Consider the following 50455-nt stretch of genomic DNA (forward strand, 5'->3'; position numbering starts at 1 on the left):
CAGAACTCATCGGTCACCACCCACGACTCAACACGTTTCGCCAAGATCTCGATCCATCGCCGCGCCCAATGCGGCTCGGATCGATAGTTTACCTATTTACGGATAAGTTCTAAATGACTTTCGCGAGGGCAGACGCGCCGCCGGGGAACTCGGCCCGACCGCGGGGTGGCCCGACGAAGGATTCTGGGCGCCAATGGCGTTCCAAAAGTCCGAGCCATCGGACGAGAGAACGTAGCGGATTTCGACAACGCAGGTCCCGGTTCCAACCGTCGAGGCTTTCGCCCTCGAACCTGCTGCGCATTCCTGTCACGCCACCATACGCGGCGCTCGGTGCTCGATGTCGACTTCCTGCGGCCCGCGCACGCGAGACTCTCGCATCTTGGCCAGTTCGCCGGTGCGCAGGGCCTCGAACATGGACTCGGTCGTCACGGCCTTCTCGCCCGAGACACGCTCGGCCAGCCAGCGGCCGCAGTCCTTGAGAACGGCCCACACCTCCTGGAACAGGCCCTTCGGCGCCGGCTCGGTGATGTCCATCTCGCCGCTGGTCCACAGGGCGAAGGCATGCGCCGCGCACTCCTCGGGGTGGGAGCACTGACGCGCGGCCTCGAGCTCACCGAGTTCGATCAAGGTCTGCTGGGTGCGGCGCGCGAGCGGCTTGTGGGCCGCGAACTCGCGCTGCATCGTCACCCGCTCCTCGACCGTCAGCATGTTCTCGGCGGCGAAGTGCCAGGCCTCGTGCCGGGCGGCACGGTCCAGGTTCTGGGCGTGCAGATTCAGCAGGATGCCGTTGTTGATGTACTTGCCGGCGACCTGGCGGTGCGTGGCGATGTCGTACAGGGCGTCCAGCAGTTTCACGTGCCGGGCGGTGCCCATCATCAGCTCACACTCGGCGAGGACGCGATTCACTTCGGCCTCGCCATTGCGGGCACCTTTCCAGACGGGCGACATACTGTAGAGCGGCATAGGTCCTCGCAGGGCTTCCTTGATGGCTGGGGTCATTTCGAACTGGGGAACGTCGTGCATGGTGCCGTTCAGGTACACCTGGCCCATGGTGACCTGGGCGCCGAGGGGTTTGAGCAGCTTGTCGGCCAGCTTGGGCAGGATGTTCTTGTAGAAGTCGTCCAGGCTGGCACCGCCGCCGGCGCGGCCGCCGTTTCGCATCGACTGCGTGATCCAGGCGAACTGGTTCACCGTGGGGATCGCGGCAGCTCGTTGCATGAGGCGGCGCAGGATCAGGCCCGACCACTCCTCGGTGTTGGTGACGAACGGGGCTGCGGGCGTTCGCCCGGACCAGCCGGCCTTCCGGCCCTCTTCCGCCGCGGCGATCATCTCCGGATCCTTGGGGTCGTACTTAACCCCGCGCAGCTCGACCGAGGCCTTCGCGCGGATGGCGCTCTCCAGCAGATTTCGGTCTGAGAAGTTGGCGCCCTCGCCCATGCGGCCCATGAGCAGACGGATGACGGCTTCCCGAGCTCCGGCACGGCTGGCCTTCCCGCCGGCCTGCGCCCAGTCGCTCTGGATCTCCTCGACGAAGAAGAGCTCGCCACGCTCGGTGATCCGTGCGTGCGCCATGATGTTCTTGTCGACGCTGCCATCGAGGGCGTCATGGAAGTGCGGGGTCGCATAGTCCCAGGCCTTCGGGAGCAGATCTCGAAGCGCCTTCATTTGGGCTTGCATCTTTCCGGGCAGGTCCGGGTCGTCCATCAGGGTCTCGAGACTGAACGCGAGATCGGCCGCGTCGTACTGCATCGCCTCGATCCGGAACTCAAGCTCGCTCAGCTCGTCCTGGACGTTGTCGCGCTGCGAGTTGAGCACGTACAGCAGTTCCTTGTAGTTGCCGCCCGCATGGCGCCACGAGGCGTACCGCGGCGACGCGAGCTCCAGTTCCTTGACCGTAGGCAGGCCGGACAGCACCAGGCCGGCCACCTGCTCTTTGGTCAGGGACTTGTCGGCCGACGCTTCCAGGCTCTCCAGGATCTTGCTGTCCTCCAACTCGGAGCGCCTCACGCCCTTGGTCTGGAGCGCTCGGATCATGGACGCCCATTGCTTTGGCGGCGCCTTGCCCTGGTTGCCGTTGATCAGCAGGTTGTGCAGCTTCGAGAAGAAGCCCGCATCTCCCGTCGCTCCGACGGTCTCGAGCGTGTGGCGCGCATTCAGGTAGCAGTAGCGGTCGCCTTTGGAATTGATCATCAGTATGCGCGGGAAGCCCGTCCCTCAGGGCGGGCGGTGAGCGACAGATGCGAAGCATCTGCTGCCTTGTGCCTTACCTGCTCACGTCCTCTGTGGTTGGCACGGTTGAGAAAATAGCCATAGCCATCGCTCCTCTGAACGAGGTGGCAGTACTTGTGGCCGATGCCCTGGACAACAGCGGAAACGCCTTCCCGCCTCGTCTGAATATTGAAGCTGCCGCTCGCCCGGATGGCGACGCGACCAACGTGAACGCCAGCTTTGATGCCCTTGGGAACTTCGGCGCGCACCATGTCGCCTGTGCCGAAGCCGTGGACTCGCTTGCTGCGCATCAGGAAACCGCGCGGGAAGCCAAACTTGTCCAGCCGGGTGCGCTGATAGCTCCCGCGGCCCGCGCACTTGACCTCGATGGCTGGCATTGACCAGCTAGCGATGGAGTGGACTTGGCCAACGCAGGCTGCGTCCAGTGCGTGAGTTTTTGGGATACCAAGCGTGGCTCGATTGAACTTGGTGCGACCGCCGGAAGACAGTTCCACGGGCAAGCCTCTCGCCTTCAGTGCTTCTGCTAGCGCCCAGCGTGTCGCATTGACGGCCGCCGCATCCTTGAGCGGACGTTTGGCCTGGGCCAGGATACGCGCCAGGCGTCCGGGGTCTTTTGCGAGGAATTCGTCGACGCACTGTGCGCCCTTCTTCTGGTTGCAGCACTCGCACGCCAGGGTCAGGTTCGAGGCCCGGTCGGTGCCGCCGCGCGCTTTGGCAACGATGTGTTCGATCTGCAGCGGCACATCTTTTTTGCCGCAGTAGGCACACGCGCGATCCCATTTCTCCAATAGGTACTCACGCAGCTCGTAGCCGAACAGCGTGCCTTGCTGATACTGGATGCCATTGATCTCGGGATTCTGCAGGGCCTGCATGTCAAAGCGCACAAGTTCCGAGCTGATGGAGGCGATCGGCGCCCAGCGCTGCAAGCGCTTGACCCAAGCCATGGTCGTGTCCACACGATGCTGGAGCGAGGGTGCCAACCACCTCTTCTTCTTGTTCCCGCGGTTGAGGAACCGTCGTGCACGGTACCTGAGATTTCCGCGCCGGCGACGGCGCATCTGACGGCGGGCCGAGAGCGCCTCGGAGATCTGCCGGCCGCGATGGATGATCTCCATCAGGTTCACCACGGCTGTGCCACGACGAACCTCGCCAGTGGATGGGTCGATCGCCTCGATGTCTCGTGCCACTGCTACACCCGTCGTCTTGCTGCCCGGATCGAGCTTCAGGCGTAGGGGCTGTAGGGTGCAATCCTCTTGCGCGCGATCCACAAGCCGGATGACGAACGGCTGCACCCGGTGCACACGCGCGCGACCAGCTTCCAGCAACTTGCGGGCGCGCTTCTCGCTGCACGGCATTAACGGTTTGCCTATGCGATCCAGAACGTAGACGGACACAAGAACTCCAGAATCACTGCGAACTGCGCAGGCAGGCTGTCTTTCCAGCAGTCGGCCCTTACGGGCCTGGTGACGGGCGCCAGCAGGTCTCACGACCTTCTGGCACCGCTCCCCTCGACCATGTTGAGCAGCAGCATGGAAGCTTTTTTAGGCTTCCCGTCGCAGACCGTTTCGTGCTCACCCGAAGCTTGTCTGCATCTGCAACTTCCAGAGCCTGGAACTGAGGAAGCATTCCAGGGTGGGTCTCTTAACTTCTGCTCAACGTAGCGGGCTGGTTACCGCTTGGTCTGGTCAACACCGGGCTTGCTCGGACTTCTCCTCACCAGCCCCGTCCTTCAGGGCGGGATTGTTGACTCGTGAGTGCCTATTGCTGCGGACAATTATTTCGACCGAGTATAGGTTGCAGCTTTTGCAACGTCGACGGAAGTTTTTTTGCGGCGCCGGGACTCAGGGTTCGGCGTCCCCCTCGGAGTTGATCGAGCGCGTTCGCTGGTCGAAGTCTGGCGCAGCGCTCAACCAGCCGCTCCCTGCGCCGCCCGGTCGGGTGCTAGACCAGTTCTGGTTGAAGTCTGTCCGGCCACCATGGGACTCGCCTCATCCGGCAAACGGCGGCCCGGCGCCCTGGTCGGTCGCTCGACCAGTCCTGGTTGAAGTCTGTCCCGTCACCGCGGGCTCGCCTCGTCCGAATCACGGCGGCCCGGCGCTCTGGTCGATAGTTCGACCAGTTCTGGTTGAAGTCTGTCCGGTCCCCCTCGGACTCGCTTCATCCGGCCCACGGCCGCCTGGTGCGCTGGTCGAGCGCTAGACCAGTTCTGAGCCGGTGCTAGACCAGCCTTGTGCTGGCCTAACTCTGAGACAACGTTCGCTCAGGCCTGCTGCAACGATCTACCTGACCGGTCACGCTGCCTTGACGGAACGATGATTCATGTGCGATTCTTATCTGTGACGGAGTATTTCCGCGAACAATCAGGATTCTTCATGAGCATTGCATCCGGCGCGCCCATCGTGGCTGCCATCGACCTCGGCTACGGCCTGACCAAGTTCACACGGCGCAACGCCGGCACTGGGGCCGTCGAGTACGACCTGTTCCCCTCGGTCGCCTTCGGCGTCGATCGCCGCCGCTACGAGCTCGAGGAGCGCCGCAGCGAGAACGTCAAGGTCGTGTCTTACAACGGCGAATCGTTCGTCGTCGGCCCTGACGTCATGAGCCGGGCAGCCTCCAGCTCCGACTTTGGCCGCCACCTGGACGACAAGTACTACGAAAGCGCGCCGTACCACGCTCTGATGCGCGGCGCCCTCGCCTATATGGAAGAGGACCACATCGACGTGCTCGTCCTGGGGCTCCCCGTCAGCCACTTCCGCGATCCGGGCAAGCCGGCCGCCCTGAAGAAGGCCTACATCGGCAAGGTCAGCCTGGACGGTGAGCGCAGCGTGGTGATCGACAAGGTCGTCGTTCGCCCGCAGCCGATGGGCGGCTTCTACAGCCTGGATCGCCAGATCGACGGCATCAATGCGACGATCGCGCGCTGCCCGCAGTCGGGCCTGAAGCCGCTGGCCGACTGGAACCAGCTGGTCGACACCATGACGGTCGTCACGGTCGATCCGGGCGAATACACCCTGGACTGGCTGCTCGTGAACCGTGGCAAGCCGAACACGGACGTCTCGGGCGCCGCCGGCGACGCTGGACGCCATCGCGTCATGACCTCGGTGAAGGAACACCTGGAGGCGAAACTCGGCCGGGCGATCGCGCCGACGAACCTGAATCGCCTCAACAACTCGCTGCGCACTGGTGCCGTTTTCAAGCTCGACGGCCGCGCCATCGACATGAGGGATCCGGAGATCCTGGCCGCCGCGCGCCGCGCCGTGCGAGATCCGGTGAGCATCATGATGAACGGGATCAAGGGCGCGTGGGACATCATCGACATGGTCGTGATGGTCGGCGGCCACCCCTCGCACTACGCCGAAGAGATCGCCGAGCGCATGCCCGACATGCCGATCTACGTGCCCAAGCACTCGGTTTTCAGCAACGTCGAGGGCCTGCAGCTGATCGGCGAAGGGATTGCCCAGGCCGAGGCTCGCGCTGACGCCGACGCGGTCTGAGGAGGGTGGTTATGACTCGCCGCATCGATCTGCGCGTGGGGCTCTCCAATGCCGAGGGCTCGGCCAAGGCCAGGCTGGAAGGCGCCCGCAAATGAGCCAGAACGACGATACCCTGGACTTCCGCATCCGGTTCCACCGGGACGAAAGTCCCATGCTTTTTCGTGCCTTCGCGGGCCTGGAAGCGGCGCCTGGCATGCGCAAGCGAAACATGTTCGCACGCCAACTCATGGAGATGGGGTTGATCGTCATGGAGGAGCGGATGCGCCGCCAGGACGGCCTCTCGACCCGGGTTTCCAGCGGACTCGCAGACGAGTTGAGCGCATCCGCCGTGACGATGGCGCGCCCGACCGGGCTGCCCGCTGCCGCGCCCCCAGCGCTCCCCGAATCGCCACCCGAGTCAGGAACCGATCGCGCCGTTTCGGCCGCTCCAGCTTCTGCTCCCGCCGAGGCCGCGCCGCCGGCGCCTGCTCCCGCCCCAGTCCCAGCTCCTCAGATCGCTGCAGTCACCGCTCCAGTGGCCGCGAACATTGCGCCTGCCGACGACGACCGCCCTCCTCCGCGGCTTGGCGGCGCCAGAGCCGTTCGGATGCTGGACGGCGAGTCGCTCGACTGACGCAGGCTCGCATACAACCGTGAGGAAACGACTTTTCACGCAGTTCGGTGTCAGCTGCCGGCGCAAATGTTTGCCTTTCAGGCAACCCAACTGTGAGGAAAGCGCTTTTCTCACAGTCGTGCGGCACTTTGGGATGGAAATGCGCGCGCCCCTAACTGTGAGGAAGCCGCTTTCCTCACAGTTAGGCCTTACCTGCCGGCTTCGAAGCCCATGCGGGCAACTGCGTGAAAAGCCCCTTTCTCACAGTTGCCTGGAAGGGTCTGGCGCCCTCGCGGTTTTCCTTGTTCTGCACGGCGCTCGCCCATTAACTGTGAGGAAGACGCTTTTCACGCAGTTGGGCGCGGACCTGATTCCGAGCGGTTCTCACCGCCATTCGCCAGTTAACTGCGTGAAAAGTACTTTCCTCGCAGTTGGGCGCCGCCCCAATTTCGAGCCGCTTTCGGTCGGTTTCCCGAACTTGTTAACAGAACTTCTCACACTTATCAGCCATTTGGGGGAAACCGGGTGAAAACGCCCTTGTTGGAACCTTGAATCCACGCGAGCAGGGCAGCTCAGGAACCGACCCCGATGAGAGCCCCGAGCCAAACGGTCCAGATCCCCCCAGCTCCGCAGACCCCTCCAGAAACCCAGACCCACCAAGCCCAGTTCCTCCCACCTGGCGCCGGGACCGAGACCCCCACATGAGCAGCAATCCAGACCTGAACCCTGACTTCGAGCCGAACAGTGATCTCCGTGAAACCGATCTTTCCGGCGCACTCGACGCTTCCGCGAACACAGATGCGACCGCGAACGGCGACCTTGCGAATGAGGATTCCCGGCCCGTCGAAAGCCTGAGCAACTGGTTCGAGCAGGCCGTCCAGCCCGTCGCGCCCGAGACCGCCAGGGCGTACATGCGCAACTACTACATGATGGTCGAGCGAGCCGCCGCGACACTCAATCTGGATCCGCACTTCGTGACGATCGACGACCTCCTCGCGCAGCTGCATGACGACACGACGATCACAGTGGGGACCAAGAACACCTACGCGTCCGCGATAGCATGGGCCTTGAAGCAACCCGACTTCGACTTCCCGCCGGCAGTCCGCGAGCACGGGTTGGCGCTGGTTCGGAATTTCAACCCCCACGGCGGTCCGGCCCAGGAAGTCACGCGCAACAGCCGCGTATCGGCCCGCACGATTCCCCAAGAGGATCTCGGTCCGGTCTTGAACGCGCTCCTTGGCGCTCGCATAACCAAGCAGGCATGGGCCACGAAGACCACGTCTTGGCTGAATGCGGGCATCGCGACAGGCGCTCGCCCCGGTGAGTGGGAGTCCGCGTACTGGTTCGACCGCGATCGCCGGATCCTGCGGCTACCCAACGCGAAGCTCAGGAAGCGGGCCCCCTTCCGGTGGCAGCACATTCCCGAGCGGCTCCTCAACCGCGCGGACGCCGACCTGGCGTCCATGGCCGAGGCCGACCTCGAGAACATCTCGATCGTGGTCGCGGCCGCCAAACGCCACTCCGAATTGCTGGCCCGGAATCTGGCCTTTTTCGATGAGGCCGAGGCCGGGACCGATTCGAGCAATGCCGAGGCCATCGACACGCTCCGTCGGCTGCGCGCCTGGGAGCTGCACAACGCCGGGCTCGCTTGGCGCGACATCGAGGTGCCCGTGCGCTGGATCGGGGCCGTTGACGCCCATCTCACGAACCTGCAACAGTACCTGACCAGCGAGCCTGGCAGGTATGGCCCCCCAACGTTCAAGCGCTACTACGACGGGTGCAGGACCGCCCTACGCACCGCCTGTCTGGAGGCCTTCCCCGACAAGAGGCTGTACTCGCTCTACGACACCAGGTCGACTGCCGCGGCCAACATGCAGGCAACCCTCGGCGCCGAAGCGGCAGCCGCGGTCATGGGTCACTACATGAAGCGCAAGCGCACGATCAAGGCGAACTACGCGGGTCCCGACCGGGCGTACCGAGGCGCTGGTCGTTTCGCGCCTGGCCTGGCCGATACGCAGAACCAACGCGACCAGGCAGCCGACCGTTCAGCAGATCACGTGGGTCAGGCGGATGCCGGCGGGTTGGGCGGAGCCCCCGCAGCGCCCACTGGCGACTCGCCGGCAGCCGGATGATCCTCGCGGGGCTCGAGGCGCCCTGGTCCGGGGCCTGCACCGGCATGGGCGCCCCCAGGGAACCCGGTCGCCTCGAGGCGACCCTAAGCAAGATTGCTTCTCCAAGGTCGACCACCGACCTTCTTTCGCCCTTGCCAGCTCGGCAGGGGCGTTTTTTCTTCGGTCACGCACCCACCATCGACTACCGACCACCGCTGGTCACCGTACCGTGGACGAACGGTCGGCGCACCCGATCTATTCCTGTGTAGGGATGTATGGAATGAACTAGGAAGTTATGAAACGGGAGCCGAGGGGCGCGCGCCGGATGACGGTTTCACGGAAATCTCTAGACACAGTTTTTCTTGTTCCCCGACAACAAGTTACCTCGTTTTCTCTTCCGCCGAGAGCGGAATGTTTCACGAAAAAGACAGCCGAACTTGCCGTGACGACACGAACAGTTCATAATTCAGTTACTAATAACCAATCTAGGCCTGGCACGTCGTGAGCGCTCCAACCCACCCGCAAACGCCCCTCTGGACCACGTCGCCGGGGCAAACTCCTCTCGCGTTGCTCGCCTTGGAGTCGGGCGAGGGATGGCCGCCTTTTTGTTCGCTGGCCGAGCTTGCCCGACTCCTGACGATGGTGCATGGGCATCAGGCCCCGACTGAGTCGTCCCTCAAGAAATGGAGTGCGGCGGGAGAGTTCGACGCGTGCGTCGCTGCCGACCAAGCCCCCGCCGGGGACCTTCCACCAGAACCGCGGGCGTTTACGCGTGAAGCCCTGCTCCAGCGAGGAAAGCGCGCCGGTCGACCCGGCCTGCGGCTGAACACCCGCGCAGCTATCACGCGGGTCTATGAGCTCTGGCCACACTTGGCGGACACCGGGTCCCACGCGCTACTGGACTTGGCGGTCGCCAGGTTGGCGGAAGGCCTCCAGTCGCGCCTCACCCCGATCGCCCCGGCTGGGCAATCGCCCTCCCCTCCGCCTCCGTCCCCTGTCGAGCAAGCTGCCCCCGCTACCAGGTCCGCCGAGCCGGCCGAGGCCGCCCCGACCCTCCAGGATCTGGAACGGAAGATGACCGCGATGCACAGGGAGCTGGTCGAAGTGAAGCGCGAGCTCGTGCAGTTCACGGCCCTGAGGAACAACCTCATCACGAGGCTCGACGACGCGGTGGCCAGAACCCAAGAGGCAATGAGCGCAACGGGCGCGCGGGCCGGCAGCGGACCGGATCCGCTCGTCGAGGCCAGGCGCGATCGGGACATGGGCGTCGTCAAGTCGATGCTCGCGGAGATCCTCGAGTCTCTGGGCAAGAGGTAACGCAACTGGGCCGGGCGCGCGGCGCGCCGTCGGACCCGGATCGATCCACGGGGGTGGTCGCCTCGTCGGAAGCGACCGGCGACCTGCCCCTGCTCGGAAAAAAATTGGTGCGGAACCGTTCCTCACCCGTCCGGATCCGGCAGCCGCGCCGGCAGCGCGCGGGATCCGCTCGTAGAGGCCCAGGCGCGATCATTCGTGTCGTCAAGTCGATGGTCGCGGAGCGAGTCACTCGGCAGGAAGTGGCAGGTGGGGCCATCCCAGACAGCATCGGCCCTTCTGTCACGGCGTGGCGCCAACTATCGAGACGGCTGCTGTTTTTTTGGGTGTTGCGCCGCGCAACAGCGCGATGCGTGGGTCCGGCTGTGGTCAACGGCCGTCGCGCCTGAGCGATGTTTTTTGGGGTGTTGCGCTGCGCAACAGTCCGATGCGCAGGTCCAAGTCAACAGGACGGTGCACCTGGGCAATGTTTTTGGGGGTGTTGCGCTGCGCCACACTTCCCCAAGCTCGCGAGGGTCTTTCGACCGACCCTCTAGATCACTCAGCCAAGGATCCCGTCGATGGCTTCGTTCAACTTCTGAAGCGCCGCATCATCCAGTTGTGTGTAGATGGCCAGTCGGACTTCGCCCTTCGCATTGATCTCGAGCTTCGCGGCGCTCTTTCCCTCTCCGTCGGTCCACTCCCGTCCGCGCTTGCCGGGCCGCCGTGCAACCTCTGTCAACCGCCGGAAGACCTCCGCCGACGCGGGACGCTTTGCAAGTCCCGCTATCTCCCTCGCGCGGGTGAGCACCCCTTCGGGATCACGCTGAAGAGCATCGCGCAGCGGATTCGCCCACCGGTACTGAAGATCCAGTGGCGACTTGAACGCGGCAACGACCTCCTTGGGCAGCTTCGCGACCGAGATCGCACGCGAGACCGTGGCGACGTTCAATCCGAGGTCTAGCGCGAGTTGGCGAAGGCTCGGGAACAGGGCTGCATCGAGAGCTCGGGTGTAGTGCAACCCTTGTTCCCACATTGATAGATCAGCCCTCCCCCGGTTTTCCCGTTCCATCTGAACAAAGAGTTCCTGATCGCTCATGCTGTCAGTAATGACGGCCAGGACGGGAAGTCCCAACTCCAGGCATGCGCGGTGCCGGCGATGCCCGTACACGATCTCGAGTCGCTCCCCTGAGCGACGAAGCAGGATGGGTTGAACGTTCCCGCCGGCCGACGCGATCTCACCCTTGAGGGCATGGAAGTCGGACGACAGGTAGGACTGCTCGACGCGGTTCGCATACGAGCTGGCCGAGATCAACTTCGGGTCAACCGGCTTGGCCACCATTGCGCCATCGAACTCGGCCAAGCGCGTTTTGGCGTCCTCTAGATCCTTGTGGACATCGGATTGCTCACGCATGAAGTTGAGCATGCTGCTAGGCGCAGGCTGGGAAACCTTCGCCGCTGGTGGCGCCGGCACATGGTCGTCCGGGGCCGGGCCTGGCGTGACGCCGACCGGGGAGACTTGGAGAGCGCGCTTGAGAAAGTCTTTTCTGGACATGCCTTTTCTCCTGTCAAACGCTCGCGAGTTGGGCCGCGGGCGCCGCCGCCAGCTGACGCACCCAGGCGTGCATGACTTGTCGCTCGATGTGCTCGACGAACTGGTCATAGGCCTCGCGCGCCCGCTTGTATGTGCGGTCCTTGCTGTCCTCTGGGTCCGCGTCATAGACCGTGCCGAACTCGGCCGACTTGAGAGAAGTGGTCGCCGTCCGAGGAATCTCCAGCGGCAGCACCTTCTCCTTATAGGTCGCACTGATCCATTGCCGGACCACGTCAGTCGTCATCGACTTGGAGACCCGCGACAGGAGGACGTCAATGAAGTCGAATGTTTTGGTCGAGCCACGCTCTTTCAACAAGTCGGTCGTCAGACTGCTGAACAGGTCCCAGAACTGAGCCGACGATGCAAAGTCAAGCGTGTCCGGCGGCAGCGGGATGATGATGCCGTTCGCAGCGAACAACGAATTGATCGTGACGTAGGAGAGGGCAGGGGGGCTATCGATAACGATGACGTCGTAGTCGGCCCGGACGTCATCAATCCCAAGATCCAGCACCGACCAGAACTCAAACTTTGGGTTCTTGCTCTGCATGGAGGGCAGCATGAATTCCGCGGCGAAAAGCGAAGTGGAGGCGGGCACCAGGTCCAAGCCGTCCCAATAGGTCTTTCTGATCAACGGCCGAACGCTTTTCTGCGAGCCATCTACCAGCGCCATCATCGTCTCTGAGTCTTGCACCTCAACATCGGGCAGGATGCCAAATAGGGTGGTGAGCGATGCCTGCGGGTCAGTGTCTATGACCAGCACCTTATGCCCGAGAACCGAGAGTCCTTGAGCCAGGGTCATGGCAGTTGTGGTCTTGGTCGTCCCGCCCTTGAAGTTAGCGATGGTGATCGTGACCGCCTCGGCCCCGGCAGGTCGCAGCAAACCCTTACGGAACTCGCGAACCCAGACGCGCGCATCGGTCAGGCCGAAATGACGCTTTCGACCTGACTCACTGAGCTGCCCGGTGGGCAAGTCGGACCGAATGGTCATCTGATGGTTGACCCAACCCCGGCCACCGGTTTGCCCGCACATCACGGCGAGGTCCTCGGCACTGAAGGTGGGCTCTTGCTTGGCTGTTCGCGGAGCAAGCATGCTCGAGCGGATGCTGGACATCATGCCTGTCGCCACCTCCGCCTGAGTTGCTATATCGTCCAACGTGACGACGGGGGGAACGGCAAACTGCGCGGCTAGTTCCATTTGGTCTCTTCTCCAGGTAACGCGCTCGTCGCGCAAGGGTGCGCCATCGTACAACACACGTCGAACTAAACGAAACTCGTCCGATGTCTTTGGTCTTCTGACCAAATCTCCTCCACAAGCCCCTGGTATTTCTTTAACCCTTCGTATTCCTTTATACCTTTGGGTCGAAAAACTCTAGGCGCGACAAAGACTTAGAGCCGATCTCGGAGCCGCGTTGGTCGCTCATGTGAGATCCGTTGGGCCCAAGTGGCGTGGATATGTGCGAGAAGCGGAGCCCCGTTGGGCTGACCATATCCACTCCGGGACATAGCTGGAGGGCCAAACGTCGCACTTTGCCGGCCTACGGCCCGTTTTGCCCGACACGAAGGGTATAAATGAGTCGCCGGGGGGATCCAGGGCCGATTTCCCCAGTGATGTGAGCTTCTTTGGTCACCCGGCTCGCCAGTCACGTGAGCGTTTTTGGTCATGACGGCTCAGCGTCGTGTGAGCTTTTTTGGTCAGGAGCGTCCCACTTCACGTGAGAAGATTTGGTCAGACGAGCGAAGAACAGAGGCTGAAGCACCACTGTGATCATGAGTTCACATGACGGCTTCATGCTGTAAAGTCTCTTTCATGTCCGTCGAGCCGCGCTCTCAGCTGCCTTCAATCGTCCGAAAACCGGTCGAAACGCTTTCGCTCGTGCCGACCTCGGGCAAGGTCACTGTGTTGGGGCGCAAAACCTGGAACGTCTTGCTACAACTGGCGCAGGATCAGGCTGTTGACGGCCAGGAGGTGTATCGGGCAACGCTCTCCGACGTCGTGGCGGGCATCGATTTCAATTCTCGGAACCTGGCCGTCATCAAAGGGCATTTGCGTTCGTTGATGGCGACGACCGTTGAGTGGCAGTCACCAACGGCGGGGGAGGGCGAACGCTGGGACGGTTGCAGCATGTTGGCGCATGCCGCCTTGGAGAACGTTCGCGGCCAGACGTGGGTGGAATGGAGCTACGCTCCGAACGTCCGCTCCGAGTTGCTGAATCCGAACATCTTCGCCAGGCTAAATTTGAAGATGCTCTCTGAGCTCCGCACGATCGGGGGATTGGCGCTCTACGAAGCCTGCTACCGTTACAAGGCGGTGGGCCAAACGGCGCGCAGGCCCTGGAGGTGGTGGGCGCCCGTGCTATTGGGCCGACCAGACGCGGACCTTCAACAAATGGATTTCCGCTTCTTCAAGCGCGACACACTCCGACCGGCGATCGCCGAGATCAACGCTGTCACGGACATTGAAGTCGACCTTCTGGAGTTCAAGCAGGGGCGCTATGTGAGCGACCTACAGTTCACCGTCAAGGAGAAGCGCCGGCATACGGTGCGCGAGCTCACACAGCCCGTCAACCTCGCGCTTGTTGCGCGCGCCACCGCACTTGGCATCGATCAGCGCAAATTCGAGCGCCTGCTGGACACCTACGGCGATGAACTGGTTGACCAGGCACTCGCGCATGTGGAGCGCCGCAAAGAGGTGGCGTTTCCCGACGTCTTGCGAGACCCATACCGGTTCCTCAAGACGATCCTGGGCAATGCAGGCCAACCGACGGTCGAGGCTCCACTGTCGGCGCCAGTACCTGAGCAAATTGCTTCCGAGGGCTTGGCATCGTCTGGGCCTCCGCTCGGGCCGCAGGACAGCAAAGAGGACAAGCAGCGCCGCGCCTGGGTGGAGGCGCGCCGGCGCACCGTCGCCGAGCAACTTGAAAAACTCAGTGCCCAGGCAGAGGCCGAGTTGGTCGGGGCCCTGGAACAAGAACTCATCCGTTCCGACACGCACCCGAGTATCGTCAAGCGGCTCAAACAAAGCGGCTGGCGTCATCAGATCGTGCGGCATCTGATGATCGATTTTTACGCATCCCAGTTGCTCGGTCCGAGCTGGGATCAGCCGACGACCGTCGCAATCGATCAGCACTGAGCTTCCACTCGCGCCACGACGGTCGCTGCCCGGGTGCTCGTGTTTGTTGCGGCGATTATTCCCCGTCGAAATAATCCGAGCAACAATGGTCGGGCCCCGTCCGACGCACGCTCAGCCCGATGACCACGCGAGACGGGTGCGAGGCAAGCGCCGCGTGTCCTGTCGACTACTTCAGCACGTAGCTGGCCAGCACGCTTTGCACCTCGTAGATGCTGAGCTTCTTGTTGAACTGCTTCTGGAACGGGGTAGCCATTCCCGAGATCCAGATCTTGAGCTCGGCGTCGAGATCGAAGGTGCCCGCCGTTTCGATGCTGAAGTGCGTGATGCTCTTGTAGGGGATGGAGTGGTACTCGGTCTTCTTGCCCGTGAGACCTTGCTTGTCGACGAGGACGAAGCGCTTGTCAGTGAACACGAAGTAGTCTCGGATCAGCTGATAGGCATGCTCGACAACCTCCCCGCTGGCCAGGATCTGGCTGAACTCGCGCTGAATCTTCGCAGGGTCCATCTTGGCCGCGTTGCCAAGCCCTCCGTCTAACAGTCCCAAAGGTAGCTCCATCTCATGAATATGCGAGACCGGTTCCCGATCGTCGCGAAGGCCGCCGAGGCGGTGGGCGGCAAGTGTAGTGGAGCACTCACGCCTTCTATCCGCATTTTTGCATTCGATTTAATATTTCGCCGCGAACCAATGTACGAAGCGTGACGAGGCAACAGAGGAACCCATGACCGCCACCAACACACCTTCTCCAGGACCACCCTTCCAGCTACGGCCGGGCCCGTGCATCATCAAGCACACCTTCTCCTCGCTTCTGGACATGGAGCTCGAGGCGGTCGAGTACGACGACGCCGCGCGGGTCGTCACGCTCAGGGGCAACGCCTTCGACAGCAGTCTGATCGCCTCATTCGTCCTCCGGGATCTGCGCGACGCGGGGATCATCGTCTACTACGACGAGACCGGCGGGCCGCGCGCGCCTGGCGCTCGATGGCAGCTGATGTTCTGCCTGGCCGGCGTTCTATATGAGTGCGAGGTCGCCCTGCAATCCGACTTCTCTGGCGTGCACCGGCCCGCGGCAAGGCTGACTCCTCGAGGATGACATTCGAGTGGGTCGAAGAGGCACGGAATTTCTTTGTCTTAGGAGTGGGACCCCAAGGATCCTGTGCGTAGGGAATCTCATGTTCGGTGAGAAGTTCGTTCAAAGTTAGGCCGGAATTCCATCAAATTTACGACGTAATTTTGACGGCGGCGCTCGTAAGTGATTGATTGATAAGAAGAATTCTCGGGGTGGGCGTTCGAGCTCCGATTCGGGAGTTCGTCCCGGTTGTAGTCTTCAGGTAGTCGGCACTTCCAGGAGCCCCATGGCTGCCAAAGATCGCTACGCGAGCACCAAGGCGACCGCTGCATTGCTTCGAGCAGGACGCCGGTACCAACGCGATCGGCTGCGCGCCGCAGACATGATCAGCCTTGGTGAGGCAGCGTCGTTGATGGAAGTGGAAGAGGCGACGGTCGTCGCCTGGGTTCGCACCGGGAAGTGCATCGGAATTTTGGGACGAACGATGGCGCTCCCGCGCTGGCAGTTCGACCCCTTGGTTTGGCCCGCGACCCAAGTTGTCGGGAATGGGCTGGGAACGACGGATGGATGGCAGGTGCTCAGTTTCATGGAAACTCCGGCGCCGGCCTTGAACGGCCTGACGCAGCGGGTGGCTCTGGAGCAAGGCGTCCCGATCAGTCGCACTGCTGGCGTGGCCATGGCAGAGGCGCATTGAAAACGTTGCCGAGCTCGCGACGCTGCGACGGTAGCCGTGGCCGACCAGCGCTCTACCGCGCGGACCGCTCGCTCCTCCTGCGGATCCGGGATCCCTCGCTTCTCTCGGTAAGCGGACTGAGTTTCCGGTCAACCCATTTGCGGCCGGCAGCCAATGCTGCCGCGCTGGTGGCCTGACGGCCCAAGCTGACAGCTGTCCTGGCGGCCTCTTGCGGGGCAATCGGCTTGCAGATCCAGCCCTCGGCTGCGCCCCAGAAGGAATGGTGCCACCGAATATAGAGAGTCCAGCCTTTGTACTCCTCCCGGAGAACAGACGTGGAATTCAACGATCGGACAGCCATCGCGCCAGCATAGCCTGAAGCCGCAGCGAGGACGCGAGGGTGCAGCCAAGTTTTCTTCTTCTAAGACTGCGCCGGGCCGCCGGGCGCAATCGGCATTGCGAAGTCCGTGCTATCGCGAAGTACTTCACTGACTACCGCAGTCGCCTCGCATAGATTTGAGGCTGAAGAAGAACAAGGAAGTCTGCGATGAAAAAATGGATCGGCATGGCGATCGCCATTTCTGCGTTGGCGTATCTGCCTGGCGCCTATGCAAAAGGCGGCGGTCGCGTCGCCTATGGTGGCGGCAAGCACACCACAAGCCACGGAGGGCAGTACGCAGGCGGGCAGGGCAGTTCCCATCGTGGCGGCTCGTACAAGAACGGCCAGACAAGCGATCGATACGGGACGCACCAGCAGGCCGTTGATTTGCGGTTCCTTCGCCGCGGTTCCGATGCTGACGTCGCAGGAGCGGATCGTCCCGGCCGCCCTACGCCGCACCCACCGAAGCGGGGGTATCCACGGATATCCGCTACTCGGCGATGACGGGCCAGAGCCTGTACTACCTGGGAGAAACCAGCCTGTCGCACAAGATCCTCGCGATCTCGGAGGAGGAGGGCGTGCGGCAGGCCGCGTATGCGTTGAAGCTCTTGCAGTCCGAGGGCGAACTCACCATGGCGTCGACCGCCAAGGATGAAGCCAGCGGCACGCTGATGACGCGGCAGTACACGGTCAAGGGCCCGGTGATGCTGATGCTCACGACCACCGCGATCGACGTCGACGAGGAATTGCTGAACCGGTGCCTGGTGCTCGCCGTGAACGAGAGCCGCGAGCAGACCGCGGCCATCCATGCGCGACAGCGGCAACGCCAGACCCTCGCAGGCCTGCTTGAGGGCGCCAACCGGGAGGTGGTAGAGAGGGTGCACCACAACGCGCAGCGCCTCCTGGCGTCGGTGGCGGTGGTGAACCCGTGGGCGGACCAGTTGACCTTCCTCTCGGACAAGACGCGCACGCGGCGCGACCACATGAAGTACCTGACCTTGATCCGTGCCATCGCGCTGCTGCATCAGCATCAGCGGGAGGTCAAGACGGTCGAGCACCAGGGCCGGACCCTCTCGTACATCGAGGTCACGAAAGCCGACATCGCCCTGGCCAACCGTCTCGCGCACGAGGTGCTCGGGCGCACCTTGGACGAGCTGCCGCCGCAGACGCGGCGCCTGCTCGGCCTGGTGCAGGTCATGGTCAAGGAGCGCGCCCGGGCCGAGCGCATCCAGCTCGCGGACGTGCGCTTCACGCGGCGCGACATCCGCGCGGCCACCGCCTGGAGCGACAACCAGCTCAAAGTGCACTGCCAGCGCCTGGCCGACATGGAATACCTCCTGATCCATGGCGGCAGCCGAGGCCACAGCCTGCGCTATGAGCTGCTGTGGGATGGCAGCGCCGGCGAAGATGAAAGCGACCGCCACCTGTGCGGCCTCATCGATCACGCCGATCTCGACGACCCTGATCAAAACCACCCGCACCCATCCCTACGACCGGCGCAAGTTGGGGTTCAGCCTGCGCAAGATGCGGTCAAGTTGGCCCCGGGTTGGCCCCAAGTTGGCCCCGAGTTGGAGGTGGCCGATGGGACTCGAACCCATCAGCCACGCGGGCTGCAGGCCGATGCACCGGTCCTGGCGGCCAGAACGCATAGAGAGGGCCGGTCTGCTTCTTCCTTAGCCGCTGTCGTAGCGGCAGCCTGAGGCGGGAAACCATGCGCACTGGCGCCCGCCCCTACACGGCCACGCCCAGCCCGAGACAGCGCTTCGCGAGCCTCTCCTCCTCGGCCGGTGCCCCGAGCGACCTGCGCGGCCTGACCGCCGCGATGCACCGCTACCTCGAGCACCTGGGGATGGAGGGCTACACCCCGATCGGCCGGTACAACGTCGAGCGCTACATCCGGGAGTTCATCGCCTGGGCCGACGAGCGCGGCGTGACGCATCCGCAGCAGGTGACGCGTGCCGTGCTCGAGCGCTACCAGCGCTGGCTGTACCACTACCGCAAGAAGGACGGCGCCCCCTTGGCCGCGACCAGCCAGCGCGGCAAGATCATCCCGCTGCGAGGCTTCTTCAAGTGGCTCACGCGCTCGGGCGAGATCCCGGCCAACCCCGCGGCCGACCTGGACCTGCCGCGCCAGATCAAGCGCCTGCCGCATGCCGTGCTCACGGCCGGCGAGGCCGAGCGGGTGCTGGCCAGCGTGGACATTGGAACGCCCATCGGCCTGCGCGACCGCGCCATGATGGAGGTGCTCTACGCCACGGGCATGCGCAGGATGGAGCTCTCGGGCCTGGCCATCGACGACCTCGACGTGGAGCGGGTGGTGGTGTTGATCCGGCTCGGCAAGGGCCAGAAGGACCGTCTGATCCCGCTGGGCGAGCGGGCGCTGCACTGGGTTCAGCTGTACCTGGACGAGGCGCGCGAGCAGTTCGCCTGGAACCAGAATGACAGGACGCTGTTCCTGGGCAACGAGGGGCATCCGCTTCATCCGATGTGGCTGTCCACCCTGATCGCCAACCGGGTGGCTGCTGCCGGCGTGGACAAGCGCGGCGGCTGCCATCTGTGGCGCCACACCATGGCCACGCTGATGCTGGAGGGCGGTGCCGACATCCGCCACATCCAGGCGATGCTCGGGCACGCGGACATCAGCTCCACGCAGATCTACACCCAGGTGGCGATCCGGCAGTTGCAGCGGGTGCATGCGCAGACGCATCCTGCGGTCAGGCTGCGCGCCAGGCAGGCGCACAGCGATCCGGACGGGGGCGAGCCTCGGCCGGAGGCGAACGACGCCGCCAGCGCGCTTCTGGAGGCCCTGGCGGGCGAGGCCGAGGACGACGACGCCTGAAGGGCTTCACACGTCCATCTTGCGGTCACGCGTTCACGAGTCCATCTTGCGGCGCGCAGCGCGCTGATCGAGGAAACCCGGCCGCGAGGTCCGCCTCGTGGCGCACCAAAGGCCTTGACCCCGCAGAGCCTGCCAAGCCCGTGGTCGGCTCGATGCCGGCCGGGGGCCTGCACTCTCCCCGCGTCGGTCCTGTAGCGACAAACGCGACAAACACCGGCGCAAGCCTATCCTGCGTGCCAGAAATTTAGCGGCTAGAACTGGCTGCTACGGGTGCGGTGCGAGGCGCTCCCAGGCCTCGCGTGCGGTGATGATGGGAATGCCCGCGTAGCTGCCCAGCGGCAGCAGGTCGCGCAGGTCTCCCGAGGCGATGAGATCGACGGCGCCGGCTAGGGCAGCGGCCAGCACATGGTCGTCGTCGGCGTCGGTGGGCACGACGCGCGGCACGCTGGCGGGGGTGACCACGGTGGCCAGCTTGCGCAAGTCGGCGACGATGCTCGTCTGGCCGGCCAGGCGGTTGGCGAACTTGGTGCGGCCGATCACGCGCTGGAGTTCGGCCAGCAGGTGCTCGCTGGTACACAACTCGAAATCGCCGGCGCGTGCGGCGTCCAACAGTTGGCGCGGCAGGCCGGCGGAGATGGTGCCCGAGATGAGCAGGTTGGTGTCGAGGAGGAGGCGCACCTGCCGAGTATCACGTAGCCTTGATCACGCGCCTTGGCGGCGCTCCTGGCGATCGGCCTGCACTTCGGCTTCGATCTCTGCCTCGCTCAGTGGAGGCAGGCCCAGCGCATCGATCTTGGCAAAGGCCTCACCCAGGCGTGCGGCGGCGGCGGCGCGTTCCTCGCGGGCAGCCAGGAACTCCACGAAGTCGACGACCTCGGCCACGCGGCCGGGCGGCAGTTGCTTCAGGCGTTCGATCAGACGGGTCTCGATGGCGGTCATGGCCGGCTCTCTGGAAGGCGGTGGTTCGATTGCAGGTGGCTTTGCGCAGTTGCGCAATAGGTTGTAGTTTAGGTTTTAGCGCAGATTGCGCACGGTTTAGCTAAACATGTGCGAAAACCTTGGCCGCGCAAGGACCTTCCTCCACGGAAAATGCTTCCGATGCGCGTGATCCGCAGGGAGCCCGCTCAGCTTCCTTCCTTAGCCGCCGCGCCTTCAGGCGCTGACTTCCTCAGCCCGCGATCGCGTGCGCGCGCCGGGCACAATGCGCCCCCATGCACGCATCCCTCACGCCTGGCCAACCCGCGCCCGTACTGGCGCGCGGGGCGCTGTGGCTAGGACCGGACGACTGGCCCGATGCCTTTGGCAATGTGATGGGGGACTACCTGGCACGCAGCAGCGTCTCCGGTGGCGCGGCGCAGAGGCGGGGCATCGACCCGGCTAATCCATACGGGTTCCAGGGCTCCAGTGCAGGCATCACCAACTGGCAGGCCAACGTGGAAGCGCAGGCGGCCATGAGTCCAGCGCAGTTGCCGACCTACGGTAGCGATGGCGGCCTGGGTAACAGTGAACTGCGCTTCGGCCCGGCCTACACGCCGGACTTCTCGGGCGTTGATGCGCGCCGAGGGACAGCGCCGGAACTCACGCCCGACATGTCTGCCGGTGCTTCGCAATCGCTTGCTTCTAGCCTAGGCCTGGCTGGTTCCGACCAGCGGGCGCCGGGAGTTCAGTTGGCTATGGGACCTGCGGCTGCCGCCTTTGTGGGCGTCGGGCCGGGGAGCGCTGGTGCCTTGGGAGGAGCGGCTGAAGGATTTCGAGCGTCCGGTCCCATGGGTGGCTCGCCGGGTTATGACCCTGTGAGGGAAGTGCCAGGCGGTGTCCAAGGGACTTCGGGTCTCAGCCTCCCCAGCTTTGGAACTCCCCCATCGTGGAGCGATGTGGGTAATGGCCTATTGAACGGGCTTATGACTGTCTCGCCGCTCATCGGGATGGGGGTGATAGGGGCCAACCTTATGTACAACTCGGGCGTCGGCTCGGGCGGCGTAAACAATCCACAATCTGCGGCAGATGTGCTTACGCCCGGTGGGCAGCCCATTGGTCAAGTCCAAGGAAGTGCCACGCCGGACATTCGAACTGTGACCCCCGGTCAGTTGGACAGCATCATTGATGGCCTCAAAGGGCTAGGAGCAACACAAGTTGATAGGCCAAGATATCGGGGCGATTGGTACGAACTACCAAGCAATCAAGGCGGGTTCGGTGTTCGAACTAGCAACAACAATGGTCGAACGCTCGACGTTAATATTCCATCTGTGCCCGACGTGACCAAGGTCCATCAAAAATGAAGATTATTCAATCATGACAAGCCATATCAAGTTCGGAATTCCGAAAGCTGAGTGGATTGAAAAGTCTATTGACGAAGCGCGGACCGACCCTGTCGGACTGTGGCAGATAGTGAAAAATGGTCGGCACGGGTTCGGATTGGCGGGCAGCGAACTCGAAAGCTTCGTGACTGACCATATAGTCGGTCTGATGCGAAGCGGAGCACAGCCGATAAGTGGAGATAAGGACTCCGCTTCCGGTTGGCGGTTGGCTATAAACGCTGGCGATGACCCCCAAAAGTTCGCAGAATCCGTGGTGGAAGAATGGAAGCACGCTCAAGTTGATCCGGATGTGGATAGCGTCTGGTTCGCCTTCCCCACCGCCTGGATGAGTTGAAATAGCCGCCGCGGAATGACGGTCGGTCAGTGCCGGCGGGCGCCGGTACTGACGCGAAGGCGCACCCACCCCAGTGGGTTGCCGTAGCGCTGCGGGAGCCGACCCCGTGCAGGCGCGGTCCAAGCGCCGGGTCCGCGCCCACGCGGACGCATGGGGTTGGGGTGCAGGGAGTGACCAGCGACCGAAGCCCGCCGCTGACGCAGCGCAGGAAGCCACCCGGGAGGTGACGAGGCGTCCAGCCTCGAAGCGGAACCGGCCACGGGGAACGCTGCTCGCCTGAGCGGACGGCCTTGGACGGGGAGCGACCCTCAACGGGCGGGCGCGGACGATGCCAGCGTGCTTCTGGACGTCCTGGCGGCGGAGGCCGAGGACGACGACGCCTGAACATCCATCTTGCGGCCACGAGTCCATCTTGCGGCGCGCAGCGGCTGTCGGTCCTCCGTGCGGGCTTCGGCGACCATTGTTGGCCGACCAACGCCTTGTTGGTAAAGTACTACCCATGAATACTCCCATCAGCCCGACGCCCGTCAAGCTCGATCCCGAGCTCAAGGTGCGCCTGACGCGCCTGGCCACGGCGCGCCACCGGGCGCCGCACTGGCTGATGCGCGAGGCGATTGCCCAGTACGTCGATCGCGAAGAAAAGCGCCAGGCCCTGCACCAGGACGCCGTGGCCGCGTGGGGCGAGTTCGAGGAAACCGGCTTGCACGTCACGGGCAACGAGGTGATGGCCTGGCTGGAGACCTGGGGCACTGACGACGAGTTGCCAGCGCCTGCATGCCACAAGTGAGGTTCGCGCCGGCGGCGCTGCGCGATCTGGAGCGCCTGCGGGAGTTCCTGCGCCCGAAGAACCCGGCGGCCGCCAGGCGCGCCGGCGAGACCATCATCAAGGCCGTGCAGGTGCTGCGTCAGCAGCCGATGGTGGGTCGGCCGGTGGAGGATCTGCCGCCTGAATACCGCGAGTGGGTGATCGACTTCGGCGCGAGCGGCTACGTGGCGCTGTACCGCTACGCCGGCGAGGGCGACGTCGTCACCGTGCTGGCCTTGCGCCACCAGCGCGAGGCCGGCTACGAGCCGGGTTCGAGCGCCTCAGGCAACTGATCAAAAGCGAGGCTCAGACCTCCTCGAGCCCTTGCCAGGTTCGCCCGGCCGACTCCGTCACCAGAACCGCGAACCTGCTCCCTACGACCCGCGTTGCCGCCGCGGCGGCCTTGTTCAAGGCGGTGGCACGATCCACCGCGGTGCCGGTGTACTCGGCATCAGGCATCCTGTAGCGCTTTCCATCGTCTGCGGTGATGATGTCCCCGAAGCCCTCCCGTGCCATCTCGGTGGCCAATTGGGTGTAGTCGTCCCAGGTCGCCTTGTGCAGAACCATGCGGATCGTGAAGCTGGCCATCGTCTCTCCTCAAAGCGGCGTAGATCGGGCTGGTCGGCGCGACTTCACTCGGTGCAAACCCTGAACACGCAGCCATCCCTTCCTAGCTGCTGCAGCCACCTTCAAACCCGCTACCGCGTGCGCGCGGGGCATGGCACGCGCCAAATGCGATCGATGTGACGCCCGCCAACCCGCGCCCGTACCGGCAGGAGTAACCCGCATGGGCATTGCGGATCAGCACCTTCCAATCCTGCTGCCCCACGTCTCGCTGCACCGGCCGCAATTGCGCGTTGCACAAGATGCGCGAACGGCCGTAGACGAATGGCCGCCGGGACATACTGTGTCGAACACGATCAGTCCAAGAACCTGCTCACCTACCACGACCTGCTGCAGCGTTACATCAACCACGACCAGGCCATCGAGTTCCGCCAATCCGAGATCGCGCGCATCAAATTTCCGCTCAAGCTTGCGTCGGTGACGCAGGTCGACTCGAAGACCAACCCGGCGGTGCAGTTGGCCGACGTGTTGATCGGCGCCGCTATCGAAGCGGTGAATACGCTGACTGGGCAGCGTCCTGCAGAGTTGGACGCCGAAGCAGTGATGTGGCTCTATGCCGACCACCGGTTCATCGGTTCATCCATATGGTGCCGTCGATCAATTTCGAGGAACAGCGTCGATTCCGCCAAGGCACGCAGGCTGCGGAGGTGATCGACTATTTCGCTCACTTTCACGGCCAGTCCGGAAGCTAGGGAAACGCTGAACAACAACCCACTGAATTCAGTCAAGCATGCCTGGCTATTTTCGCATGGTGGAATTGGTGCCTGCATGCGGCCGTGTTCAGGCCCATTCGCATTGATCGCTGGCGCTGCTGCCATCACTGCCACGCGCCGTGCGGAGGCACTCATCCATGGAGGAAGCCCCGCGCAAGGACGATGCGGGCTAACACGAGGCGCAACGAACGCTCGCGTGGCGTTCTTGACCAACCCGCGGGAGCCCGCCTTGCTGAATCCCTGCAGCCGCTTGCCCACGGCGAAGACGTGCTCCACGTGCGAGCGCACACTCGACTTGCTGCGATTGACCAGCCGTGCGATGTATCGCCAGCAGCATGCTTGCGCATGCGCTGATTGGCATGTGCGTTGTCGACCTCTTGCTCCCATCCGTGCGGCAGCTCGGTCAGCGGGGCTTGTCGTGCATGTTGGCAGCCGTCACGACCTCGCTGTGCGCCAGCCGCATTGTGACGGTCGACTTTCATAGAAGGAAGGGCGCGACGCGCTTGCCTAACGATAAATCCTTCGAATATCTCCACCAAATCCAAGAAAAAATACATTTCATGAGAAATATCATTCCATAGCCAGCCCATTCCGGCACAGGAAACACCAATGCCCACCACCACACCTTCCCTCGATGCCAAACTTTTTCTCGACCAGATCAGGACGCTTGGCGACATCGGCACCGACGCCACAGTGGGTGGGCGAACGCGCATCGCGCTCACCGACGACGAGAAGGCCGGGCGCGACCAAGTCGTCCGGTGGATGCGCGAATTGCAGTTGGACGTGCGCGTGGACCGCATAGGTAACATCTTCGGCATCCTGCCGGCCGCCACGGAGGCGGGCAACCAGCAGCCCTTGATGATGGGCTCGCACATCGACACGGTGCGCAACGCCGGGGCCCTGGACGGTTGCTATGGCGTGCTGGCGGGCTTGGCCGTGGCCCGTGCGTACCTCGTGGCCGGCGTGCAGCCTGCCCGCGCGATCATCGTCGGCGCGTTCACCAATGAGGAAGGCGTGCGCTACCAGCCGGACATGATGGGCTCGCTGGTCTACGCGGGCGGCCTTGCGGTGGACGAGGCTCTCGACACCATCGGCACAGATGGCACCCGCCTGGGCGATGAACTGGCGCGCATCGGCTATGCAGGCGACTTGGAGCCAGGCGCCATCGTGCCGCACGAATATCTGGAACTGCACATCGAGCAAGGCCCTATCCTGGAGGCCGAAGGCCAGCGTATCGGAGTGGTCGAGAACCTGCAAGGCATCTCCTGGCAGAAGATCACCGTGCAGGGCACTGCCAACCACGCGGGCACTACACCGACCCGGCTGCGCCACGACGCGGGCTACGTCGCCGCGGCCATCGTGGCCTTCCTGCGCGAGAAGGTGGCCGCCGCCGCCCCCGAGACGACGCTGGCGACCACGGGCTCATTGCGCTTCGAACCCGATGTCATCAACGTCATCCCGCGCAAGGCGACCTTCACGGTAGACCTGCGTGATCCGGACGAGAGCCGCCTGCAGGCTGCGGAGAAGCGTCTGGCCGATTTCCTCGTGGAGGTCGCCGAGCGCGAGGGTGTGAAAATCGAGACCGAGCGCCTGGTGCGCTTCGAGCCGGTGGTTTTCGATGCCGGTTTGACCAATGAGATCGAAGCGTCGGCCCAACATTTCGGGTTGTCGCACCGACGCATGACCTCGGGCGCAGGCCACGACGCGCAGATGATCGCGCGCATCGCCCCAGCGGCCATGATCTTCGTGCCCAGCCGCGGCGGTATCAGCCACAACCCACGCGAGCACACCGACGACGACCAACTCGTCCAGGGCGCGCAGGTGTTGTTGGATGTGGTGCAGCGGCGCTTGGCCGCCGCCTAGGCCAGGTTTCATTTCTTCGTGGAGGCAGGGCCGTGATGGCCTTAGCCAGTTCCCGTCACTGATCCATTCTTCAGGAAGCATGCCCATGTTGATCGCCAACGCGCGGGCCACGCGCACGCCCTATCCCGCCGCACTCCAATCGATCATGAGCGTGGCGTGGGCCCAGGAGAGCCGCCGCTGGCTTGCGCCCTGGCCCGAGATCGCGCGCAGCGCCACGCCTTTGTACGACCTGCCCGATCTGGCCAGCAAGCTGCACGTCGCGCGCTTCAGCGTCAAGGACGAATCGGTGCGCTCGCCGCTCGCCAGCTTCAAGGCCTTGGGGGCCCCGATTGCTCTGGTGCGTCAGATCCTGCGTTTTCATCCCGGTCTGGAGCCCGCGGCCATTTTGACTGGCCGCTACGCGGACCAGCTCAAGGGCTACACCGTCATCAGCGTCACGGACGGCAACCATGGCCGCGGTCTGGCGGCTGCCGCCCGGGACGCAGGCGTGCGCTGCGTGATAGTGTTACACGCCAACGTGAGCGTTGAGCGCGAGGAGGCGATTGCGGTGTTCGGCGCCGAAATCGTTCGCATCAAGGGCAACTACGACGAGTCGGTCGAGGAATTGGCCCGCCTGGCCGCGGAGAACGGCTGGCAGGTCGTCTCCGACACCTCCTACGACGATTTCCGCGGCGATGGTGCCGTAGCCCTGCATCACGTCACGCGGAATGTCCTCGTAGCCCTCGGACCGGCGCGCGTTCCGGCGAGGATGGTGCCTACCCGCACGTATTCGTGCAAGGCGGCGTCGGCGGCCTGGCGGCAGGCCTGATCAGCTACCTGTGGGAATACCAGGGAGTGCACCGGCCTCACTTCATCGTGGTCGAGCCCGAGCAGGCAGACTGCCTGCTGCAAAGCGGGATCCATGGCCGCGCCTCTAGGGCGATCGGCTCGGTCGACTCAGTGATGGCCGGACTGGCCTGCGGCGAAACCTCACCGCTGGCCTGGAAGTTCCTGACAGCCAGCGTCGACCACTTCATGACCATCGAAGACGGGCAGGCCATCGAAGCAATGCGTACGCTGGCGACCGGCGGCGAGCGAGACATCCCAATCGTGGCGGGTGAGTCGGGCGCGCCGGTCTGGCAGCCCTGCAACTCCTGCGCACCGATTCCAACCTGTCGGCGCAGGTCGGCCTCGATGCGCAATCCCGTGTACTGATCATCAGTACCGAAGGGGCCACTGCACCGAAGGTGTACCAGGAACTGGTCGGCGAATCGGCCGACGCGGTGCTGAAGCGGCAAGCAGCTTGGTCGGCCCGATAACGAGACCTGCATCCTGAGGCGTCCACGTGCGACTTCATGGAAGATGGGGACGCTGAAAGCCGCGAAGCTCTGATTCACCAAAAGGAACCCGCTATGTACATCGAGGACGAAGAACTGGGCACGCAGTTGGTCCGCTGGCGCCACCACCTCCACCAGATTCCCGAAACGGGCTTCAACGAGCACAAGACCTCGGACTACGTGGCCAAGGCGTTGGAACTTCTTGGTCTGGAGGTTCACCGAGGTATCGGAGCAACGGGTCTCGTGGCAAGTCTGACGGTCGGCGATGGCGCAGAAGTGATCGGCCTTCGCGCCGACATGGATGCGCTGGCCATGACTGAAACAGCCGACGGGCGCGTGTACATCTCGAGAAACGCCGGATGCATGCACGGCTGCGGACATGACGGTCACATGGCCATGGTGCTAGGCGCTGCGCAGCTTCTGACACAAAGCCGGGATTTCAACGGCACGGTGCGCTTTATCTTCCAGCCAGCAGAAGAGCACGGCCGGGGCGCGGCCGCGATGATCCAGGATGGACTCTTTGAGCGCTTCCCTGTGGACGAGATCTACGGCGCACACAACATTCCGGGCATGCCGGTCGGACACATCGCCACGCGAGTGGGCGGCATCATGGCCAGCGAGGACAACTTCGTCATCCGCATCAGGGGCCGCGGCGGCCATGCGGCTCGCCCACACATGGCAGCCGATCCGCTGGTGGTAGCCGCCGAGATCATTCTGGCGCTGCAGACCATTGTCGCGCGCTCGGTCGACCCCGCCGAATCGGCCGTTGTCTCGTGTACCGAGATCCACACCGATGGCATCCGCAACGCCATTCCCACCAATGTGGAGATCAAGGGTGACACGCGCAGCTATTCGCTCGAGGTGCAGGCACTGCTGGAGCGCCGCATGCGCGAAATCTGCAATGGCATCGCGTCAGCGCACGGGTCATCGTGTGAGGTGGAGTACACCCACGAGTTCGTGCCAACAGTCAACTGGCCGCAAGCGGTGCCTGTCACGGTCCGGGCGGCTGAGGCCGTGGTCGGCAAAGATAACGTTGATGGCAACGTGCCGCCGATGATGATTTCCGAAGACTTCGGCGCATTCCTAAAGGTCGTGCCAGGTGCTTTCGTATTTATTGGCAACGGTGCAGCCGGTACACCAGGAGGAGTGCCTTTGCACAATGGCCAGTACGACTTCAACGATGCTGTGTTGCCCATCGGGGCGCGCTACTTCGCTGAAGTTGCACGCCAACGACTGCCACAAGAGGATTGAGGTCAGAGCCCAACTCTACCGCTACCGGCGTCGCGTCTTCTTCGTCGGTCTCGGCGGGCAGCGATTGCGTAGCGGCTGCGAGCGCCTGGGCCTCGTTGAGGAACATGTCCTTCTGATCGGTCCCGCGGGCTTCGCTCTTGGCGGCGAACAGGTTGCGCTGCAACGCGCGCAGCCGCTCCAACGCGAGGTCACGCTCGGTGCGCGTCACGCGCAGTTCACCCACCAGAGACTCGCCCTGGCGCTTGGCATCGGCCAGCGCCTGCTTCAAGGCCGCGAACTCTTCAAGGGTGGGCATCTGGACCATTGATGCTTCGATCCGTGGTCTACCCCCGGAGTTCGTCGAAGCGGCCCGACCTATGCCATCGCATAGGTCGGCCAGGAGTTCAGGTGTACATGGTCAAGCGACGCGGGCGTAGAAGCGCTCGGGGTGCTTGTGCACCACCGTGAGGTCCACGCCGTCGAGCAGCCAATGCAGCTGCTCGACTGTCAGCGTAGGCACGGCGGCGGCATCCGGCCAGATGAAGAGGTCTTCCTCGAGGCGCTTCATCAGCAACCAGAAGCCGTTGCGCTACGCGCAGGGCGACGCGGCGCAGGTCGACGCCGCGGTCGCGGCCGCCACCGCCGCCTTCCCGGCCTGGTCGACGGGCGGCATCCAGGCGCGCTCCGAGGCGCTGGACAAGATCGGCAACGAGATCCTGGCGCGCAAGGAAGAGCTGGGCACGCTGCTGGCGCGCGAAGAGGGCAAGACCAAGGCCGAAGGCATCGGCGAAGCGACACGCGCCGCGCAGATCTTCAAGTTCTTCGCCGGCGAATGCCTGCGCCTGTCGGGCGAGGTGCTGCCCTCGGTGCGCCCGGGCATCGGCATCGAGATCACGCGTGAGCCGGTGGGCGTGGTCGGCCTGATCACGCCATGGAATTTCCCGATCGCCATCCCGGCCTGGAAGATCGCCCCGGCGCTGGCCTTCGGCAACTGCGTGGTGATGAAGCCGGCCGACCTGGTGCCGGGCTGCGCCTGGGCGCTGGCCGAGATCATCAGCCGCTCGGGCATTGCGCCGGGCGTGTTCAACCTGGTGATGGGCCGCGGCAGCGTGATCGGCGATGCGCTGGTCAACCACCCGGGCATCCACGCGATCAGCTTCACCGGCTCGGTCGGCGTGGGCCGCAACATCGCGGTGCAGTGCGCGACCAACCACAAGAAGGTGCAGCTCGAGATGGGCGGCAAGAACCCGCAGGTGGTGCTGGACGACGCCGACCTGAACCAGGCGGTGGAGCTCAGCGTGCAGAGCGCCTTCTATTCCACCGGCCAGCGCTGCACGGCGTCGAGCCGGCTGATCGTGACCGAAGGCATCTATCCGAAGTTCATCGAGGCGATGAAGGCCCGGATGGCCAAGATCAAGGTCGGCGATGCGTTGGCGCAGGGCACCGACATCGGTCCGGGGGCGAGCGTGGTCCGCGTGAAGAACTACGAGGAGGCGCTGGCCACGGCCAACGACACCGAGTTCGGCCTGTCGGCGCGCATCGCGACCACCTCGCTGAAGTACGCGACGCACTTCAAGCGTCACAGCCAGGCCGGGATGGTGATGGTCAACTTGCCGACGGCGGGAGTGGACTACCACGTACCCTTCGGCGGGCGCAAGGGCTCAAGCTACAGGCCGCGCGAGCAGGGCAGGTACGCGCAGGAGTTCTTCACGGCGGTGAAGACCGCCTACACGCTGACATGAGCATCACCGGTAGCCGAGTTGACGACAACGGACATCCTCGAATCGAGGTGCATCATCTTGCGTCTATCTAGTCTTGTTGCGGGTCGATCATGAAGAATATCTCACTCATCAGCCGCTCTATCGACATGGGCTTCCTTGAGCCACTGCTGCGTGCCGCAGATCCATCTGTCAACGTTGTGACGTGGCCAGACCCCCGTAGCCTACAGGCCGAAGTGGCTGTGTGCTGGGACCCACCGCGGGGCATTTTTGGCGAGATGCCAAATCTCCAAATGGTGCACAGCATCGCAGCCGGCGTGGACAATGTGGTGTCCGAGCAGGACCTGCGCGGCCTGCCGGTTTGCCCTTGCCCGGATATCGAATTGCCACGCCCGCGATTCAGGCATTCCCGGATCTTGTTAACCGCTGCCTGCGCTATCACATCACCGGCGCGCTCACGTACGGCCCCTCGCGCATCGGCAAGACTCGTGCAATCGAATACCTGCGCTTGCTGCTGGCGCAGACGCAGCCCAAGATCACAACCTACCATGCTCAAGCGGAACGCAAGCCCCGCCACGCCGAGGGACCGTTCCTGTCGAATTTGCTAGAGGCGGTGGGCTTTCCGGATCCAGCGACCGGCACCAATTCGGCCAAGCGCATGCGGCTGATCAACAAGATCAAGGAGGCCTGTGCGCGCAACGGCAGCGGCACCGCCGTGCTGTTCTGCGACGAGGTCCAGCGTTACGATGAAAATGCGTATGAATGGCTGCGCGACGTGCACGACCACCTCGATCGGCTACAGATCCGGTTGTTCACTTTCCTGGTCGGCCAGCAGGAACTTCTGGCGGTCAAGACGGCCATGCAGCACGCCGGGAAGACCCAAATCATGTCGCGCTTGATGGTCGAGGAACTAGCCTTCTTTGGGATCCGCAACGTGCGCGACGTGGCGACCTGTTTGAACGGTTATGACCAGACTTGCTTTCCCCGCGCAAGCGAATGGAGTTTTACGCGCTTCTATTTGCCGCAGGCTACCGAAGGCGGCTATCGGCTGGTCAACGATGCTGGTTTGCTGTGGTCGGCATTCGAGCAACTGCACAACAGGCACGGCTTGCCGGGGCCCCTTGAGATCCCAATGGAGTCGTTCACGCGTGCAGTGGAGATCTTGCTGAAGGACAGCGAGCGGCGCGACGGTGCAGGCTATCGACCTGATCCCGCGTCGTGGTCTGTGGCAGTACGCAACTGCGGCTACATTCAAAGTCGTCAGGCCATCAGCGCGGAGTTGATGACACGCGCGGCATGACGTGCGGATGACTAATGCAAACCAAGCCATGTTGCTGCCTATCCTCATGCTCGATCAGAATGCGCTGAGCCCGCGCTTCGGCTATGTGTTCCATCGTCGCTGGTTGCAGCCCTACGAATCCGTGGTCAGCATACTTTGGAAGTTCGTACGGATGAATCGCCTGCCCGGCGCGACTCTCGTCAGGCAGCTGTGTCGCGACCCCGTAGACCCTTACGAGAGAACAAGCATGAGGAGCCTTGCTGCGGCTGGACACGCTGGCAGCCAAGGTGCAGACCGCTCTCATCGGGGACCCGTACTGTGGTCACGTCTTCGTCTTCCGTGGGCGCCGAGGCGACTTGGTCAAGCTCCTGTTGCTGTGTTCGCGCGGGTAGTAGAGATGGCGGCCGTCGACGGCGCCGCGCTGGATCAGGAAGCGGCCCTGGTCCAGCGCGGACTGGTGCCAGGCCTGGATGCCGCTGACGGGCGCAAGGTCGGCGGTGCCCATGGTGTCCGATTTCCGTTTCAAGAATGCGCCGGAGTCGGCATCGCGGCCTTCGTGCCGAGCCCGCCGCGGCGGCGCAGTTCGCGTTTGCGGAAGGGTGTCTTCGGCCGGCCCCGCCGCGGCCTCAGGGTTAGCACCGAGCACTGGCGCTTTGTCACTTTCTGCCAATCGCATGAAGCAATGCGGCCATTGGAGGCGCCGGGCCTCGGCCACACACTGCCGACTTCACGCATCGCTCAGTTCACAACACGCAGGAGACAGAAAACCATGGATCGACCGGTCATCGCACGACGCAGCTTCATGGCAGCCGCAGCGGTCGCCGCGCTGGGCCTCGGCGCCAGCGGCGCCTGGGCACAGGGCAGCAGCGGCGCCAGCAACAGCTACCCCAACCAGATCATCCGCCTCGTCGTGCCGTACCCGGCCGGCGGCGCCACCGACATCCTGGCCCGCATGATGGCCCAAAAACTGCAGGAGGCATGGGGCCAGACGGTGATCGTCGACAACCGCCCCGGTGCCTCCGGCACGATCGGCAACGACGCCGTGGCCAAGGCCGCGCCCGACGGCTATACCGTGCTGTTGGGGATCACCGCGATCGTCCAAGTGCCCGCGCTGATGCCCAAGCTGTCCTACGATGTGCTCAAAGACCTGCAGCCGCTTGCGCTGGTGGCGAGCACAAACTCGGTACTGGTGGTGCCGAAGTCGACGCCGGTGAAGAACCTGCAGGAATTCATCGCGATGGTGAAGGCCAGCCCCGGCCAGTACAACTACGGCTCCTATGGCGTGGGAACGTCCTCGCACATACAGGGCTCGCTGCTGAACCTGCAGGCCGGGCTGGACCTGGTGCATGTCCCGTACAAGGGCGCGGCGCCGCTGCTGCAGGACATGCGCGGCTCACAACTGACGGCGGCGCTGATCGACATGGCGACCGTGCGGCCGCAGCTCGACACCCTCAAGCCGCTGGCTGTGACCGGCACCCAGCGCAACAAGCTGTTGCCCGACGTGCCCACCTTCGCGGAACTCAAGTTCCACTCCTTCGAGCCGGTGGGCTGGTTCGGCCTCTTCATGCCGGCCGGCGTTCCGGTGCCGATCGCGAAGAAATTCGCCGACGAGAGCAACCGCATCCTGCACCTGCCCGATGTGGTCGAGAAGATCGAAGGCCTGGGCATGGCACCGGGTGGCATCCCGACCGACAAGTTCGCGCGCATGGTGCGCGACGATGCGGCCGTCTACGCCAAGATCATCAAGGACACCAAAATCCGGCTCGACTGACCGGTGCGCATCGAACCCCATGCCGCAGCCAGACGGCAAACAGGAGGCAGACATGAGCCATTTCACTCGCTTTCCTCTACGCCTGCCACACCGCTGTTGCGCCGCCAGGTGCTGCGCAACGCCCGCCTGCTCGGCGTCGATCTTGCCGCCGGCTCCTTCGCAGGCGCGGCGGCGCCGGCCTCCGCCTTCCCGATCAAGCCCATCACGCCGATCGTTCCGTCCACCCGGCGGTATGGTGGACACGGTGCTGCGCGCCCTGGCCGAAGCGGCGTACAGGGACCTCGGCCAGCCGATCGTGCTCAAGGCGCCGCGCCGGGGCCGGCGGGGTGAGAGGTCACCTGGGGCAAAGTGGGCGCCATCAGCGCCAACCGCATCTATGCCGAACGGCTGGCACCGCGCCGCCGGTGTCCAGTTCAACTTCGTCCCCTTCAATGGCGGCAGCGAACAGCTGAACGCGGTCGTGGGCCGCCATCTCGACGTCTACGGCGACCCTGGCTGCGGCGCCATGACGTCGGCAGCAAGCTGCGGCTGCTGGTGGTCAGCTTCACCGACCAGCGGCTGCCGCGCCGACCGCAGGTGCCGACGGTGCGCGAGCTATGGCTTCAAGGCAGAATGAGCGCCCCATGACGAAACTCGCGGCTCGCGCATGGCGCCACGCCGGCCTGGGCCCCTAGCGCTACGACCTCCTGGTGCAGTCGCCGATGGGCCTGGTCGCGCCGCGCAAGATGCCCCCGGCGGTGCTGGCGCGGCTGCAGTCGGCCTTCGTGAAGGCGTCGACCGACGCCAATTTCATCCGCATCCGCACCGACTTCGACCGTGCACCCTGGGTGGTCGATGCCGACACCTGCCGCCAGTACGCGCTGGAAAAGCAGACGCTCGACGAAATCATGCTGGTCGCGTCCTGTTGCCGACGGCGGGCGTTGCGCAGACGGCCCGGAACTCCCCGAACAAGCCGATCCAGGTCATCGTTCCGTTCAACGCAGGCAGGCACCATCGAGCGGGACTTCGCGCCGGTCTCTATGATCCCGCGCTCCCTGGTGGCGCAGCTGGCGCCCGCCGGCACGCCGCCCGACGTGGTCGACCAGTTGTCCGGCGCCGTTGCCAGGACGGTGAACTCGCCGGACCTGAAGGCGCACCCTCGAGATGGGACAGGACGTCGCGGGCAGCACGGCGCAGGAGCTGGCTTCGGCCATCCGCAACAACGCGGCGCTGATCGACCGGACCATCAAAGCTTTCCAACATCAAGATCGATCAGAACTGATCGCATCGTCCAGACGGAGCGCGCCGTCGCGCGCGCAACTTAACATGCATGCACCCTATGCCGGACTCAAGATCGTCGACTTGTTCGCCGTCGTCTCGGGGCCGATGGCCGCGGGGATGCTCGCGGACCAGGGCGCCGAGCTCATCAAGGTGGAACGCCCAAGGGCGACCTCACGCGGGTGATCGGCCCCGCCAACGGGGGCGTCTCGACCGTGTTCGCCGTCATCGACCGGGGCAAGCGCTCGATCGTGCTGGACCTGAAGCGGCCCGAGGGGGCGCAGGTGCTGCGCGACTTGGTCGCGGGCGCCGACGCGACGAGTAGGTTTGAAATGGAATTCAGGCCGGCCACTGGAAGCGCGCCGGCCGCTTGGCCAGGAAGTCCTGGACCGCGTCGCGGTGGCCGGTCGAGCCCATGGCCAGCGATTGCGCATTGGCCTCGAGCTCCAGTTGGGTCGTGAGGTCGCCGCCGCAGGCCACGGCCCGCTTGACCAGGCTCACAGCCATCGGCGAGGCGTTCACGAAGCTCGCCGCGACGGCCCGGGCCCTGGCCTGCAACTGGTCCGGCGGCTGCAGCTCGGCCAGCAGGCCCAGGCGCAGCGCCTCGTCGGCGCCGACCTCGCGCGCCGACAGCATCAGCTCCTTGGCGCGCTGCGGGCCGACGATGCGCGGCAGCGTGTAGAACAGGCCGAAATCGGGCACCAGCCCGACGCGCAGGAAGGACACGCACATGCGCGTGCGCGGCGTGCCGATGACATAGTCCGCGGCCAGCGCCAGCCCGAATCCGGCACCGAAGGCGGCGCCGTCGACCGCCGAGATCACCGGCCGGTCGAGCATGATCAGCGCCCGCAGCCATTCGTGCACCCCGTGCATCCGGCCGTGCCAGCCCTGGTTGTCGAGCCCGGCGCCCGCGATGTTGCGCAGGTCGCCGCCCGAGCAGAAGTGGCCGCTGGCGCCGGTCAGCACGACCGCGCGCACCTCGCTGCGGCGCTGGATGTCGCGGATGGCGTCGGCCAAGGCGTCGCGCACCTCGGGGCCGAGCGCGTTGCGCGTGGCGGGATGGTCCAGGGTCAGCGTCGCCACCTGGTCGGTGATTTCGTAGCGAAACGGTGCGTTCATGGTGTTGCTCTTCCTCATGCCCGGGCCACGGCGGCGCCGAGGTCGCGGCCGCCCGGCAGCGAGCTGCCGCCGTCGACTGGAATCACCGCGCCGGTGACGAAGGAGGCCAGCGGCGAGCTGAGCACCATCGCCATGTCGGCGACCTCGGCGGTCTTGCCGAAACGCCGCATCGGGATCGACGCGGCCATCGCCGCCAGTGCCGCGTCGCCGGGCGCCAGCCGGCGCACGCCCTCGGTCTCGCCGATCGGGCCCGGCACGATCGAGTTCACGCGGATGCCGTCCGGCCCCCATTCCATGGCCAGCACCCGCGTCAGCATGTCGAGGCCGGCCTTGGCGGCGCAGACATGGACCTGGTAGGGCGTCGGATTGAAGGCCTGTGGCGCCGAGATGTTGATCACCGAGGCGCCCGGCTGCCGCAGGTGGGCATGGGCGGCGCGCAGCACGTTGAAGCCGCCGACCAGGTCGATGTCGACCACGGTGCGGAAGCCCTTGCTCGACATGCCCAGCGCGGGCGCGACGAAGTTGCCGGCCGCGCCCGACACCAGGACGTCGATCGGCCCGAAGCGCTCGCGCGCCGCGCCCAGGGCGGCGTCGATGGCGTCGTACTCGCGCACGTCGGCGCTGTGGCCCTCGGCTTCGCCGCCATGGGCCCGCAGCTGCGCCACCGCGCCGGCCACGCGCTCGGCCGAGCGGCTGGCGATCGACAGCCGCGCGCCGCGCCGCGCGAAGGCGTCGGCGATCGCCAGGTTGATGCCGCTGCTGCCGCCGGCCACGAACACGTGGCGGCCGCTGAAGTCGAGGGGGTCAGGGTGGGAGTGGCTCATGTCGGTATCCGGAAAGGCTCGGGGAGTGGAGGAGGGGAGAGGAGGAGGGGAGTGGAAGAGGGGCGTGGGAGAGGCGCTGCCGCGCGCGCTCCGGCGGCTCAGCGGTTGTCAAGGTAGCGGAACGAGCCGAGGCTGCGCGCCACCACCCGGCCTTCGCTGTCGGTCACCCAGGCGGCGCATTGCACGACCTCGCCGTCGGCATCGACGCCGAGCACCTCGCCATCGGCCGTGAGCCGGCCGCGGCCGGGCTGCAGGTAGCTGGTGTTCATGGTCAGCGTGACCGCGGTCTTGGCGAAATCGATGCGCGAGACGGCCGCACTGGCCATGACCACGTCGACCAGCGTGGCGACGACGCCGCCGTGCATCGCCCGGATCGGGTTCTCGAGCTCGGGCCGCGTCTCGACCACCAGCCGCGCGCGGCCGCCGGCGGAGAACTCGCGCTGCACGCCCAGCAGCGCCATGAACGGCACGGCCGCGAAGGCCTGTGCATTGCGCGAAGGCGCGTCCATCAGGCGCCGGCCCCCACGGCCCCCGCCGCCCGGGCGGCGCGGCTCGCATGGCCCGCCCGCAGCGCGGTCTTCAGCACCTTGCCGGCGGCCGACAGCGGCAGCGCCTCGGCCACGTGCAGGCTGCGCGGGCATTTGTAGCCGGCCAGCCGAGTGCGGCACCAGGCGCCGAGTTCGTCGAACAGCGCAGCCTGGTCGGCGCCGGCGCCGGCGTGCAGCACCACCACGGCATGCACCGACTCGCCCCAGCGCGCATCGGGCACACCGATCACGGCCGCCTCGGCCACCGAGGGATGGCTGCGCAGCGCGGCCTCGACTTCGGCGGAATAGACGTTCTCGCCGCCGCTGATGATCATGTCCTTGAGCCGGTCGACGATGAAGATGTAGCCGTCGGCGTCCATGCGCGCGCCATCGCCGGTATGCAGCCAGCCATCGCGGATGGCCTCGGCGCTGGTGTCGGGCAGGTTCCAGTAGCCGCGCGTCACCATCGGGCCGGCCACGATGAGCTCGCCGACCGCGCCGCGCGGGCACTCATCGCCGCGCTCGTCGACGATGCGGATCTCGGCCCCCAGCCCGGCGCGGCCGACCGAGCGCAGCCGCTCGGGGGCACCCGCGCCCGGCCGGTGGTTGGCCGGCAGGTTGATGCAGACCGCCCCGGCGGTCTCGGTCAGGCCGTAGGCCTGGAAGAACTCGGCCTGCGGCCAGGCCGCCAGTGCACGGTCCAGCAGGTCGGGCGGCATCGGAGCCGCGCCGAATGCGATGCGGGTCAGGCTGCGCACCCGCTCGGGCGTGAAACCGGGCGCGTCGAGCAGCGCCTGCAGCATCGTCGGCACCACCATGATGTCCGAGATCCGGTGCCGCTCGATCGCCGCCAGCACCGCGTCGCCGCGGAACTGCGGCAGCGTGATGCAGCTGCCGCCGACGATGCTCTGCCCGATCAGCCGGCCGAGCCCCGCCACGTGGAACAGCGGCGCCACCAGCAGCGAGACGCTGTCGGGCGCGTTGTTCAGCTCGGCGCCGCGTGTCATGGAGGCGCTCCAGAGATTGACGTGCGACAGCATCACGCCCTTCGAGCGCCCGGTGGTGCCGCCGGTGTAGAGGATCACAGCCAGCGTGTCGCCGCCGCAGCGCAGGTCCTCCAGCGGCGCCAATGCGCGCGCCTCGGCGGCCAGCGCGCCGGTCTCGGCGGTGGCGACGATGTCGGCCAGCGCGGCGGCCACGCCTGCGCAGCCCGGGTCGACCAGCAGCAGCGGCGCGCCGCAGTCGGCGATCGCGTGGCGCAACTCGTGCACGCTCCAGCGGATGTTCATCGGGCAGGCGACGGCGCCAATCCACCAGCAGGCCATCATCGTGATGACGATGGCATCGTCGTTGGGCGCGAGGATCGCCACCCGGTCGCCCCGCGCGATGCCGCGACCGCGCAGCGCTGCAGCACGCCGGGCCACCGCGTCGGCGAACTCGGCGAAGGTCCAGGTCCGCTCGCCGGCCGGCGCCAGGTGGCACAGCGCGGTCTTCTCGGGATGGCGCTGCAGCGATCGGTGCAGGCCCTGCGTGAGGTACATCGAATGTCTCCTTTTTCTCTTTGACTGCCGGGCCCTAGCGCACCGTGGCGGCATCCACCCGCCCATCGACCGGCGCGCGGTAGCGGAAGGTGCCCATCGCCTTGGCCACCACTTCGCCGCTGTCGTCGACCAGCTCGGCCTCGCAGAAGCAGACCGAGCGGCCGCCGCCGGTGGCACGGCCGGTGGCGCGCAGCCGGCCCGCCGCGGGGCGCATGAAGCCGATGTGCATGTCGATCGTCACGACCTCGCGCGCGAAGTCGATGCGGCTCAGCGCCGCGTTGGCCATCGCGCTGTCGAGCAGCGTCATCACCACGCCGCCGTGGCCGGCGCCATGGTTGTTCAGCAGTTCGGGATGCAGGTCGATGGCCACCACCGCCTCGCCGCCGCCGACACGCTCGCGCCGCATGCCGAGCAGGCCGAGGAAGGGCACGTGCCGCTCGGGACCGGAGGCTGGCGCGACGCCGCTCTCGTCCTGGATCGTGCGCCACAGCACCTTGCCGGTGCTCGACTTGGGCAGCGCGCTGCGGAACTCGATGCGCCGCGGCACCTTGTAGGCGGCCATGCGTTCGCGGCACCAGGCCTCCAGCTCGGCCGCATCGAGCGCGGCGCCGGGCCGGCGCACGGCCACCACGCGGACCGATTCGCCCTGCCGGGCATCGGGCATCGCGACCGCGCAGGCTTCGTGCAGCGCGGGGTGTTCGTGCAGCAGGCTCTCCACCTCGGCCGGCCAGACCTTGAAGCCGCTCACGTTGATCATCCGCTTGAGCCGGTCGCGCATGAAGAAGTAGCCCTCGTCGTCGCGCATGGCGAGGTCGCCGGTGCGAAAGAAGCGCCGTCCGTCGCGCTCGAAGAAGGCGGCCGCGTCCGCTGCGGCGTCGCCCCAGTAGCCGCGCATGACCTGCGGCGCGCTGGTCACCAGTTCGCCGGTTTCGCCGGCCGGCAGCTCGACCAGCGTCTCGGGGTCGACGATGCGCGAATCGACGCCGAAGCTCGGGATGCCCAGGCATTGGCGCTTGCCGCGGCCCAGCGGGTTGCAGTGCAGGAACGACGCGGTCTCGGTCAGGCCGTAGCCTTCGATGTAGCTCAGGCCGAAACGGGTCTTCAGCATCGCGGCCACCGCCTCGGGCATCGCCGCGCCGCCGCCGTTCAGGATCGCCAGGCTCGAAAGGTCGCGCTGCCGGGCCTCCGGGTGGGCGAAGAAGTCGTTCAGCATGGCCGGTGGCGCAGCCCAGGCGCTCACGCGGTAGCGCTCGATCAGGCGGGCCGCCGCGGCCGCGTCCCAGCGCGGCAGCAGCACCACGGTGGCGCCGACGGCCATCGGCATGAGCATCGCGTTCTGCATGCCCAGCAGGTGGAACAGCGGCGCCACGCCGAGCACCACCGAGTCCGCGTGCAGACCGCGCCAGCGCGCCGCCGACAGGGTCGAGGCCAGCAGCGTCGCGTGGGTGTGCATGCAGCCCTTCGGCCGGCCGGTGGTGCCGGAGGTGTAGGGCAGCGCGCAGAGATCGTCCACGCTCAGGGCCGGCAGTTGCGGCACCCGTCGCGCCGCCAGCACCTCGGCCCAGGCTGCCAGGCGCGGATGGTCGAGCGGCTGGCACGGCGCCGCCACGGCCTCGGGCAGCGCCAGCTGCGAACGGGCGCCGGCATCGGCGCCGAGCGCGTCGGCGTAGCAGTGGACCACCGCATGCTGCAGCCGCCCGTCGTCGAGCGCGGACCGCACGGCCGGCAGCAGCTCCTGCGCGACCACGGCCACGCACGCACCGCTGTCGCCGATGTAGTGGTCGAGTTCGGTCGCGGTGGACATCGCGTTCACCGGCACCACGACCCCGCCGCAGCGCACGATGGCGAAGAACGCGATGGTGAACTGGGGGCAGTTCTGGCTCAGCAGCAGCACGCGGTCGCCGGGCCGCACCCCGCCGTGCTGCTGCAGGTGCGCCGCCAGCGCGTCGGCGTCGGCGCGCAGCCCGGCGAAGGTAGTGACCTGGTCGAAGAAGACCAGCGCCGGCTTGTCGGGGTGGCGCGCGACCGCGGCGTCGAGCGCATCGCCGAGCGTGCTGCGCGGCGGCTCGAGCTGCCGCGGCAGGTGCTCGGGCCAGGCATCGAACCAGGGTGCGGAAAGGCAAGTCGTCATGGGTGGCCTGGTTCAGCGTGCCATCGCGCGGGCGATGATTTCTTTCATCACCTCGTTGGCGCCGCCGTAGATGCGGCCCACGCGGGCGTCGGTGTACATGCGCGAGATCGGATACTCGACCATGTAGCCGTAGCCCCCGTGCAGCTGCAGGCACTCGTCGATCACCTGGCAGGTGGCGTCGGTGACCCACCACTTGGCCATCGCCGCGGTGGGCACGTCGAGCGTGCCGGCCGCGAGGCGGGCCACGCAATCGTCGACGAAGGTGCGGGCCACGGTGGCGCGGGTCTGGCATTCGGCCAGCTTGAAGCGGGTGTTCTGAAGCGCCATCAGCGGAGCGCCGAAGACTTGCCGCTCGCACACGTAGGCCAGCGTTTCGTCCACCGCGCGCTGCATGGTCGTGGCCGAGCCGATGGCCAGCAGCAGCCGTTCGCGCGGCAGCTGCTGCATCAGCTGCGCGAAGCCGCGGCCCTCCTCGCCGCCCAGCAGGTTCGCCGCCGGGACCCGCATGTCGCTGAAGAACAGCTCCACCGTGTCCTGTCCCTGCTGGCCGATCTTGTCCAGCAGCTTGCCGCGGCGGAAGCCCGGCAGGCCGTCGACTTCGACCATCACCAGCGACACGCCCTTGGCCCCGGCCTGCGAGTCGGTCTTCACGGCGATGCAGACCAGGCCCGCATGCAGGCCGTTGGTGATGAAGGTCTTGGCGCCGTTGATCACGTAGTGGTCGCCGTCGCGCACCGCGCTGGTCTTGATGCGCTGCAGGTCGGTGCCGGCGCCGGGCTCGGTCATGGCGATGGCCGCCACCAGATCGCCGGCCGCCATGCGCGGCAGCCAGCGCTGCTTCTGGGCTTCGCTGCCGTAGACCAGCAGGTAGTGCGCGACGATGCCGCTGTGGACGTTGAGGCTGAAGCTGTTGACCTGGGCGCGCATCTGCTCCTCGCAGATCACGGCCTCGTGCTGAAAGCCGCCGCCGCCGCCGCCGTAGGCCTCGGGGATTCCGGCGCACAGCAGGCCGAGTTCGCCGGCGCGGCGCCAGATGCCGCGGTCGGCGTGCTTCTGCCGCGCCCAGTCGTCCTGGTGCGGCACGCATTCGGTCTCGAAGAAGCGGCGCGCGGTGTCGCGCAGCATCTCGAGTTCAGGGTTCATCCACGCGCGTGGGGCCGGTGCGAGACTCATCGCGGCCTCAGGGACGACCGCCGCCGCAGATCAGCACCTGGCCGCTGACGTAGTTCGACTCGGGGATGCAGAACATGTAGACCGCTCCCGCCGCTTCTTCCGACGTGCCGCCGCGGCCCAGCGGGATCAGCGACTCGGCGTTCTTGAGAATCTGCGGGTTGACGCCGACCTTGATGCGGCGGCCCTCGATGTCGATGCTGGCATCGGCCTGCGCGTCGGCCTCGGTCAGTCGGGTCTTGATGAGTCCGAAGGCGACGCTGTTGACGTTGACCTTGTAACGGCCCCATTCCTTGGCCAGCGCCCGCGTGAGGCCGTTGATGCCGGCCTTGGCGGCGGCATAGTTGGCCTGGCCCGCGTTGCCGTAGACGCCCGAGGTCGACGAGATGTTGACCACCTTGCGGAACACCGGCGTGCCGGCCTCGGCTTCCTTCTTGGCCGATTCGCGGATGAAGCCGGCCGCCGCACGCAGGATGCGGAAGGGCGCGGTCAGGTGCACCGCGAGGATGTCCTCCCACTGCTCGTCGCTCATCTTCTGGATCACGTTGTCCCAGGTGAAGCCGGCGTTGTTGACGATGATGTCGACGCCACCGAAGCTCTCCAGCGCGGTGGCGACGAAGCGCGGCCCGAAATCCGCCTGCGTAACGCTGCCGATGCAGGCTACCGCCTCGCCGCCGGCGGCGCGCACCGCCGCCACCACCTCGTTGGCCGGCGCGGGGTCGAGGTCGTTCACCACGATGCGGGCGCCATCGCTGGCCAGCTTGAGCGCGATCTCGCGGCCGATGCCGCGGCCCGAGCCCGACACCAGTGCCACCTTGTTCTGCAATTTCTTCATTTCAGGGTCTCCGATCTTCTGTGCCGTTTTCTGGAAAAAGGGGGTGGACGGGGGCCTCAGCGCAGCGCGACGACCGCGTCGCCGGCCAGCTTGGCCTGCCCGTTCTGGTCGACGGTCTCGAGCGCGAGCCGCACGCGGCGCTCGCCGTCGACCGTCAGCTTCTCGACCACCGTGCCGCGGCAGCGCACCCGGTCGCCGACCTGCGTGATGGCGACGAAGCGCACGCCGAATTCACGCAGGGCCTGCTGCGGCACCCAGTGGGTCAGCAGCCGGCCGACGTAGGCCATCGACAGCATGCCGTGCGCGAACACGTCCTTCTGGCCGGCGGCATGGGCGAAGTCGGTGTCGACGTGGATCGGGTTGTGGTCGCCCGAGGCGCCGCAGTACAGCGCCAGCGCGAGGCGCGAGATCGGCCCGGTCTCGAAGGCGGGCAGCGCGTCACCGACCTGCAGCGCGTCGTAGTCCAGTTCGTTCATTCGGTGTCTCCTCGGGCATTGCGCACCACGGTGACCGACCGCAGCTCGGCCACCAGCGCGCCGTGCTGGTTGCTCACACGGGTGCGGCGCACCACGAATTCCAGGGCGCCGCCCTTCTTGTCGTAGATGTCCTCGATGCGCTGCTCGAAGCGCAGCAGGTCGCCGGCATGCGCGGGCGCGTGGTAGGTGAACTGCTGCTCGCCGTGCAGCAGCCGGCGGTAGTCCAGGCCCAGCAGTTCGCGCACGGCGGCCGGGTTCGGGCCGTCCATCTCGAGGCAGAACAGGAATGTCGGCGGCACCGGCAGGCCGGCATGACCGGCCTCGCGCGCAGCCGCTTCGTCGGTGTAGACGGGGTCGGTCTGTCCGATGGCCTTGGCGAAGAAGCGCAGGCGGCCGGCCTCCACGGGCACGCCGAAGGGCGGCAGCACGTGGCCGATGTGACGGCGGTCGATCATTGCGCTTGATACAGCGTGACCACGCAGGCGCCGCCCAGTCCGAGGTTGTGCTGCAGCGCCAGGCGCGCGCCCTCGACCTGGCGCTGGTCGGCCTGGCCGCGCAGCTGCCAGGTCAGTTCGGCGCATTGGGCCAGCCCTGTCGCGCCCAGCGGATGGCCCTTGGAGAGCAGCCCGCCCGAGGGATTGGTCACGACCCGGCCGCCATAGGTGTTGTCGCCTTCGAGGATGAACTTCTCGGCCGTGCCCTCGGGCGTCAGGCCCAGGCCTTCGTAGGTGATGAGTTCGTTGGCGGTGAAGCAGTCGTGCAGCTCGACCACGTCGATGTCCTCCGGGCCGATGCCGGCCGCTTCGTAGACCTGCCGCGCCGCGGCCCGCGTCATGTCGTAGCCGACGACCCGGCGCATGTCGCCGCTGTCGAAGGTGCTGGGCGTGTCGGTGGTCATGGCCTGGGCCGCGATCCAGACCCGCGTGTCCAGCCCGTGGCGGCGCGCGAAGTCCTCCGAGCACAGGATCGCCGCGGCCGCGCCGCAGGTCGGCGGGCAGCACTGCAGCCGGGTCAGCGGATCGAACACCTTCGGCGAAGCCATGACCTCGTCGAGCGTCACGGTGTCGCGGAACACCGCCATCGGATTGCGCGCCGCATGCTGGCGCGCCTTCACCGAGATGCGGGCGAAGGTGTCGGGCCGGATGCCGTGCTGCTTCATGTAGTCGCGGCCGGCGCCGCCGAAGAACTGCGCCGCGCGCGGCGAGCTCGGCTCGTAGCCCTGCAGCGTGGTCATCGTGTCGGCGAAGCGCGCCATCGGCGAGGGACGGTCTTCGTAGGCGCCCTTGAGCGCGCCCGGCACCATCTGCTCGAAGCCGAGCGCGATCGCGCATTCGACCATCCCGCTTTCGACCGCCTGGCGCGCCAGGAACAGCGCGCTCGAGCCGCTGGAGCAGTTGTTGTTGAGGTTGAACACCGGCACGCCGCTGAGCCCGACCCGGTAGATCGCGGCCTGGCCCGCGGTGGAGTCGCCGTAGACGTAGCTCACGTAGGCCTGCTCGACGTCGCCGTAGGGCACGCGCGCGTCCTCGAGCGCCAGCCGCGCGGCGCGTTCGCCCATCACGGTGTAGGACTCGCTCTTGCCGGGCTTGCTGAAGGGAATCATGCCGACGCCGGCCACCAGAACTTTGCGTTTCATCTCGAGCTTTCCTTGTAAATGCAGGACCCAAGGATCGATCAAGGCGTGGACGCTTCCAATGGCGCGCCCGACCAAGTTGATTGGCTGAAACGGTCAGCGTTCGCGCAGCCGCGTCTGCCGGTACTCGCCCGGCGCGACGCCGGTCCAGTGCTTGAAGGCGCGATGGAAAGTGCTGGCCTCCGAGAAGCCGAGCTGGCTCGCGATCTCGGGCAGCGTGAGTTCGGGCCGCGCCAGGTATTCGATCGCGGCATCGCGCCGCAGGTCGTCCTTGATGCCGCGGAAGCCCTGGCCCTCGTCGCGCAGCCGGCGCCGCAGGGTCTGCGACGTCATCGCCAGCTGGTGGCCGATGTCCTCGAGCGAGGGCAACTCGCCGGCCAGGCGGCGGCGCAGGATGCGCCGGATGCGTTCGGTCACGCTGGTGTTGTCGCGGTATTTCACCAGCAGGCTGACCGGTGCCTGGCGCAGGAACTCGCGCAGGCTCTGTTCGTTCTGCACCACCGGCAAGTCGAGCCAGCGGGCGTCGAAGCGCCAGCCGGTGCAGATCGCGCCCTCGTGCACCGGCGCCCTGAACAGCGTGACGGCGTCGGAGTGCAGGCCATGGCGCGGGGTGGGATAGTCCACCCCCAGCAGCGGCACGCTGCGCGCCACCAGCCACGAGACCAGGCCATAGGCCATGAAGCAGAAGACGCGCTCGGCATAGCCCAGCAGCGGGTCGGGCGCCGCGCGCGGCACCAGCCGCAGGCAGGCGATGCCCTGGTCCACGTGCAGGCGCGGCACGAAGTCGGCGAGCAGCAGGCGGTAGTAGCGCAGGCCGACCTGCATCGCCTCGCCGAGCGTGCGCGCTGCCAGCAACAGCTGGCAGCATTGCGCAAAGCTGCCCAGCGGCAACGGACGGCTGCACAGGCCCCAAAGCTCGTCGCGCAGCGCCCGCCGCAGCACCAGGATCAGCGCCGCGTACTGTCCCTGCGTCACCCGCGAGAGCGGCGAGCCGAACAGCGCCGGCGAGATGTCGGCGCGCCGCAGCAGCGACGGCACATCCGCTCCGCGCTCGCGGGCGCCGAACAGGATCTGCTCGACCTGCTGGATCGGGATGGTGTGGTGGGTGAAACTGGTGGCGGTCACGCCCGCTTTTTACCCTACCACCCCTTGCCGCTCGAGCGCCGCGATGGCGTCGGCGCCGTAGCCCGCCTCGGCCAGGATCTCGGCGTTGTGCTGGCCGGCCTGCGGCGCCGGACGCCGCACCGAAAAGCTGTAGCCGCTCATCTTCACGGGACAGGCCACCGTGGCGGGGCCACCGCCGGCCGGCGCGTCCGCGACCAGGCCTCGGGCCCTGAAGTGCGGGTCCTGCAGGGCCTCCTCCAGCCGCAGCACGGGCGTGACGCAGGCGCCCGTCCCGTCGAAGGTCTGCTGCCAGTGGGCCAGCGTCTGCGAGCCGATGATCTCGGTCAGTTCGGCGCGCAGCGCGTCGGAGGCGGCGGCGTCGGCCGGCTGGTGCCGTGCCTGCAGGTCGAGGCGGCCGATGACCTCGCAGAAGCGGTCCCAGAACTTGCGCTCCAGCGCGCCGACCGCCAGGTGGCGGTCATCGCGCGTGGCATAGACGGAATAGCAGGGCTGGCCGCCCGAGAGGCGGTCGGTGCCGGCGGGCCGGGTCTGGCCGCGCGCCGCCAGGGTCACCATCGGCACCACGGCATGGGCGAGCATGCCGTCGGCCATCGCGATGTCGACATGGCGGCCCCGTCCGGTGCGCCCGGCGTCGAACAGCGCCGCGAGCAGCCCCATGGCCGAGGTCAGCGAGCCACCGATCAGGTCGGCCATCGGAATGTTCGACAGCGCCGGCGCGTCGCCCTCGCGGCCGACCTGGTCGCTGACGCCGGCCATCGCGCAGTAGTTAAGGTCGTGGCCCGGTTCATCGCGGTAGGGCCCGGTCTGGCCATAGCCCGTGATGCTGCAATACACCAGCTTCGGGTTGAGGCTCGACAGCGCTTCGTAGCCGACGCCGAGCCGGTCCATGACGCCGGGCCGGAAGCTCTCGATCAGCACGTCGGCGCTGCGCGCCAGGGCATGCAGCACGGCCACGCCCTCGGGCTGCTTCAGGTCGAGGCTCAGCGCGCGCTTATTCCGATGCAGCAGGGCGCGCAGGGCCGGGGCGGCATAGTCGCCGGCGTCGGTGTCCTCGATCTTGATCACGTCCGCGCCCAAGTCGGCCAGGTGCATCGTGCACACCGGGCCCGGCAGCAGGCGGGTGAGGTCGAGCACCCGAACGCCGGCAAGCGGTGGGAAATCGGTCGCGCGCGGAGGCTTCGGATCGGGCGTCATCGTCATGGGTGCGCTGTGGCTGCAGTGGGAGGGAGCCGAGTCTAGGCAGACCGGTGCCGCCCAGGCCATGGCCGATTGCATGATTCGGATTGGCGCCAACGATTAGCGCACCCGCGCTATAGCCCATCAAGAGGAAATGTCGCAATCGCTGGATGCCCTTGCCGGCCTTGAGCTACAGATCGTCTGCATGATTCCGGAGAAACGTCTAGGGATGGTCTGCAAAACAGGCCCAGGCCTTGCATGATCTGAGCCCATGATTTCCAAACGCGTGACGCCGCCAAATCAACTCGGCTTGGGGCTGAACCTGTCCACCAAGAAGACGCGCAAGCGCGAGTTTCTCGACGAGATGGATCGGGTGGTGCCTTGGGGCGCACTGGTGCAGATCGTCGAGCCGCATGCGCCGCGGGCAAAGACCGGGCGACCACCGTTTGCGATCGAGACGATGCTGCGCATTCACTACCTTCAACAATGGTTCGGTCTGAGCGATCCGGCGATGGAAGAAGCGCTGCACGACGTGCCGCTGTACCGGGAGTTTGCTGGCCTCGGTGATGGCGTGAGCCGCCTGCCCGACGAGACCACCATTCTGCGGTTTCGCCATCTGCTGGAGGCCCACGACCTGGCCGCTGACATGCTTCGCGTGGTCAACGACATCCTGCAAGCCAAGGGTCTGATGCTGCGCACGGGCACCGTGGTGGACGCCACGCTCATCTCGGCGCCGAGTTCGACCAAGAACGCCGGAGGCGATCGCGACCCGGAGATGCATCAAGCGAAGAAAGGCAACCAGTGGTATTTAGGCATGAGATGTGGTCGACCACATCTTATGCCTAATGTGGTGTCGATTCATATGTGGCGCCCGGCGGCGCTGCCCCCGGGACATCGGTCGCTGAGCGTCACATAAATTCCGGTCACAACGATCGTAGGAACTCCATGATGTGCGGCTGGGAATGCCACGGCTGCTGCTCGGCTTCTGCGCCGCGGAGATCTCGCACTTTGCAAGCGCTCGCGCCTTGCCCTCGAGGTCGATTTCGGCGTAGACATTCGTCGTGTCGAGCGAAGCATGTCCGAGCCAGGCTCGCACGGTGTTGATGTCGACGCCCGCATTGAGCAGATGCGAGGCCGTGGAGTGGCGAATGGAATGCGGGCTGACTCTTTTCGTCGCGAGGGATGGCATGATGTCCTTGGCTCTTGCGGCGGTGCGCTCGACCAATGCGTGAACGCCGAACCGCGTCGTCGGCTGGCCACACCGGTTGAGGAAGACGTGCTCCTGCCGGGAGCGTTCACCCACAAGCGCGCGCAACTCGCGCACTGTCGCTGGCCACAACGGGCATTGGCGACGTTTACGCCCCTTGCCGAGAATGTCGACGCTCGCCTGATCAAGGTGCAGGTCCCCGACGATCAGCTCCGATGCCTCACTGGCGCGCGCGCCCGTGTTGTAGAGGAATAGGAGCAGCGCGTAGTCTCGACGGCCTTGTTCCGTGCGCCGGTTCGGACAGGCCAGCAGCGCGTCGATCTCCGCCTTGCCAAGGTATGGCACTGCGGCATGGGTTCCCTTCTTATAGGGCACGCAGCGAACCTGTGCACACCAGGCGATGTGTTCGGGACTGTGTTCACCGACGAATCGGGCCAAGGCGTGAATGGCCGACAGGCGCTGATTGCGCGTGGCGATGCCACAGCCTCGGCGAGTCTCGACATCGCTGAGGAACTCCCGCACCAACTGCGGCGACACATCAACCACCGCCAGTCGGTCCACGGCCTTGTGCAGGCGCCCCGACGCGAAGGGCAGCAGTTGGCACAGCGTGTCTCGGTAGCTGCGCCGCGTATTCGCAGCCAGATTCCGCTCGCTGACCAGGTGCTCCAGCAGGAATCGGCGAATCCACGGTCCGAGCGTGCTGATCTCACGCATGGCTGGTCTCCCGGAGGAAGAACTGCTCGAAGCGCGCGCTGGCCTGCTGCAGCAACTCGGGGGTCATGCTCAGGTAGCACTGCGTGCCGCTGATGTGCACGTGGCCCAGGTACGTCGCCAGCTGCGGCAGCATGCGCTGCACGTCGACGCCTTCGCGATACCACCGCACAAGACGCGTCATGGCCGCGGTATGGCGTAGGTCATGCAAGCGGGGTTGGTATCGCGCGCCATCATGTCGACACACCTTGGCCTGCGATCGCATCTGACTGAAGGCCTGCTCGGCGCCCGCACGCGAGACTCGCTCACCCCGAGATGTCAGCAAGAACGGCGCGTCAGAATCCAGCGGCGAACGCTTGTAACGCCGCTGCGCGTACTCGCGCAAGACTTGCGTCAGGTCGGTGCCTATGGGCACGAGTCGTGTCTTGTAGAACTTGGACCTGCGCACGTGAAGCACACGGTCGCCCAAGTCGACGTCGGCCAGGTCCAGGTTCAGCGCTTCGCTGATGCGCAGTCCGGTTGCGTACAGCAACAAGAGAAGAGTTCGACTGGTGGGCGCATCGATTCTGCGGCAAACACGGCCAGTGGCTGCCTGCAGGAGCCGCCTGATCTCATCCTCCGAATAGATGTAGGGGATAAACGTCTGGGGACACCTTGGCTCCGTGGTGGGCAGGGGCACGCTGTGGACGTACCCGCGGGCGAGGCAGAAGCGGTAAAAGCCGGTGAGGGTGCCAAACTTGCAATGCCAGGACCGCGTCATCGGCCCGTTGCCATCAAGGAAGACACGGACCGCCCTCGGCCGGATCCGATCGACTTCGAGGCTGCCCATACTCTTGCTGAATGACCTCAGCATGCGCGCCTGGGTCACGAAGCGCATTCCCAGAGATTGCTTGTAGCCCACGTAGGTCGCGACGGCTTGTTCGATCGTCATAGCAGTCCCTCCAGACTGAACTCGGCAACCTGACGCAGGCCAACAAGATCCACCTTGGCGTAGATGCGCGTGGCAGAGGAACTGCGGTGGCCGAGATGATCGCCAATCTGCTTGAGGGACAGGCCCTCGGCCACAAGATGAGCTGCACAGGCATGGCGCAAAGCATGAGGTCCCTGTCGAGGACAGCGGATCTCCAGCGCCTGAATGCGTGGTGCCACCGCGTAGCGCAGGCTATATGGCGCCAACGGCCCCACCGGTGCCCTGAGCGTCAAGAACAGCTTGCGCGATGCGCAACGCGGTCGCACCTCGCGCACGTAGCGAAGAATCGCATTGCCGACCTCGGTGGCCAGCGGGTAGTCGTGCTTGCAGCGCTGCTTGGGACGTGCGACATGAAGGATGTCGCGCTCCCAGTCGATGTCA

At 65.8% G+C, this 50455-nt stretch carries 46 protein-coding genes and 3 pseudogenes; 24 read left to right on the top strand and 25 right to left on the bottom strand.

Features of this window, described 5'->3' with window-relative positions; translation table 11 throughout:
• Positions 1-306: 306 nt before the first annotated feature.
• Both QZH52_RS35095 and iscB read right to left on the bottom strand, forming a co-directional pair.
• On the bottom strand, positions 307-2190 hold the full coding sequence (locus QZH52_RS35095) for a hypothetical protein (RefSeq protein ID WP_301815915.1): 1884 nt from the start codon (positions 2188-2190) through the stop codon (positions 307-309).
• A complete protein-coding gene (gene iscB, locus QZH52_RS35100; RefSeq protein ID WP_301815916.1) occupies positions 2190-3623 on the bottom strand; it encodes an RNA-guided endonuclease IscB in 1434 nt (477 codons plus the stop codon). The genes QZH52_RS35095 and iscB overlap by 1 nt, the downstream gene beginning before the upstream one ends.
• A gap of 978 nt (positions 3624-4601) precedes the next feature.
• Here iscB and QZH52_RS35105 point away from each other — a divergent pair.
• From QZH52_RS35105 to QZH52_RS35120, 4 genes are all read left to right on the top strand, one after another.
• Positions 4602-5723 carry a ParM/StbA family protein gene (locus tag QZH52_RS35105; protein WP_301815917.1) on the top strand — a complete coding sequence of 374 codons (1122 nt, stop codon included), beginning with the start codon at positions 4602-4604 and terminating at the stop codon, positions 5721-5723.
• A gap of 91 nt (positions 5724-5814) precedes the next feature.
• A complete protein-coding gene (locus QZH52_RS35110; RefSeq protein ID WP_301815918.1) occupies positions 5815-6336 on the top strand; it encodes a hypothetical protein in 522 nt (173 codons plus the stop codon).
• 680 nt (positions 6337-7016) lie between these two features.
• A complete protein-coding gene (locus QZH52_RS35115; RefSeq protein WP_301815921.1) occupies positions 7017-8447 on the top strand; it encodes a hypothetical protein in 1431 nt (476 codons plus the stop codon).
• Positions 8448-9500: 1053 nt separating this feature from the next.
• Positions 9501-9743, top strand: coding sequence for a hypothetical protein (locus QZH52_RS35120; protein WP_301815922.1), 243 nt, complete (start codon positions 9501-9503; stop codon positions 9741-9743).
• Positions 9744-10281: 538 nt separating this feature from the next.
• Here the strand turns inward: QZH52_RS35120 and QZH52_RS35125 are convergent.
• On the bottom strand, positions 10282-11274 hold the full coding sequence (locus QZH52_RS35125; protein ID WP_301815923.1) for a ParB/RepB/Spo0J family partition protein: 993 nt from the start codon (positions 11272-11274) through the stop codon (positions 10282-10284).
• 13 nt (positions 11275-11287) lie between these two features.
• Positions 11288-12508 carry an AAA family ATPase gene (locus QZH52_RS35130; RefSeq protein WP_301815924.1) on the bottom strand — a complete coding sequence of 407 codons (1221 nt, stop codon included), beginning with the start codon at positions 12506-12508 and terminating at the stop codon, positions 11288-11290.
• Between the two features lie 612 nt (positions 12509-13120).
• On the opposite strand from QZH52_RS35130, the gene QZH52_RS35135 reads away from it, so the two are divergent.
• Complete coding sequence (locus QZH52_RS35135) at positions 13121-14443, top strand: replication initiation protein (RefSeq protein WP_301815933.1); 1323 nt, start codon at positions 13121-13123, stop codon at positions 14441-14443.
• Positions 14444-14609: 166 nt separating this feature from the next.
• On the opposite strand, the gene QZH52_RS35140 is transcribed toward QZH52_RS35135, so the two are convergent.
• Complete coding sequence (locus tag QZH52_RS35140) at positions 14610-14999, bottom strand: PH domain-containing protein (RefSeq protein WP_301815934.1); 390 nt, start codon at positions 14997-14999, stop codon at positions 14610-14612.
• Between the two features lie 163 nt (positions 15000-15162).
• On the opposite strand from QZH52_RS35140, the gene QZH52_RS35145 reads away from it, so the two are divergent.
• The 4 genes from QZH52_RS35145 to xerC all read left to right on the top strand — a co-directional run bounded on the left by QZH52_RS35145 (position 15163) and on the right by xerC (position 19401).
• A complete protein-coding gene (locus tag QZH52_RS35145; RefSeq protein ID WP_301815935.1) occupies positions 15163-15534 on the top strand; it encodes a hypothetical protein in 372 nt (123 codons plus the stop codon).
• 262 nt (positions 15535-15796) lie between these two features.
• Entirely contained in the window at positions 15797-16204 is a 408-nt protein-coding gene (locus QZH52_RS35150) for a hypothetical protein (protein WP_301815936.1), read from the top strand.
• Positions 16205-17062: 858 nt separating this feature from the next.
• On the top strand, positions 17063-18262 hold the full coding sequence (locus QZH52_RS35155) for a hypothetical protein (RefSeq protein WP_301815937.1): 1200 nt from the start codon (positions 17063-17065) through the stop codon (positions 18260-18262).
• Positions 18263-18273: 11 nt separating this feature from the next.
• Positions 18274-19401 carry a site-specific tyrosine recombinase XerC gene (gene xerC, locus QZH52_RS35160; RefSeq protein ID WP_301815938.1) on the top strand — a complete coding sequence of 376 codons (1128 nt, stop codon included), beginning with the start codon at positions 18274-18276 and terminating at the stop codon, positions 19399-19401.
• 264 nt (positions 19402-19665) lie between these two features.
• Here xerC and QZH52_RS35165 read toward each other — a convergent pair whose 3' ends face one another.
• Both QZH52_RS35165 and QZH52_RS35170 read right to left on the bottom strand, forming a co-directional pair.
• A complete protein-coding gene (locus tag QZH52_RS35165) occupies positions 19666-20079 on the bottom strand; it encodes a putative toxin-antitoxin system toxin component, PIN family (protein WP_301815939.1) in 414 nt (137 codons plus the stop codon).
• A gap of 24 nt (positions 20080-20103) precedes the next feature.
• Positions 20104-20340 carry a DUF2281 domain-containing protein gene (locus QZH52_RS35170; protein WP_301815940.1) on the bottom strand — a complete coding sequence of 79 codons (237 nt, stop codon included), beginning with the start codon at positions 20338-20340 and terminating at the stop codon, positions 20104-20106.
• Positions 20341-20612: 272 nt separating this feature from the next.
• Between QZH52_RS35170 and QZH52_RS35175 the strand changes: the two genes are divergently transcribed.
• From QZH52_RS35175 to QZH52_RS35190, 4 genes are all read left to right on the top strand, one after another.
• A complete protein-coding gene (locus QZH52_RS35175; protein WP_301815941.1) occupies positions 20613-21680 on the top strand; it encodes a hypothetical protein in 1068 nt (355 codons plus the stop codon).
• A 13-nt stretch (positions 21681-21693) separates the two neighbouring features.
• A complete protein-coding gene (locus QZH52_RS35180; RefSeq protein WP_301815942.1) occupies positions 21694-22053 on the top strand; it encodes a hypothetical protein in 360 nt (119 codons plus the stop codon).
• 499 nt (positions 22054-22552) lie between these two features.
• Positions 22553-22840: a CopG family ribbon-helix-helix protein gene (locus QZH52_RS35185; protein WP_301815943.1), complete on the top strand. Its 288-nt coding sequence runs from the start codon at positions 22553-22555 to the stop codon at positions 22838-22840.
• Positions 22828-23151: a type II toxin-antitoxin system RelE/ParE family toxin gene (locus QZH52_RS35190; RefSeq protein ID WP_301815945.1), complete on the top strand. Its 324-nt coding sequence runs from the start codon at positions 22828-22830 to the stop codon at positions 23149-23151. Before QZH52_RS35185 ends, QZH52_RS35190 begins: the two co-directional genes overlap by 13 nt.
• Before the next feature lie 13 nt (positions 23152-23164).
• On the opposite strand, the gene QZH52_RS35195 is transcribed toward QZH52_RS35190, so the two are convergent.
• Positions 23165-23446 (bottom strand): hypothetical protein, encoded by a 282-nt coding sequence (locus QZH52_RS35195; RefSeq protein WP_301815947.1) that lies wholly within the window; start codon positions 23444-23446, stop codon positions 23165-23167.
• 300 nt (positions 23447-23746) lie between these two features.
• Here QZH52_RS35195 and QZH52_RS35200 point away from each other — a divergent pair, with 300 nt between their 5' ends.
• From QZH52_RS35200 to QZH52_RS35220, 4 genes and pseudogenes are all read left to right on the top strand, one after another.
• Complete coding sequence (locus QZH52_RS35200) at positions 23747-24133, top strand: DUF3800 domain-containing protein (RefSeq protein ID WP_301815949.1); 387 nt, start codon at positions 23747-23749, stop codon at positions 24131-24133.
• A 671-nt stretch (positions 24134-24804) separates the two neighbouring features.
• On the top strand, positions 24805-26058 hold the full coding sequence (locus QZH52_RS35210; protein WP_301815950.1) for a Zn-dependent hydrolase: 1254 nt from the start codon (positions 24805-24807) through the stop codon (positions 26056-26058).
• A gap of 85 nt (positions 26059-26143) precedes the next feature.
• Positions 26144-27356 (top strand): annotated as a pseudogene (locus QZH52_RS35215) (diaminopropionate ammonia-lyase).
• Between the two features lie 93 nt (positions 27357-27449).
• Positions 27450-28625 carry a M20 aminoacylase family protein gene (locus QZH52_RS35220; RefSeq protein ID WP_301815951.1) on the top strand — a complete coding sequence of 392 codons (1176 nt, stop codon included), beginning with the start codon at positions 27450-27452 and terminating at the stop codon, positions 28623-28625.
• On the opposite strand, the gene QZH52_RS35225 is transcribed toward QZH52_RS35220, so the two are convergent.
• On the bottom strand, positions 28549-28929 hold the full coding sequence (locus QZH52_RS35225; protein WP_301815953.1) for an IS66 family transposase: 381 nt from the start codon (positions 28927-28929) through the stop codon (positions 28549-28551). The genes QZH52_RS35220 and QZH52_RS35225 overlap by 77 nt on opposite strands.
• Before the next feature lie 93 nt (positions 28930-29022).
• On the bottom strand, positions 29023-29172 hold the full coding sequence (gene tnpB / locus QZH52_RS35230) for an IS66 family insertion sequence element accessory protein TnpB (protein WP_301815955.1): 150 nt from the start codon (positions 29170-29172) through the stop codon (positions 29023-29025).
• Here tnpB (QZH52_RS35230) and QZH52_RS35235 point away from each other — a divergent pair.
• The 6 genes and pseudogenes from QZH52_RS35235 to QZH52_RS38845 all read left to right on the top strand — a co-directional run.
• Positions 29144-30346 carry an aldehyde dehydrogenase family protein gene (locus QZH52_RS35235; protein ID WP_301815956.1) on the top strand — a complete coding sequence of 401 codons (1203 nt, stop codon included), beginning with the start codon at positions 29144-29146 and terminating at the stop codon, positions 30344-30346. The genes tnpB (QZH52_RS35230) and QZH52_RS35235 overlap by 29 nt on opposite strands.
• A 343-nt stretch (positions 30347-30689) precedes the next feature.
• A complete protein-coding gene (locus tag QZH52_RS35240) occupies positions 30690-31622 on the top strand; it encodes an AAA family ATPase (protein ID WP_301815957.1) in 933 nt (310 codons plus the stop codon).
• Between the two features lie 266 nt (positions 31623-31888).
• Positions 31889-31993, top strand: coding sequence for an IS66 family insertion sequence element accessory protein TnpB (gene tnpB / locus QZH52_RS38840; protein ID WP_366919364.1), 105 nt, complete (start codon positions 31889-31891; stop codon positions 31991-31993).
• A gap of 377 nt (positions 31994-32370) precedes the next feature.
• On the top strand, positions 32371-33372 hold the full coding sequence (locus QZH52_RS35250; protein ID WP_301815960.1) for a Bug family tripartite tricarboxylate transporter substrate binding protein: 1002 nt from the start codon (positions 32371-32373) through the stop codon (positions 33370-33372).
• 701 nt (positions 33373-34073) lie between these two features.
• Complete coding sequence (locus QZH52_RS35255; RefSeq protein WP_301815962.1) at positions 34074-34676, top strand: tripartite tricarboxylate transporter substrate-binding protein; 603 nt, start codon at positions 34074-34076, stop codon at positions 34674-34676.
• A 73-nt stretch (positions 34677-34749) separates the two neighbouring features.
• A pseudogene (locus QZH52_RS38845) lies at positions 34750-34886 on the top strand (CoA transferase); the annotation flags it as partial.
• Positions 34887-34968: 82 nt separating this feature from the next.
• Here QZH52_RS38845 and QZH52_RS35265 read toward each other — a convergent pair.
• The 12 genes from QZH52_RS35265 to QZH52_RS35325 all read right to left on the bottom strand — a co-directional run bounded on the left by QZH52_RS35265 (position 34969) and on the right by QZH52_RS35325 (position 47210).
• A complete protein-coding gene (locus tag QZH52_RS35265) occupies positions 34969-35748 on the bottom strand; it encodes an enoyl-CoA hydratase/isomerase family protein (protein WP_301815964.1) in 780 nt (259 codons plus the stop codon).
• 14 nt (positions 35749-35762) lie between these two features.
• The gene (locus QZH52_RS35270) at positions 35763-36572 is read right to left on the bottom strand and encodes an SDR family oxidoreductase (RefSeq protein WP_301815965.1); all 810 of its coding nucleotides are present in this window, start codon (positions 36570-36572) and stop codon (positions 35763-35765) included.
• Between the two features lie 98 nt (positions 36573-36670).
• A complete protein-coding gene (locus QZH52_RS35275) occupies positions 36671-37081 on the bottom strand; it encodes a PaaI family thioesterase (RefSeq protein WP_301815966.1) in 411 nt (136 codons plus the stop codon).
• Entirely contained in the window at positions 37081-38640 is a 1560-nt protein-coding gene (locus tag QZH52_RS35280) for an AMP-binding protein (RefSeq protein WP_301815967.1), read from the bottom strand. Before QZH52_RS35280 ends, QZH52_RS35275 begins: the two co-directional genes overlap by 1 nt.
• A 34-nt stretch (positions 38641-38674) precedes the next feature.
• Positions 38675-40771 carry a long-chain-fatty-acid--CoA ligase gene (locus tag QZH52_RS35290; RefSeq protein ID WP_366919362.1) on the bottom strand — a complete coding sequence of 699 codons (2097 nt, stop codon included), beginning with the start codon at positions 40769-40771 and terminating at the stop codon, positions 38675-38677.
• Between the two features lie 12 nt (positions 40772-40783).
• On the bottom strand, positions 40784-41914 hold the full coding sequence (locus QZH52_RS35295) for an acyl-CoA dehydrogenase family protein (protein ID WP_366919363.1): 1131 nt from the start codon (positions 41912-41914) through the stop codon (positions 40784-40786).
• Positions 41915-41951: 37 nt separating this feature from the next.
• Positions 41952-42776 (bottom strand): SDR family NAD(P)-dependent oxidoreductase, encoded by an 825-nt coding sequence (locus QZH52_RS35300; protein WP_301815969.1) that lies wholly within the window; start codon positions 42774-42776, stop codon positions 41952-41954.
• Between the two features lie 56 nt (positions 42777-42832).
• A complete protein-coding gene (locus tag QZH52_RS35305) occupies positions 42833-43252 on the bottom strand; it encodes a MaoC family dehydratase (protein ID WP_301815970.1) in 420 nt (139 codons plus the stop codon).
• Positions 43249-43707: a MaoC family dehydratase N-terminal domain-containing protein gene (locus QZH52_RS35310; protein WP_301815971.1), complete on the bottom strand. Its 459-nt coding sequence runs from the start codon at positions 43705-43707 to the stop codon at positions 43249-43251. The genes QZH52_RS35305 and QZH52_RS35310 overlap by 4 nt, the downstream gene beginning before the upstream one ends.
• The gene (locus QZH52_RS35315; protein ID WP_301815972.1) at positions 43704-44888 is read right to left on the bottom strand and encodes a lipid-transfer protein; all 1185 of its coding nucleotides are present in this window, start codon (positions 44886-44888) and stop codon (positions 43704-43706) included. Before QZH52_RS35315 ends, QZH52_RS35310 begins: the two co-directional genes overlap by 4 nt.
• A gap of 93 nt (positions 44889-44981) precedes the next feature.
• Positions 44982-46010, bottom strand: a complete 1029-nt coding sequence (locus QZH52_RS35320) for an AraC family transcriptional regulator (RefSeq protein WP_301815973.1) — start codon at positions 46008-46010, stop codon at positions 44982-44984.
• A 9-nt stretch (positions 46011-46019) separates the two neighbouring features.
• Positions 46020-47210: a CaiB/BaiF CoA transferase family protein gene (locus QZH52_RS35325; protein ID WP_301815974.1), complete on the bottom strand. Its 1191-nt coding sequence runs from the start codon at positions 47208-47210 to the stop codon at positions 46020-46022.
• A 247-nt stretch (positions 47211-47457) separates the two neighbouring features.
• Here QZH52_RS35325 and QZH52_RS35330 point away from each other — a divergent pair.
• A pseudogene (locus tag QZH52_RS35330) lies at positions 47458-48006 on the top strand (IS5 family transposase); the annotation flags it as partial.
• Here QZH52_RS35330 and QZH52_RS35335 read toward each other — a convergent pair.
• The 3 genes from QZH52_RS35335 to QZH52_RS35345 form a co-directional block, all read right to left on the bottom strand.
• A complete protein-coding gene (locus tag QZH52_RS35335) occupies positions 47995-49107 on the bottom strand; it encodes a tyrosine-type recombinase/integrase (RefSeq protein WP_301815975.1) in 1113 nt (370 codons plus the stop codon). The pseudogene QZH52_RS35330 and the gene QZH52_RS35335 sit on opposite strands and share 12 nt — an antisense overlap.
• On the bottom strand, positions 49100-50035 hold the full coding sequence (locus QZH52_RS35340) for a tyrosine-type recombinase/integrase (RefSeq protein WP_301815976.1): 936 nt from the start codon (positions 50033-50035) through the stop codon (positions 49100-49102). Before QZH52_RS35340 ends, QZH52_RS35335 begins: the two co-directional genes overlap by 8 nt.
• The coding region (locus tag QZH52_RS35345) for a tyrosine-type recombinase/integrase (protein ID WP_301815977.1) at positions 50032-50455 on the bottom strand (424 nt) is incomplete at its 5' end. The genes QZH52_RS35340 and QZH52_RS35345, both read right to left, overlap by 4 nt.

The organism is Variovorax ginsengisoli (genome assembly GCF_030486595.1).
Classification (GTDB): domain Bacteria; phylum Pseudomonadota; class Gammaproteobacteria; order Burkholderiales; family Burkholderiaceae_C; genus Variovorax; species Variovorax ginsengisoli_B.

Bases quoted from the DNA above. Each gene is read 5' to 3' on its own strand.
- QZH52_RS35095 (WP_301815915.1), bottom strand. From the start codon at position 2,190: ATGATCAATTCCAAAGGCGACCGCTACTGCTACCTGAATGCGCGCCAC.
- QZH52_RS35305 (WP_301815970.1), bottom strand. From the start codon at position 43,252: ATGAACGAACTGGACTACGACGCGCTGCAGGTCGGTGACGCGCTGCCC.
- QZH52_RS35265 (WP_301815964.1), bottom strand. From the start codon at position 35,748: ATGAACGCACCGTTTCGCTACGAAATCACCGACCAGGTGGCGACGCTG.
- QZH52_RS35115 (WP_301815921.1), top strand. From the start codon at position 7,017: ATGAGCAGCAATCCAGACCTGAACCCTGACTTCGAGCCGAACAGTGAT.
- xerC (WP_301815938.1), top strand. From the start codon at position 18,274: ATGCGCACTGGCGCCCGCCCCTACACGGCCACGCCCAGCCCGAGACAG.
- QZH52_RS35235 (WP_301815956.1), top strand. From the start codon at position 29,144: ATGAAGAGGTCTTCCTCGAGGCGCTTCATCAGCAACCAGAAGCCGTTG.
- QZH52_RS35140 (WP_301815934.1), bottom strand. From the start codon at position 14,999: ATGGAGCTACCTTTGGGACTGTTAGACGGAGGGCTTGGCAACGCGGCC.
- QZH52_RS35155 (WP_301815937.1), top strand. From the start codon at position 17,063: ATGACGGGCCAGAGCCTGTACTACCTGGGAGAAACCAGCCTGTCGCAC.
- QZH52_RS35180 (WP_301815942.1), top strand. From the start codon at position 21,694: ATGACAAGCCATATCAAGTTCGGAATTCCGAAAGCTGAGTGGATTGAA.
- QZH52_RS35280 (WP_301815967.1), bottom strand. From the start codon at position 38,640: ATGTACCTCACGCAGGGCCTGCACCGATCGCTGCAGCGCCATCCCGAG.
- QZH52_RS35270 (WP_301815965.1), bottom strand. From the start codon at position 36,572: ATGAGCCACTCCCACCCTGACCCCCTCGACTTCAGCGGCCGCCACGTG.
- QZH52_RS35335 (WP_301815975.1), bottom strand. From the start codon at position 49,107: ATGCGTGAGATCAGCACGCTCGGACCGTGGATTCGCCGATTCCTGCTG.
- QZH52_RS35125 (WP_301815923.1), bottom strand. From the start codon at position 11,274: ATGTCCAGAAAAGACTTTCTCAAGCGCGCTCTCCAAGTCTCCCCGGTC.
- QZH52_RS35120 (WP_301815922.1), top strand. From the start codon at position 9,501: ATGACCGCGATGCACAGGGAGCTGGTCGAAGTGAAGCGCGAGCTCGTG.
- QZH52_RS35325 (WP_301815974.1), bottom strand. From the start codon at position 47,210: ATGACGATGACGCCCGATCCGAAGCCTCCGCGCGCGACCGATTTCCCA.
- QZH52_RS35135 (WP_301815933.1), top strand. From the start codon at position 13,121: ATGTCCGTCGAGCCGCGCTCTCAGCTGCCTTCAATCGTCCGAAAACCG.
- QZH52_RS35310 (WP_301815971.1), bottom strand. From the start codon at position 43,707: ATGATCGACCGCCGTCACATCGGCCACGTGCTGCCGCCCTTCGGCGTG.
- QZH52_RS35195 (WP_301815947.1), bottom strand. From the start codon at position 23,446: ATGGCCAGCTTCACGATCCGCATGGTTCTGCACAAGGCGACCTGGGAC.
- QZH52_RS35200 (WP_301815949.1), top strand. From the start codon at position 23,747: ATGGCCGCCGGGACATACTGTGTCGAACACGATCAGTCCAAGAACCTG.
- QZH52_RS35300 (WP_301815969.1), bottom strand. From the start codon at position 42,776: ATGAAGAAATTGCAGAACAAGGTGGCACTGGTGTCGGGCTCGGGCCGC.
- QZH52_RS35185 (WP_301815943.1), top strand. From the start codon at position 22,553: ATGAATACTCCCATCAGCCCGACGCCCGTCAAGCTCGATCCCGAGCTC.
- QZH52_RS35170 (WP_301815940.1), bottom strand. From the start codon at position 20,340: ATGACCGCCATCGAGACCCGTCTGATCGAACGCCTGAAGCAACTGCCG.
- QZH52_RS35315 (WP_301815972.1), bottom strand. From the start codon at position 44,888: ATGAAACGCAAAGTTCTGGTGGCCGGCGTCGGCATGATTCCCTTCAGC.
- QZH52_RS35175 (WP_301815941.1), top strand. From the start codon at position 20,613: ATGCACGCATCCCTCACGCCTGGCCAACCCGCGCCCGTACTGGCGCGC.
- QZH52_RS35105 (WP_301815917.1), top strand. From the start codon at position 4,602: ATGAGCATTGCATCCGGCGCGCCCATCGTGGCTGCCATCGACCTCGGC.
- QZH52_RS35225 (WP_301815953.1), bottom strand. From the start codon at position 28,929: ATGGTCCAGATGCCCACCCTTGAAGAGTTCGCGGCCTTGAAGCAGGCG.
- QZH52_RS35340 (WP_301815976.1), bottom strand. From the start codon at position 50,035: ATGACGATCGAACAAGCCGTCGCGACCTACGTGGGCTACAAGCAATCT.
- QZH52_RS35255 (WP_301815962.1), top strand. From the start codon at position 34,074: ATGGGCCTGGTCGCGCCGCGCAAGATGCCCCCGGCGGTGCTGGCGCGG.
- QZH52_RS35145 (WP_301815935.1), top strand. From the start codon at position 15,163: ATGACCGCCACCAACACACCTTCTCCAGGACCACCCTTCCAGCTACGG.
- QZH52_RS35295 (WP_366919363.1), bottom strand. From the start codon at position 41,914: ATGAACCCTGAACTCGAGATGCTGCGCGACACCGCGCGCCGCTTCTTC.
- QZH52_RS35110 (WP_301815918.1), top strand. From the start codon at position 5,815: ATGAGCCAGAACGACGATACCCTGGACTTCCGCATCCGGTTCCACCGG.
- QZH52_RS35130 (WP_301815924.1), bottom strand. From the start codon at position 12,508: ATGGAACTAGCCGCGCAGTTTGCCGTTCCCCCCGTCGTCACGTTGGAC.
- QZH52_RS35150 (WP_301815936.1), top strand. From the start codon at position 15,797: ATGGCTGCCAAAGATCGCTACGCGAGCACCAAGGCGACCGCTGCATTG.
- QZH52_RS35220 (WP_301815951.1), top strand. From the start codon at position 27,450: ATGTACATCGAGGACGAAGAACTGGGCACGCAGTTGGTCCGCTGGCGC.
- tnpB (WP_301815955.1), bottom strand. From the start codon at position 29,172: ATGAAGCGCCTCGAGGAAGACCTCTTCATCTGGCCGGATGCCGCCGCC.
- QZH52_RS35250 (WP_301815960.1), top strand. From the start codon at position 32,371: ATGGATCGACCGGTCATCGCACGACGCAGCTTCATGGCAGCCGCAGCG.
- QZH52_RS35275 (WP_301815966.1), bottom strand. From the start codon at position 37,081: ATGGACGCGCCTTCGCGCAATGCACAGGCCTTCGCGGCCGTGCCGTTC.
- QZH52_RS35190 (WP_301815945.1), top strand. From the start codon at position 22,828: ATGCCACAAGTGAGGTTCGCGCCGGCGGCGCTGCGCGATCTGGAGCGC.
- QZH52_RS35290 (WP_366919362.1), bottom strand. From the start codon at position 40,771: ATGACGACTTGCCTTTCCGCACCCTGGTTCGATGCCTGGCCCGAGCAC.
- QZH52_RS35210 (WP_301815950.1), top strand. From the start codon at position 24,805: ATGCCCACCACCACACCTTCCCTCGATGCCAAACTTTTTCTCGACCAG.